The sequence below is a fragment of the Methylobacterium sp. Gmos1 genome, from assembly GCF_053764715.1.
The window spans coordinates 506,498-562,039 of the sequence record NZ_JBSNCC010000001.1; the positions used below are offsets into that span (position 1 = coordinate 506,498).

Genomic DNA, 55,542 nt, shown 5'->3' on the forward strand with positions numbered 1-55,542 from the left:
CACCTCGGCGGTCGCGATGGCGGTCCTGCCCTGGCCGGAGGCCGCGAGCTGGCCCTACCTCGTCGCCTCGGCGGCCATCCATACCGGCTACAACCTGTCGCTCGTGCGGACCTACCGCTCCGGCGACCTCGGGCAGACCTACCCGATCTCCCGCGGCTCCTCGCCCGTGCTCGTCGCGCTGGGGGCGGCCGTGTTCGCGCACGAATCCCTGACGCCCGTCGCCATTCTGGGGATCGCGCTCGTTTCCGGCGGCATCCTGTCCCTCGCGCTCCAGGGCGGGCGGCTGCGCGCCGACTTCCTTCCGGCCGCCTTCGTCACCGGCCTGCTCATCGGGGCCTACACCGTCGTCGACGGGATCGGGGTGCGCCTGTCGGGAAACAGCCTGTCCTACGCGGCGAGCATGTTCCTGCTCTGGAGCCTGACCATGCCGCCCCTCTACCTGGCGATGCGCGGACAGCCTCCCGCCTACACCGCCGGGCAGACGGCGATGGCGCTCGGCGGCGGGATCGTGTCGATCCTGGCCTACGGCATCGTCATCTGGGCGATGCAGTCCGACGCGATGGGTATGGTCTCGGCCCTGCGCGAGACCAGCGTGGTCTACGCCGCGCTCATCGGCCGGGTCTTCCTCGGGGAGACCTTGAGCCCGCGCCGGATCGGCTCGTGCCTCGCCGTCGCCGCCGGCGCGGCGTGCCTGGCCTGGTAAATCACTTCTGGAGACGGACGATGGGCAGCAGGATCCTCCGGGCCGGCCAGTGCCATTGCGGTGCCGTGCGCTTCGAGGCGTCGCTCGGCGACGGGTTCGACACGATCCGCCGCTGCACCTGCTCGTACTGCCGCATGCGGGGCGCCGTCGTCGCCATGGCGGAGGCGGGTGGGGTCGCGATCCTGCGCGGCGAGGACGCCCTGACCCGCTACCGCTTCCACACCGGATCGGCGCAGCACTTCTTCTGCTCGCGCTGCGGCATCTACACCCATCATCAGCGCCGGTCCGACACCAGCCTCTACGCGGTGAACGTGGCCTGCCTGGACGGCGTCAGTCCCTTCGACTTTCCCGAGGTACCGGTGACGGACGGGGTCGAGCATCCCGGCGACACCGGCAGGCCGGCGCGTCGCGCCGGTATCCTCCGCTTCATCCCGGCGGATCGCTGATCGAGAGCCGTGAGGACGGCCGGTCTCGGACCGCCCGCGCAATCATCAGCGCGCGGCGGCCGGCAGCGCGGCGTCGCCGGGGCTGAACGGCTTTTGCGTCCTCACGATCAGAATGGCATCAGCGCGTGAGTTCGGCCAGCCGCTCGTTCGCTGCATCGAGGGCCTGCTCGACAGATGTGAACGCATCCGGTGACTCCTCCCAGAACATGGACTGAGTACCATAGATGGTCCACAGGTACCGGGCGCGGTTGCCTGGATCCGGGCGAACGCTGACGCGGTAGTTGATTTGTCCGACCGGCATTTATTCCTCCAGTACCGTTGTATTGTAGTCGCCGCAGCTGAGCCTGGGGCGACAGATTGCGTGGAAATTAAGCAGGGGCGTGCACAGGATGTCAATTGTGCCGTTCGTGGAAGCTCACAGGATGAAATACCTCGTTCGACGCCCGCCGCCTGGATCCGGGTACAGAAAAGGCCCGGACGGCAGCCCGGCTGGGGCTGACGGTAGGGCCGGGGAAATCCCGGCGATCAACGAGACGCCGCCGGGATGGTTCCAACCGGGGCACGCCGCCTTCGGACGGGTGGTCGCCCGACAACATCGCTGACGCCGGCGATCAGCCTGCCCAAGCGTCCCCGAACCAAGCCTGCCCCACCGAGCCAGGCCAACCATAATTTTGCGAATCGGCAACTCGGCAGGTCCCGGCATCGTCGGGTCTCATCCCCGGCCGGCATCCTCCGCGACCGGCCTATGCTCGACCTGTACCAGCAGGCACCCTGGGCGTGCCGTGTGGATATTCACGAAGGCCGTACGGGGATCGTCGAGCGCCCGCGCGAGGGGCGCGTCGACCTCCGCACCGGCGCCGACATGGCCGAGATCGTAGAGACACTGGTGCCGGTCGTCGTAGGCGCGCACGGAGACGAGCGGGTTCTCGCGCACGATCGGCGCGACCTCGTCGACCGCCTCAGCGCGCGGACACTCCGCCTCGTGCAGGAAGATCGGGCTCGGCGTCCAGTAGATCCCGAGCGGCTTCGGCAGGTCGTAGGAGCCGAGCAGCATCGTCTCGCCCGGTCCGGCGAGGCGCAGGCAGTGCCGGCACGGAAACGCGCCGTCCTGCGTCGCGACGATCCGCCGGAGCGGGTTGCCGCGGTCGTCGGTGCCGGTCCGGCGGAAGCGGTCGGCGGTCTCGGTCGGAATCGGGATGCAGCGGAAAGCGGCCATGCGGTGTCCTCCTCGGTCGAACCCTTACGGGGCCGGGAGGAGGCGCCGCATCCCGCTTCTTGCGCCCGAATCGCGAAGCCCCGGGCATCCGCCGCGCGGGCCCGGGGCTTGGAACGACGAGCGGGAAACCCTCGGCCGTCAGGCCGCCCGCACCGTGGCGAGAAAGCGCGCGACCTCGGCGCCGAGATGCTCGGACTGGCGCGACAGCTCGGTGGCCGAGGCGAGGACCTGGGTCGCGGCGGCGCCCGTCTCCTCCGCGGCGCCCGCCACCCCCGCGATGTTGCCGGTGACCTCGCCGGTGCCGGTCGCGGCCTGGGAGACGTTGCGGACGATCTCCTGCGTCGCGACCCCCTGCTCCTCGACCGCGGCGGCGATCGCCACCGTCACGGTGTCGAGTTCGCGGATCCGCTCGGTGATCGCGGTGATCGCCGTGACCGTCTCGCCGGTGGCGCTCTGCACCGCGGCGATCTGCTGGCCGATCTCCTCGGTGGCCTTGGCGGTCTGGGCGGCGAGCTCCTTCACCTCCGCGGCGACGACCGCGAAGCCGCGGCCGGCCGCACCCGCGCGCGCCGCCTCGATCGTGGCGTTGAGCGCGAGCAGGTTCGTCTGCGCGGCGATCGACGAGATCAGGCCGGCGACGTCGCCGATCCGGCCGACGGTCTGGCTCAGCTCGCGCACCCGGGCGCCGGTCCGGTCGGCCTCCGTGACGGCGGCCCGCGCGAGGCCCGCCGAGCCGTCGACCTGGCGGCCGATCTCGGCCACCGAGGCGCCGAGCTCCTCGGCCGCGGCCGCGACGGTACCGACGTTGGAGGCGGCCTCCTCGGCGGCCGCCGCGACGGCGGCGGACTGGCTCGCCGTCTCGGTCGCCGTGCCGGTCATCTGGCCGGCGGTCGCCTGCAGCTCGGTCGCCGAGGCCGAGACCTGGCCGACGATGCCGCCCACCGCCCGCTCGAACCCGTCGGCGAGCGCCATCATGGTGCGACGGCGCTCCTCGGCCGCCGCCGCGTCGGCGATCCGCTTGATCTCGGCCTGCTCGGCCGCCTTCTGCGACACCATCGCCTTGATGCCCTCGACCGCCCGGCCGATGGCGCCGATCTCGTCGCCCCGGCGCGCCTCGCCGATCTCGGCCTCGATCTCGCCGCGGGCCATCCGTTCGAGGACGCGCACGAGGCGGCCGATCGGCCGGGTCACGCCGAGTACCGTCACCAGGGCGACCGTCACGAGGCCGAGCACGAGGCCGAGGCCGCTGACGAGCATCAGCCGGGTGCGGGTGGCGTTGGTCTGGTCGGTCAGGTCGTCCGAGCTCTTGGCGACGTAGTCCTGGATGTCGAGGGCGAGCTTGCGGGTCTCCTGGATCTGGCCGCTCATGACGGGATCGACGCTGCGCCGGAACAGCTCGAGCGCCTCGGCGCTGCGGTGCGCGAGGGCGAGGTCGCGCACCTTGGCGAGCTTGGCGGCCACATCGTCGAGGTCGCGGGCGATCTTGTCGACGCGGGCCGCGAAGGTCGGCGCCCGCTCGCGCAGGGTCGCGACGCCCGGCTTGAGCCCCGCGAGGGCGTCGTCGAACTCGGTGTTGGCACGGCGGATCTGCGCCTCGTCGGTCTCGGCGATGATGCGGAAGGTCGCGTAGCTCAGGGTGTAGAGGGTGCGGTTGAGGAGGCTGGCGCTGCTCGACGCACGCGACTCTCGCACCAGGAACACGCTGTAGGCGTCGTCGATCGCGGTCATGCGCCCTTGCGCGTACCAGACGCAGCCGCCCACCAGGGCGGCGATCAGCAGGACGGCGGCGGTGAGCTTGTGGAGGATCTTGAATCTGGCGAGCACGGGTCCGGTCCCTGGCGCAGGCATGTGATGGGCAGGGTATGACAATGAACGCCTTAATCCTGCGTAAATCAGCCGGTCTGTGCCTCGAGATCAGTCTGTTTGCACCAACATCCGACACCTCTCGCCCGTCGCGCGAATGCATCGGTCAGCTATGAGCTTTTTATCCGCTCTATTTACGCTAAGTCATCAGGAATCCGGTCGGACGTGGCGGCGAGGTCACGCGGATGCGCCGCATCAGGGCGCCGGCTCGGAAGCGTGGCAGTAACGCAGGGCCGCGCAGGTCGTTCCGTCCGGCCATGCTGCGAGGCGGTGAGCGAGACCCCTGCCCGCGCGGTTCGTCGTGCCGGGTCGACGCCGCTACAGCAGCGCCTCGAACGCCGACCGCACCGCGCCCCGCGTCTCGGCGAGAAGCGCGACGAGCGCCGCCTCGTCGGGCTGGCCGAGAGCCGCGGCGAGGCGGGCCCGGGCCGCCGGCGGGGCGGCGCGGGAGAACTCGCCCTCGACCATCAGGCGCTGCCAGTGGTGGACGTCGTCGAGGAGTCGGTAGGCGGTGACGAGGCGGCCGGCGAGCCCCCGGTCGACGAGGCCGTGGGCGCCGGCGCGCTCCAGCACCTCCGGGGCGTCGAGGCCGACGAGGTCGGGACGGGCGCTCGCATGCGCCAGGACGAGGGCCTGCGCCAGGAAGTCGAGGTCGAGGAGCCCGCCGGGCGCGAGCTTGAGGTCGAGGGGGCCGTGATCGCCCTTCTCGCGCGCGACGAGCGCGCGCATCGCCTTCACCTCCCCGGCGACGGTCGTCGCGTCGCGCGGCTGGCGCAGGACCGCGGCGGCGGTGTCGTCGGCCTCGCGCATCAGGCCCGCATCGCCCGCGATGGCGCGCGCCCGGGTGAGCGCCATGTGCTCCCACAGGGCCGCCTCCTCGCGCCAATAGGCCGAGAAGCGCTGCCACTGATTGGCGATCGGACCCTGGCCGCCGCTCGGGCGCAGGCGAAGATCGACCTCGTAGAGTCGGCCGCGCCGCGTCGGCACGGTGAGCGCCGCGACGAGGCGCTGGGTCAGGCGGTTGTAGTAGACCGCCGCGTCGAGGCGGCGCTTGCCGTCGCTCTCGCGCCGCTCGGGGTCGAAATCGTACAGCACCACGAGGTCGAGGTCGGAATCGGCGGTGAGCTGGCGCGAGCCGAGGCGCCCGAGCCCGAGCACCGCGAAGCGCCCGCTCGGCACGCGGCCGTGTTCCTCGGCGAAGGCGGCCTCGACCGCGTGGAGGGAGGCCGCGACGGCGGCTTCGGCGATGCCCGCATAGGCCCGGCCAGCGCTCGCCGGCGGCAGGATGCCGGAGAGGAGGCGGGCGCCGGTGACGAAGCGCAGCTGGCGGGCGGCGTCGCGGCTTCGGTCGAGGAAGTCCTCGTAGTCACGGGGGCGGCCGAGGCCGGCCCGGAACTGCTCGGCGAGCGCGTCGGTGTCCGTCACCGGCGCCACGAAGGCCGGGTCGATCACCGCGTCGAGGACGTGCGGGCTGAACGCCACCGTGTCGGCGAGCCGCGGCACGGTGCCGAGGAGGTCGGCGAAGAGCAGCCGCAGGCGCTCGTGCGAGCGCAGGATGGTGAGGAGTTCCACCGCCGCCGGCATCCGCCCGAAGGCGCGGTCGAGGGCGGCGAGCGCCCCGTCGGGATCGGCGGTGCCGGCGAGCGCCTGGATCAGCGCCGGCACCAGCTCGGTCAGCACCTCGCGGGCGCGCGGGCTCGTCACCGCCGGGCGGCGGCCGAAATGCCAGCCCCGTACCGTCTCGGTCGCCCGCTCCGGCGCCCGGAAGCCGAGGCGGCGCAGGGTCGCGAGGGTTTCCGGATCGTCCTCGACGCCGGTGAAGACGAGGTCGCCGACCTCCGCCGCGAGGTCCGGCTCGGCCTCGAACAGCAGCGCGTAATGCCCCTGCACCCGGCGCGCCTCGGCGGTCAGCGCCTCGCCGAAGGCGGCCTCGTCGGAATAGCCGAGGAAGCGGGCGAAGCGGCCGAGCTTTGCGGGATCCTCCGGCAGGCGCTGGGTCTGCTCGTCCGCCACCATCTGGAGCCGGTGCTCGACACCGCGCAGGAAGCGGTAGGCGTCCGCGAGTTCGTCGCGGGCCTGCGGGGTGATCCAGCCCTCGTCGTGGAGCGTCGCCAGCATCTCCAGGGTGCGCCGGCCACGGAGCGAAGGGCGCCGCCCGCCGAAGACCAGCTGCTGGGTCTGGACGAAGAACTCGACCTCGCGGATGCCGCCGCGCCCGAGCTTGATGTCGTGGCCGGCCACCGCGATGGCGCCGTGGCCGCGCACGGCGTGGATCTGCCGCTTCATCGCGTGCACGTCGGCGATCGAGGCGAAATCGAAGTACTTGCGCCAGACGAACGGCCGCAGCTCGGCCAGGAAGGCCTCCGCCCGCGGGAGGTCGCCGGCGACCGGCCGCGCCTTGATGAAGGCGGCGCGCTCCCAGTTCTGGCCCACCGTCTCGTAGTAGGTGTAGGCCGACGGCAGCGACAGGGCGGTCGGGGTCGAGCCGGGATCGGGCCGCAGGCGGTAGTCGACCCGGTGGACGTAGCCGTCGGCGGTGCGCTCCTGGAGGAGCTTCGCCATCGTCTGCGCGATCCGGCTGAAGAACGGCGTCGCCTCGACGCCCTCGCGCAGCGGGGCGACGTCGGGATCGAACAGCACGATCAGGTCGACGTCGCTCGAATAGTTCAGCTCGCAGGCCCCAAGCTTGCCCATGCCGAGGACGATCAGGCCCGATCCTCCCTGCGGATTCGCCGGATCGGGGGGCAGGAAGCGGCCGGCGCCGGCGGCCTGGACGAGGGCCGCGTCGACCGCCGCGCTCACCGAGGCGTCGGCGAAATCCGAGAGCGCCGCCGTCACCTGCTCCAGGGACCAGACCCCGCCGATATCGGCGAGCGCCACCAGCAGCGCGTGGGCAGCGCGGTTGCGGCGAAGCCGCTGCGCGACGTCGCCGCCGGCAAGACCGGCCCCGCGCTGGTCGGCAAGGATCGCGGCGCTGGACTCCTCCGGCGGGCGCTCGAGCAGGCCGGCGAGCCGGGCGGGATCGCGGGAGGCCAAGCCCCACAGGAACGGCGAATGGTCGGCGACGCCGAGGAGGAGGTCGCGCGCGGGACCGCCCTCGCCTAGAAGGGGCGCGAGGTCGGGCGCCGCGGCGAGGAGATCGGCGAGGCGGCCTCGCGCCCGCTCCGGCTCGGCGAGGCGGGGCGCCCGGGTCAGGCGTGCGGACAGCCCGGTCACGCGGCGATCTCCCGGGCCGCCTGATCGCGCAGGGCCGGCAGGCGCAAGGTCGCGCGCAGGCCCGGTGCGTTGTCCTCGAGGATGAAGCTGCCCTGGTGCAGCCGCGCGACGGCGTTGACGAGGCTCAGGCCCAATCCGAAGCCCGGACGGGAGCGGGCGGTCTCGAGCCGCACGAAGCGCTCCAGCACCCGGCCGCGCTCAGTTTCCGGAATGCCCTCGCCCCGGTCGGCCACGGTGAGCACCACGTGGCCGTCCTCCCGCCGCGCCGCGACGCGGACCGTGGGCTCGCTCGCCGCTGCCCCGTATTTCAGGGCGTTGTCGATCAGGTTCGCCATCGCCTGTCCGATCAATTCGCGGCTGCCGTGCAGCACCAGGCCGTCCTCGACCTCGGCCTGCACCGCGACGCCGCGTTCCTCCGCCACCGCTTCGTACAGCTCCGCGACCTCGAGCGCGACCGCCCCGGCGTCGAATTCGCCCAAGCCCTCGCGGGCATTGCCGGCCTCGAGCCGGGCGATCATCAGGAGCGCGTTGAACACCCGGATCAGGTTGTCGCTCTCCTCGATGTTGGCCTCCAGGGCCGCCCGCAGGGCATCCGGGTCGCGCCCTTCGCGCAAGGCCGCGTCGGCCTTGTTGCGCAGGCGGGTGAGCGGGGTCTTGAGGTCGTGGGCGATGTTGTCGGAGACCTCGCGCATGCCGCGCATCAGCTCGCCGATGCGGTCGAGCATGGCGTTGAGGTTGCTCGCCAGCCGGTCGAGCTCGTCGCCGGTGCCGGCGAGCGTCAGCCGCCCGTCGAGGTCGCCCGCCATGATGCCGCGGGTGATCTCGGTCATGTGGTCGACGCGCTTCAGGACGCGCTGGGCGATGAACCAGCTGCCGAGGAAGCCCAAGCCCACCACCAGCATCAGCGACCAGGCGAAGGCGCGCCCGATCACCGCGCGCAGGCGGTCGCGCTCCTCGACGTCGCGGCCGACGAGCAGGCGGAATCCCCCCGGCAGGGTGAAGATCCGCACGATCGCCCGGTGGTCGAGGCGGTCGCCGTCGGTGCTGCGGCCATAGGCGGTCTCGGTCTGGCCGGGCTCGTTGAGCACGCCGGGCGGCAGCGCCTCGACGTTGCCGACGACGTGCTCGCCCGCAGGCGTGGTGACGAGGTAGAGCGAGGCGCCGGGCTCGCGCGAGCGGCGCTCGACCACGCTGACGAGGCGGCGGATGCCGCCGGACGCGTACTGGTCCGACAGGCCGTTGATCTCGGCCTCGATCGTCGAGACGATCTGGTCGTCGAGGACCCGCCGGGCGTTCCAGGCGACGTAGCCGAGCGCGAAGAACGCGAAGGCGGCGAAGACCAGGAGGTAGGCGAGCGACAGCTTGAACGCGGTGGTGCGAAACAGCGCGCCGAGGCGGGCGAGCACGCCGTCCGGGGCGCTCGCGCCGGGAGGGCTCGAAGGTGAGGCGCTCACGCCTCGCCGCCGGCACGCACCATGTAGCCTGCCCCCCGCACGGTGTGGATCATCGGGCGCTCGAAGCCCTTGTCGACCTTGGCGCGCAGGCGCGAGACGTGGACGTCGATGACGTTGGTCTGCGGGTCGAAATGGTAGTCCCAGACGTGCTCCAGCAGCATCGTGCGGGTGACGACCTGGCCGGCATGGCGCATCAGGTATTCGAGCAGGCGGAACTCGCGCGGCTGGAGCGGGATCTCCTGGCCGGCCCGGGTGACCCGGTGCGACAGCCGGTCGAGTTCGAGGTCGCCGACGCGGTAGGCCGTCGCCTCGGCGGCCGTGCCGCCGCTGCCGCGCCGGCGCGCCAGCACCTCGATCCGCGCCATCAGCTCGGAGAAGGCGTAGGGCTTGGGCAGGTAGTCGTCGCCGCCGGCCTTGAGGCCCTTCACCCGGTCGTCGACCTGGCCGAGCGCGGAGAGGATCAGCACCGGCGTCTCGACGCCCTGCTCGCGCAGGGACCGGATCAGCGACAGGCCGTCGAGCTTCGGCAACATGCGGTCGACCACCAGCACGTCGTAGGCGCCCTCGCGCGCCAGCGCGTAGCCGTCGAGCCCGTCATCGGCGGTGTCGGCGACGTGGCCGGCCTCGCGAAAAGCCTTGGAGAGGTAGCTGGACGCCTCGCGGTCGTCCTCGATGATCAGAAGGCGCATGTCGGGCATTCTAGGGCAGATCCCCGGCGCGCGGGAGTTTTGCGATCCGGGATCCTGGCGCCCTTCGAACCCGGGGCGGGCCCCGCCCGGCATGCCGCGCGATCGGGGGAGGATCCGCGGCATGCCGGGCATCGCCGCCGGGGTCGGCAGGCCGAGCGGGGGGCTCGGCCTGCCGCGGCACGCTGCACCGGGTCGTCTGGGGGGCGACGATGATGACCCGGCGCCTCGGCCCTCGGGGCCTTGAAACGCGGCGGCGCCCGGGGTGATGGGCGCCGCCGCGTCCGGCGACCATGCCGTTATCGGCCCAGCCGGCTTACGCCGGTGTCTCCGCCCCATGAACGATGCGTAATCTTTGCCGGAGCGGGGATCACCGCTCCGGGCTCGCCTCACACCACCGGCGGGGCGGTCGCGGCGGCGTCCGGCGCCGGCGACTTGGTGCCGGAGACGAGCGGCCCGTCGCCGTGGACCAGGGTCATCACCAGGGCGGTGACGGCGAGCGCCGCCGCGACGACCGCCGGCACCAGGAAGGCGCGCTCGCCGAAGGCGCCGTGCAGGAGGCCGCCGGTGATCGCCCCGACGGTCAGGGCGGCCCAGAGCGGCGCCTGGATCCAGAACGACGGCGAGGGGTGGCCGAGGAGCAGGTTGGCGAGCCCGGTGCCGAAGCGCACCACCGCGCCGGTGACGTAGGTGAGCGCCAGGCTGCGCCCCTCCTCGTCCTGGAGGACGGCGTTCTGCATGCCGAGCGCCAGCACGATCGGGTAGGCGTGGAGTGGGAACTCGAACGGCCCGCGCGGCATGGCGAGGCCGACGCAGAGGAGCGCCGCCTGGAGGCCGAGCAGCACCGCGAGGCGCCAGTAACCGACGGCGGCGGCGATGAGCGTGCCGAGGAACGCGCCGAAGCAGAACAGCGCGATGGTGCTGCCGACCCGGGTGACGTTGCCCCAGTCACCGAGGCTCACCGCGGCGCCGAGGCGGGTGGTGTTGCCGCTCATGAACGACATGAACAGCTGCGAGAATTCGAGGAACCCGATCGCGTCCGCGCAGCCGGCCAGCGCCGACAGGGCCAGCGCGAACGGGACCCGCGTGCTCGCGGCGGCCGGAAAGGCCTTCGTTTCCTTCTCTGCCATACACTCCGTCTCCTGTGCTGCCGTCGGGGCAGACATCGCTCCGATGCAGAACAGGGTTGCAGCGTGACGGTTCCGCTGCGGTGCGGCAGAACACCTGCGTCAGGTGCGCCGCAGGCCCGGCAGCACGTCGGCGAGCGCGTTGTAGTCGAAGGGCTTCGACCAGGCCGGGATCGCCTCGTAATCGGCGGGAATCGCCGTGACGTCGTAGCCAGTGGCGAAGACCATCGGCACGCCGCGCCGGCTCAGCTCGGCGACCAGGGGGTAGACCAGCTCGCCCCGCAGGTTGATGTCGAGGACCGCGAGGTCGAGGCTTTCCGAATCCAGGAGCGCCCGCGCTTCCCGGACGGTCGGCACCGGGCCGACCACCTCGGCCCCGTGGCGGATCAGGGCACGCGAGATGTCGTCGGCGATGAAATACTCGTCCTCGACTACGAGAACCCGAAGGGGATCGGGCTTCTCCTGTCCTGTCATCGGATGATCCTCGCCTCCGGCGGCGCACCCCGCACGGGCGCCCTCGGGTGGTACACTATCACGGCGGGGCTGGTTCCGCCCCGCGCGCAACTAACGGGCGGTGGATCGGCGTGGACAACCAGGGCGAGCACCCCTCAGTAGAGCCGCGTCCGGTACGATTCCTCCATCAATCGCTCGGCCTCGGCGACGCCGATGGCGCCGGTCTGCTCGGCGAGCACGCGGCCGAGGCTCGGGAAGCTCGCGCGCGGCACCTGCGCCGCCGGGTCCCAGAGCCGGGCCCGCATCACCGCCTTGCCGCAATGGAAGAACGCCTCGCGCACCGTGACGACGAGCCCGGTGGTCGGCACCTTGCCCTGTGCGGCGAGCGGCGCGAGCAGGGCCGGGTCGGTGGTGAGCCGGGCGGTGCCGTTGACCCGCAGGGTCTCGGTGAGGCCCGGCACCAGGAAGATCAGGCCGATGCCGGGCGCGGCGAGCAGGTTGCCGAAGCTGTCGGCACGGTTGTTGCCGCGCCGGTCCGGGATCAGCAGGGTGGCGTCGTCGATCACCTGGACGAAGCCCGGCGCGTCGCCGCGCGGGCTCGCATCGGCCTGGCCCTGCGCATCCGCGGTGGCGACCACCAGGAACGGCGAGAGCGCGATGAAGGCGCGGGCGTGCCGGTCGAGCCGGGCCTGCACCTTGCCCTCGGCGAGGCGGCTGACCGGGCCCATGTGGCCGCGCAGGGCGTCCGCGTCGCGGATCTCGTCGGAATCGCCACTCATCGTCACCTCTTTCCCGCTGCGGCGTCGCGTCCGTCGCGCCGGTGATGCGCGGCCGCCCTATCTCGTCCGCGAGGGTGCGGCTTCCGGGCGGTCGAGGCAAGCGATGAGAGTTTCCGGCATCCGGCCCGCGCGCCTCGGCCTCGCAGCCCTCCTCGCTCTCCTCGCCCATCCGGCCGCGGCGGGGCTGTCGCCGAAGGACCTCTCGGGCGTCGCCCTGTCGCCGCCGCCGGGGGCGAGGGCGCCTCTCGATGCCGCCTTCACCGACAGCGCCGACGGACGGCGCCTGAGCCTCGGCGAGGCGCTCGCGGGGCGCCCGGCCCTGCTGATGCCCCTCGACTATGCCTGCCGCAACGTCTGCGACCCGATGCTCGCCGTCGCCGGCACGGCACTCGCCGCCACCGGGCTCGTGCCTGGCCGCGACTACCGGCTGGTGACGCTCGGCATCAACCCGCGTGCGGACTCCGCCGCCCGCGCCATGGTGGCCGAGCAGCTCGGCTCCGGGCCGCTCATCGCCGGCGCCGCGGTGCTGACCGGCGCGCCGGGCTCGGTCGAGGCGGTGACGCGGGCGGTCGGCTACACCTACGCCTACGACCGCGACACCGACTCCTACGCCCACCCCGCCGGCGCCCTGGTGCTGACCGGCGACGGACGCGTCGCCCGGGCGCTGTCGCCGCTGGCGATGACCGCCCGCGACCTGCGCCTCGCCCTGGTCGAGGCCGGCGACGGACGGGTTGGCGGCCTCGCCGACCGGCTCGTGCTGCTGTGCTACGGCTACGATCCGCAGACCGGGGTCTACACGCCCCTGATCCGCCGCATCCTCGCGGCGTCCGGCGCCGTCACGGTCGCGGGCATCGCCGGCCTGGTGCTGGTGCTGCACCGGCGCTCGCGCCGCACCACCGCTGCCTGACGTAACGTTCGTTTAACGGAGACCGCAGGTCCCCATGGGCGGCGGACGGCAGGTGGTGCAGACTGCGCCGCGCGTCGCGGGGGCGGCCGCCACACGGAACCGAGAGACAGATGGCCCTCCCCCTCGTCATCACCGTGGCGCCGAACGGCGCCCGCCGCACCAAGGCCGACCACCCGGCCCTGCCGATCGACCCGCGGGAGATCGGCCTCGAGGCCGCCCGCTGCCGCGAGGCCGGCGCCGCGATGATCCACCTGCACGTGCGGGACGCGGAAGCGCGCCACACCCTCGACCTCGACCGATACCGGGCGGCGCTCGCCGCCGTGCGCCGGGAGGCGGGGCCGGAGATGATCTGCCAGGTCACCACCGAGGCGGTCGGCCTCTACGGCCCGGCCGAGCAGATGGCGGCGATGCGGGCGCTCAAGCCCGAGGCGTTCTCGGTCGCCCTGCGCGAGCTCTTCGCCGAGCCGGAGGACGAGGGCGCTGCCGCCGACTTCCTCTCCGAGCAGGCCCGGGCCGGGGTGATGGTGCAGCACATCCTGTACGATGCGGGCGACGTCACCCGCTTCCAGGGCCTGGTGGCGCGGGGGCTGATCCCGCTCGACCGGGCGAGCGTCCTGTTCGTGCTCGGCCGCTACGCCGTCGGCCAGCGCTCGGACCCCGCCGACCTGCTGCCGTTCCTCGGCGCGTGGAATTCCGAGCACCACCTCGACCTGCCCTGGGGCTTGTGCGCCTTCGGGCCGCGGGAGGCGGCCTGCCTCGTCGCCGCGGCGGCGCTCGGCGGGCATGCCCGGGTCGGGTTCGAGAACAACCTGTGGCGGCCGGACGGCAGCCTGGCGCCGGACAACGCCGCGCAGGTGGCCGGCCTCGCCGCCCTGGCGCGCGCGGTCGGGATCGCCGTCGCCTCGCCCGCGCAGGCGCGGGCCCTGTTCGCCGGGGAGGGCTGAGTTACTGGCTGACCGCGGCGGCCGGCTCCGGCGCCACGGCGGCGGCGGTCTGGGGCACCGGCGGCGCGGGCTTGCGCACGACGAAGTGGCGGAACTCGACCGGGCGGCGCGGCGGCAGCGGCATCTTGGGGCCGGCCTCGGGCTCGGCCGGGGCGGCGGCCGGATCCAGGGCGGCGACCGTGGTGGTCGCCGTATTCGGCTGAGCCGCCGGCGCGGGAGACGCGGCGGGCGTCGCCGCGAGGCTGACCGTCTGGCCCGAGGTCGGGAACGGCAGGGCGGCGCTGCTGCCCGCATAGGCGAGGACCGGGCCGGCCGAGGGCGCCGGGGCGGCGTGGAACGCCAGGGAGGCGGGGCGGACCGGCGGCAGCGGCACGGTGACGACCGGATCGGCCTCGGCTGCCTGCGGCTGCACCTGCGCCGCCGCCGGCTGGTAGGCGGCGAGGGCCTGCGGGGCCGCGGGCGCCTGATTGGCCGCGGGCGCTTGGATGGCCGCGGGCGCTTGCGGAGCCGCCGGCGGCGGCAGGGTGTATTGCGGCGTCGGCTGGGCGACGGCGCTCGACAGGGCGGCGACCGACGGGTCGGCGGAGGCCGTGGCGGTGGCCGCCGTCTGGCGGGCGCCGAAGACGCTGCCGAGGAACTTGTTGAGCGGGTTCACCGGCAATTCGCGGACCGGCGGCGCCTCGAGCTCGGCCACGTCGGTGCGGATGCCCGCCCGCTTGGCGGCGTAGTAGTAGCCGCGGGCGTAGTAGCTGTAGGCCTGGGCCTCGTTGCCGTGCGCGGTCTTGTAGGCGCCGGCGAGGTAGGCGACGCCGTAGGTCAGGTTGATCTTGGCGTCGAGCAGGCCCGAGGCCGGGCCGCTGTAGCCCAGCGACCGGGCGGTGCCGTGCTTGATCTGCATCAGGCCCATCGCCCCGCCGCGGCCGACCGCGCGGGGATTGTAGCCGCTCTCCCGCTTCACCACCCGGTGGATGAAGCTCGCCGGGACGCCGTTGGCCTTGGCATGCGCCTCGATCAGCGCGTCGATGTTGTCGCGGACGGGGCTCACCTGCGCCGTGGCGGGGAGCGGCGCCGCGACGGCGACGGCGATGAGGAGGCGCTTGCGCATGCAGGACCTGCTGGAGGGGGCCAGTGCGCGGTCGCACCGACGGGAAGGCCCATCCTGCTCCGGTTCAAATACGGCGGGAAAGAGACTTGGCCGTTCCGGGGCCGAACTTGGCCGTTAACTCAACCGGAAAACGGTCAGGTTTCGCACTGCGGTGTGGCCCCACAGCCACAACGGCCAAGCTTCTTCGATCCTCCACAGCAGAATCGGACGGCGTGGTGATTCGGCTGATTCGCCTCAGCGCCGCCCGCCGCCGCCGAACCCGCCCCCGCCGCCCCCGAAGCCGCCGGGCCCCTCGCCGCCCGGCCGGCCGAACCCGCCTTGACCGCCGAAGCCGCCTTGACCGCCGAAGCCGCCCTGGCCGCCGAAGCCGCCCGGTCCTCCGAACCCGCCCTGGCCACCGAAGCGCCCCGTCCCCTCCCCGCCCGGCAGGCGCGGGTCGACCTCGCCGCGGCCCTGGCCGCCGAACGGCCCCTCCCCGCCCGGGCCGAAGGACCGGCCCGACGGACCCGGCCGCTCGCCCGGGAATCCGCCCTGGCCGCCGTGACCCGGGCCAGGATTTCCAGGGCCAAGATTTCCCCGGCCACGATTTCCAGGGCCATGACCGCCCGGCGCATGCCCCCCGGGCCCGCCCTGCCCCGGGCCGCCCCGCCCGGGTCCGCTCGGGGCCTCCTGCCCACGGTCCCCGCCGCGCCCGGCCGGGTCGGGCCTGAACCGCACGCCGTCGAGGTCGAGGCGGCCGCCGCGGCCGGCGCGGCCGTCGAGGATCGCGAGGCCGCCCCCGGTTGGCACGAGCCCGCCGCGGCCGGTGACCGCGTAGCCGGCGCCGGTGCGCAAGGCCCCGCCCTCGCGGGTTACGTAGGCCTCGATCGACAGGCGCCGCGCCTCCGCACCGAACGGCTCGGCCGCCGCGACCGCCCGGGCCACCGCGAGCCGGCCGCCATCGAGCCTCCCCTCCGCCACCGCCCGGCCGCCGGCGAGCGCCGGGTCGAGGCCGGTGAGCGGCAGGTTGCCGATCCGCAGGGCGCCGCCCGGCCCGCGCCGCACCGGGCCGGCGACGAGGTCCGGCGCGGTTCCGGCCGGGTCGATCCGGCTCGCCGCGATGCTGCCGTCGGGCCGGCGCAAGCCGCTCACCGCCACCCGCTCGCCGACCTTCGGCCGCGGCATCTCGGGCGGCAGCCCGGCGGTGGCGACCGCCTGGCCGAGCACCGTCAGCCGGTCGGGCGCGACGCGCTGCACCGGGCCGACCACCTCGTGGATCACCGCGATGCCGGCGGTGGACAGCCCGCCCTCCCCCGGAGCCGCCAGGGCGCGCACCACTTGGCCGACGCGCAGGTCCTCGACCCGGGCCGGGCGCCCGTCGACCGTCACCGGCACGTCGGCCGGGTAGGCGATGCGCAGGTCGTTGACGATGATGCTGCCGAAGCCCCGGATGGTGCCGACGACGCCGGTGCCGCCGATGCCGCGGTCGCCCTCCTCGTCGGTCCCGGGCCGGATGCCGGTGCCGCCGATCCCCTGGTCGAGGATCTTGTCGCCGGCGGCACGCACGGGTCCCGCGACGGCGAGCCAGCTCGCGCCGGAAAGGAGGCGCAAGGTCCCCCGCAGGAGGCCGCGTCTGGTGACGGAGGTCGCGCGTCGCACGGGCCCCACCCTCACGCCTTCGGCCCGGGCCGGGGCGGCGCCTGCATCGGGGCCTGCGGCGCATCCTCGGAATAGATGTAGATGCCGAAGTTCCAGCGCGCCTCGCCGCCCGGATCGGTCTCGCAGGCCGCGTGCGCCTCGCGGTTGGCCTGCTGCAGCGCCTCCATGGCGATCTCCCGCGCCCGTCCCTCCAGCCGCCGCGCCAGCTCGGGCGACAGCCCGTCGTAATGCACCGCGCGCTCGAAGAAACGCGGCTTCTCCTCCAGGATGTTGGTGACCGCGGCCGCAATGTGGTCGTGGAGGTTGCGTCCGAAATAGTAGAGCTGCTGGCTGCCGCCGCCGCTCGGCAGGAAGGCGGCCTCGGCGAGCACGATGCGCTCCTGGTCGTCGAGTGTCACGAGCCCGCGGTCAAGCCATTCGTCGAGCACCGCCCGCGGGCGCAGGTCCCGGGTCACCGAGGCGACCAGGCTCTCGAAGGACGGCCCGCTCTCGGCCACCCGCGGCAGGGCCTTCGGCCGGCCGTCGGCCTCGGTGAAGTCGGGTGCGGCGACCCAGCGGGCGATGATGCGGCTGGTGCGCGAGACCGCGGCCGGCACCGCGCTCACCGGCGCGCCGGCGCCGCGCAGGCGGCGCACCTCCTTGCGGTGGATGCCGGTGAGCAGGCTGACCCGGCTGTCGGTCTGGTCCTTGCCGGGCAGGGCGAAGTCGTACTCGGCGACGTTCACGTAGAGCTCGCGCAGGAGATCGGTCAGCGCCGGGAAGGTGATCCCGCTGCGCACGAACAGGCGCACCAGCGGGCGCAGCAGCCGGGCGAGCGGGGCCTGCAGCGCGCCGGCATCCGGCGGCAATCTCGGGGTCGGCTCTGACATCACGATCGTTGTAGCGGAGGCGCCGTGGGACACAATCCCACGAAAGCGCGGCGCAAGGCGTTTTCCAGTTGACGTGGGAATTTTGCCCACATAGAGGAATGGACGTGGTCAGATTTCCCACGCCGTCAGCCGCCACAGGAAACCCGATGGCTCATCCGCTCCCTCTCCGCTGTGCCTCCGACGAGCCCTTGCGGATCCCCGCCAGCCCGCGCCGCCGGACGCCGTCGCGCCTGCCGGTGGCGATGCTGGTGCGCGGTCTCGCGGTCGTCGCGGGGCTCGGGATGCCGGTGGCGGCAGCGACCCTGGCCGACCTCGCCCATCCCGCCCCCACGCTATCCCCCGCCCGCTGACACAGGAGTTCGTCCGATGCTCGAGGCCCTGCGCAGCGACCGGTCCCATCCCGCTCCCCTCGGCCGGGCCTTCCCGGCCCCGGAGATCGACGCGGACCGCCCCGCTCTCCGCTCCCGGCGCGAGCCGGCCGACGGCGGCGAGGCCCTGATCGTCGCCGCCCTCTGCCTCGTGATCGGCGGCGCGATCCTGCTGGTCGCCCTCCAGGCGATCTGCATCGTCCAGAACCTCTGACCCCGGTTCGGACGCAGGCCGGCACGACGCCGGCCGAGACTGACGGCCCGGACGGTGTCCCGCCCGGCTCCTCCCCGAAGATCCACGCACGGTTTCCCCGATGATCAGATCGACCGAAGCGCTCGGCCTCGCCGGCGCGCTCGCCCTCGCGGCTGCCCTCACGGCCGCGTCGCCGGCCTCCGCCGCCGACCTGCCGCGCCGCGCCGCGCCGCCGCCGGCCTTCACCCCCGTCCCGGTCTTCACCTGGACCGGCTTCTACGCCGGCGTGAATGCCGGCGCGGGCTTCGGCGGCGGGGGCGGCACCTTCACGGACACCACCTACGGCACCGTGACCCCGGGCAGCCGCGACGCCGCCTTCGTCGGCGGCGGCCAGATCGGCTACAATTACCAGTTCACGCCGGGCTCCGGCTTCGTCGTCGGCGTCGAGGCCGACATCCAGGGCACCACCTTCGGGCGCGCCCGCAGCGGCCTCGTCGGCACGACGACCTTCTACGACGTGGGTCCGAGCCTCGACTGGTTCGGCACGGTGCGCGGCCGGATCGGCTACGCCTTCGACCGCTTCCTGGTCTACGGCACCGGGGGCTTCGCCTATGGCGGCGGCAGTACGCCGACGAACGCCTCGTACTATACCGGGACTTTGCCCGACACCTTCCGCACCGGCTGGACTGCCGGCGGCGGCGTCGAATACGCCATCACCGAGCGCCTGAGCGCCCGGATCGAGGCGCTCTACGTCAGCCTCGACCGCAACGGCGGCAGCGGCGGCCTCGTCTACGACACCGCCACCAACGCCTATTACGGCCTCGGCAAGCCCAAGGCGGATTTCGGCGTGGTGCGCGCCGGCCTGAACTACCGGTTCTCGACCGACTGAGATCCCCCCAGCATCAGGATGGTCGAGAGGGCCGGGGGCGGGCGACCGCCTCCGGTCCACCTGATTTCGGCTCGCGGCGGATCACCGATCGATCCCGCAGGTCGCGGCGAGGGAGGACGGGCGCCGCATCAGCTCGTCGGTGTCGGGAGCGCTGATCAATCTCGCCCCGTTGTCTAATTATGCGGGTAGCCGCGAACTCCCGTGGCGAGTCGAACGGACGCGGCGCCTCACCCCTTCGCGTCGATCAGCTGCGCCACGCGGCGCAACGCCAGCCCGTACCCTTGCGTGCCGAGGCCCGCGATCACCCCGTCGGCGCGCAGCGAGACGTAGGAGTGATGGCGAAACGCCTCGCGCTTGTGGACGTTCGAGATGTGCACCTCGATCACCGGCGCCTCGAAGGTGTTGAGCGCGTCGAGGATCGCCACCGAGGTGTGGGTGAAGGCCGCCGGATTGATGACGATCCCGCCGGCGGTCTCGCGCGCCTCGTGGATCCAGTCGATGATCTCGTACTCGCGGTTCGACTGGTGGAAGCGGATCTCGAGGTTGAGCTCGCCTGCGAGGGCCCGGCAGGCTGCCTCGACGTCGGCGAGCGTCTCGCTGCCGTAGATGTGCGGCTGGCGCTTGCCGAGCAGGTTCAGGTTCGGGCCGTTCAGCACGTAGACGAGGCGGCTCATGGCGGGGCTCCTTGACGCGGTGTCTCGCGTGTCCGGCCGCCGTTAGGGCGCGTTTCGCGGGCGCGCGTCAACGGGGTCCGCGCTACCCTTCCGCCTTGTCGCCCTGCCCCTGCTTGGCACCGCCGGCCGGATCGGTCGCGTCCTCGCCCCCGGGCTCCGGCGCGTCGCGCCCTTGCGGCGTCAGGCGCGGCCGGCTGATCGCGTCCTCGTCGACGCCGGGGGGCTGGGTCTTGGGCTCGGACATGGGATGCTCCCGGGGAGTTTGTGTCCGGGGGCAACGCCGTGCGGGTGGGTCGGTTCGCCAAGTCAGGCGGGCCGGATCCTCGCGACGATGGTCTCGCCCTTCGCGTCATATCCCGGGGCCGCGAGAGCGGAACCCGGGATGACATCGCGGATGGAATGGCCGCTAGAGTACTTCACGATCGCGTTGCAATCGCGAAGCTCTCTAAGCACTTGTTTTGCCGCATTTTCTTCGACGAACCGGTATCCACTTCGTCGGAAAATGCTCTAGCTGGAAGCAGGCACCCCTACCGCTTGCGATAATACTGGTCGATGCTCACCGCACCCAGCAGCACCAGCCCCTTGATGACCTGCTGGTAGTCGATGCCGATGCCGAGGATCGACATGCCGTTGTTCATCACGCCCATGATCAGCGCGCCGACCACCGCGCCCGTGACCTTGCCGACGCCGCCGGACGCCGAGGCGCCGCCGATGAAGCAGGCGGCGATGACGTCGAGCTCGAAGCCGAGGCCCGCCTTCGGGGTCGCGGTGTTGAGGCGGGCGGCGAAGATCAGGCCGGCGAGCGCGGCGAGCACCCCCATGTTGACGAAGGTGAGGAAGGTCAGGCGCTCGGTGTTGATGCCCGAGAGCTTGGCCGCCTTCTCGTTGCCGCCGATCGCGTAGACTCGCCGGCCGATCACCGTGCGGCTCGTCACGAAGCGGTAGAGCAGGATCAGGGCGAACATCACGATCAGAACGTTCGGCAGGCCGCGATAGGTGGCGAGCCAGGTGCTGAAGGCGACGATGATTGCGGCCACCAGCGCGTTCTTGAGCACGAAGGCGGCGATCGGCTCGGGCGTGAAGCCCTGGCGCTGCTGGCCGAGGCGCCGGCGCAGGTTCGAGCCGACGAGGATGACCGCGAGTGCCACGCCGACGAGGACCGAGGTGATGCGCAGCGAGCCGCCGGTGACGACGTCCGGGATGAAGCCGGAGCTGAGCTTCTGGAAGTCGGGCGGGAACGGCCCAACCGACTGGCCGGCGAGCAGCGCCAGGGTCAGGCCCTTGAACACCAGCATCCCGGCGAGGGTGACGATGAAGGACGGGATGCGCAGATAGGCCACCCACCACCCCTGCGCCGCGCCGATGATCCCGCCGGCGACGAGGCAGAGCAGCGTGGCCAGGAGCGGGTGCAGGCCCATCTGCACCATCAGCACCGCGGCGAGCGCGCCGATGAAGCCCGCGGTCGAGCCGACCGACAGATCGATGTGCCCGGCCACGATGACGAGCAGCATGCCGAGCGCCATCACCACGATGTAGCTGTTCTGCAGCACAAGGTTGGTGAGGTTGAGCGGGCGCAGCAGCGCCCCGTCGGTGAAGAACTGGAAGAAGATCACGATGCCGACGAGGCACAGGATCATGCCGTAGTCGCGCAAGGAGCCGGAGAAGGCCTTGGCGTTGAAGCCCGCGACCGTCGTAGGACCCGGCGCCTGGAGGGGGGTTGCGGTGTCGCTCATGGCGTTCAGTGTCCTCCCGAGGTGACGATGGCCCGCATGATCGCCTCCTGCGAGGCCTCCGCCGCGGGTAGCTCGCCGACGATGCGGCCCCGGTTCATGACGAGGATGCGGTCGCACATCCCGAGCAGCTCGGGCATCTCCGAGGAGATGATGAGCACGCCCTTCCCCTGCCGGGCGAGGTCGTTGATGATCGCGTAGATCTCGTACTTGGCGCCGACATCGATGCCGCGGGTCGGCTCGTCGAGGATCAGCACGTCCGGGTCGGCGAAGAGCCACTTGCTCAGCACGACCTTCTGCTGGTTGCCGCCCGACAGGTTGACGGTCGCCTGGTCGATGCCCGACGAGCGGATCCGCAGGCGCTCGCGATAGCGCTCGGCGACCGCCCGCTCCCGGTCCTCGTCGATCACGCCGCGGCCTGAGACGCTCGGGAGATTGGCGAGCGAGACGTTGGTGCGGATGTCCTCGTGGAGCACCAGGCCGTAGCCCTTGCGATCCTCGGTGGCGTAGGCGAGGCCGGCGGCGATCGCCTTCTCGACGCTCGACAGATCGGCGGGCTCGCCCCTCAAGCGCGCCTCGCCGGCGACGCGGGTGCCGTAGGCGCCGCCGAACAGGCTCATGGCGAACTCGGTCCGCCCGGCGCCGAGCAGGCCCGCCATGCCGACGACCTCGCCGCGGCGCACGGTGAGGCTCACATCCTCCACCGCCAGCCGGTCGGGATGGAGCGGGTGGCGCACGCTCCAGCCCCTGACCTCGAGCAGCCTCTCGCCGATCGCGACGCCCTCCCGCGGCGGATAGCGGTGGGCGAGGTCGCGCCCGACCATGCCCTTGATGATCCGGTCCTCGTTGAGCTTTCCGTCGGGCCCGAGCATCGCCTCGCGCGGCAGCGTCTCGACGCTGGCGCCGTCGCGCAGGATCGTGACGCTGTCGGCGACCCGGGCGACCTCGTTGAGCTTGTGCGAGATCAGGATCGAGGTGATGCCCTGCTGGCGAAACGCCTCCAGCAGGGTCAGCAGCCCGTCGCTGTCGCTCTCGTTGAGGGAGGCCGTCGGCTCGTCGAGGATCAGGAGCCGCACCCGCTTCGAGAGCGCCTTGGCGATCTCGACGAGCTGCTGCTTGCCGACGCCGAGATCGGTCACCAGGGTCTCGGGCGCCTCGCTCAGGCCGACCCGGGCGAGGAGATCGCGGGTGCGCCCCATCACCTGGGGCCAGTCGATCACGCCGAGGCGCGAGGCCGCCTCGTTGCCGAGAAAGATGTTTTCCGCGATCGACAGGAGCGGCACCAGGGCGAGTTCCTGGTGGATGATGATGATGCCAAGCGCCTCGCTGTCGGGGATGCCGGAGAAGCGCCGCACCTGCCCATCGAACAGGATGCTGCCGTCGTAGGAGCCGGCGGGGTAGACCCCGCTCAGCACCTTCATCAGGGTCGACTTCCCGGCCCCATTCTCGCCGCAGACGGCATGGATCTCGCCGGCGCGGACGGCGAGGGTGACGTTGTCGAGCGCCTTGACGCCCGGGAACGCCTTGGTGATGCCGCGCATCTCCAGGATCGGGGATGCGCCCGGCACCGCCGCCGAGGCCAGGGACGCCGCCATCACTTGACCTGCTGGGCCTTGTAGTAGCCGCTGTCGATCAGCGTCTTCTGCCAGTTGTCCTTGTCGACCGCGACGGGTTTGAGCAGGTAGGACGGCACCACCTTGACGCCGTTGTTGTAGGTCTTGGTGTCGTTGACCGGGACCTCGCGGCCGGTGGAGATCGCGTCGACCATGTCGCTCGTGACCTTGGCGAGCTCGCGGGTGTCCTTGAACACCGTCATGCTCTGCTCACCGCGCACGATCGACTTGATCGAGGGCAGCTCGGCGTCCTGGCCTGTGATGATCGGCAGCGGCTGGTCGGGCGAGCCGTAGCCGACGCCCTTCAGCGACGAGATTATGCCGATCGAGATGCCGTCGTAGGGCGAGAGCACCGCGTCGACGCGCTTGTTGCCGTAGAAGGCCGACAGCAGGTTGTCCATGCGGGCCTGGGCCGCCGCGCCGTCCCAGCGCAGGGTCGAGACCTTGTCCATCCCGAGCTGCTTGCTCTGCACGACGAGCTTGCCGGACTCGATGTAGGGTTTGAGCGCCGACATCGCCCCGTCGTAGAAGAAGTAGGCGTTGTTGTCGTCGGGCGAGCCGCCGAACAGCTCGATGTTGAACGGCCCCTTGCCGTCCTTCAAGCCGAGCTTGTCGACGATGTAGCTGCCTTGCAGCACGCCGACCTGGAAGTTGTCGAAGGTGGCGTAGTAATCGACGTTCTTCGAGCCGCGGATCAGGCGGTCGTAGGCGATGACCTTGATCCCGCGCTCGCTCGCCTGCTGGAGCACGTCCGACAGGGTGGTGCCGTCGATCGCCGCGATCACCAGCACCTTGGCGCCGGTGGTGATCATGTTCTCGATCTGCGACAGCTGGTTGGGGATCTCGTCCTCGGCGTATTGCAGGTCGGCGGTGTAGCCCTTGTCCTTGAGCGCCTGGACGAGGCCCTGGCCGTCGGCGATCCAGCGCGCCGAGGACTTCGTCGGCATCGCGACGCCGACCTTGCCCTTCTGCTGGGCGTGGGCGGGCGAGGCGAGCATCGCGGCGGCCACCAGGGCCCCGCCGATGAGGGCGGCGAACGACTTCATGTTTCCTCCGGGGATCCCCGCGTCTTGGTCGCGCGGGGGTGTGGGCCGTCCAGAATCTCGGTCGCGGGGGCCGGCGGGCCCCCAAGAAATCTTACACCAAGAAATCCTACACCCAGCCGCCGTCGACGACGTAGTGCTGGTTGGTGCAGGCGCCGGCCTCCTCCGAGGCGAGGAAGACGGCGAAGCGCGCGACGTCCGCCGGCACCAGCTTGCGCTTGAGGCACTGGCGTTCGTTGATCTCGGCGTCGGATTCCGGTGTCACCCAGAGGGCGAGCTGGCGCTCGGTCATGATCCAGCCCGGCGCCAGCGCGTTGACGCGGACGCCGAACGGCCCGAAATCCCGGGCGAGCGAGCGGGTGAGCCCGATCACGCCGGACTTGCAGGCGGTGTAGGCGGCCATGCCGCCCTGGCCGATCATCCACGAGACCGAGCCGAAATTGACGATCGCGCCGGCGCCCTTCGCCTTCATGTCGGGCAGCACGGCTTGCGCCGCGAAGAACTGGTGCTTGAGGTTCACCGCGATGCGGCCGTCCCAGTAGGCCTCCGTCACCTCCTCGGTGGCGTGGCGCTCGTCGTGGGCGGCGTTGTTCATCAGCACGTCGACCGGGCCGAAGCGGTCGCGGATCCGCCCGATCGCGGCCTTCAGCGCCGGAATGTCGGTGACGTCGGCGTGCTCGAACGCGACGTCGAGACCCTGCCCCTCGAGCTCGGAGGCGAGCGCCCGCGAGGGCTCGTCCGCGATGTCCAGGAAGCCGACCCGCGCCTTCTGCCGCGCGAAGTGCCGGACCAGCTCGGCCCCGATGCCGGAGCCGCCGCCCGTCACCACCACGACCTTGCCCGCAAGGTCCGGATAGATTGCCGCCAACGCTTCCTCCCTGAAGCCCGTCGGATCGCTCGACGCACTGAAAATCATTTAATATGACTATTCCAGTGGCCCGGCCCTTATCGCGGAATCCTGCCGCGCGGGCAAGAGGCGAAAAACCGCGGGAGGATGCAACCTTGGATGAATTGCGCGCCGCAACCGTGCCACCGCCCGGCCCGGGTCACGCCCGGGTCGCGCGGGCGCTCGGCACCGGCATCGTCGGCGGGCGCTACCCGCCGGGCGACGTGCTGCCGGGCGAGCCGGTCCTGCTCGCGCAGTTCGGCGTGTCCCGCACGGTGCTGCGCGAGGCGATCAAGACGCTCTCGGGCAAGGGCATGATCGAGGCCCGCACCCGGGTCGGCACACGGGTGCGCGAGCGGTCGGCCTGGAACCTGTTCGACCGCGACGTGCTCGCCTGGACCATCGAGGCCGGGATCGACGCGCGCTTCCTGCACGACCTCGCCGAGATCCGCCTCGCCATCGAGCCGGCGGCGGCGGCGCTCGCCGCCGCGCGCCGCACCGCCGCCGACCTCGACACCCTCGATGCGTGCGTCGCCGCGATGCGGGCGGCGCCCGGCCTCGACCCGGCCTTCGCCCGGGCCGACGTGGCGTTCCACCTCGCCCTCGCCGACGCCTCCGGCAACCTGTTCATGCACTCGGTCGGCGCGGTGACCGAGGCGGCGCTCGACGTGCTGTTCCACTTGAGCCGCCCCACCGACCCGCAGGCGCACGACGTCGCCTGGCGCACCCACGCGGCGATTGCGGCGGCGATCCGCGCCGGCGACGCCGCGGCCGCCGCGGCGGCGACCGAGGCGGCGGTGCGCGACGGGCTGAAGAACAGCGAAGCGGCGGTGGAGAGGGCGCCGCGGGCGCCCTACCCTAACGCGAGCGAGCCATGCGCCCGAAGGAGCCCGGCATGAACGACACTGGCCCCCTCCCGGCCCCCGCCCCCGTCGGCACGATGCCGGACGGCAGCCCGATCCTGGAGGCGCGCCTCGAGGGCGAAGGGCTGGCGGTCTCGGTCATGAGCCTCGGCGCGGTGCTGCGCCGGCTCGACCTCCACGGCCGCCCGATGGTGCTCGGGCGCGACGATCCGCACGACTACGTGGAAAAAACCCCGCAATTCGGCGCGCTCGTCGGGCGCTTCGCCAACCGCATCGCCGGCGGACGCTTCACCCTCGACGGCACGGCCTACGAACTGCCCCGCAACGAGGCGGGCCGCACCCACCTGCATGGCGGCGTGCGCGGCTTCTCGCGCCGCAACTGGACCTTCACGGAGGTCGGCCCGCGGGCGGTCACGCTGACCTACCGGGCGGCCGATGGCGAGGAGGGCTATCCGGGGGCGCTCACCGTGTCCTGCACCTACGCCATCACCGGCCCCGGCACCCTGCGCACCACGCTCACGGCGACCACCACCGCGCCGACGATCGTCAACCTGACGAACCACAGCTACTTCAACCTGCTGCTGCCCCTCGCGGGCTTTCCGGCCCCGACGATCGACGACCACGTGATCGAGATCCCGGCGGATTCCTACCTTCCGGTCGACGAGGCGCAGATCCCGACCGGGGAGGTCGCCCCGGTCGCCGGCACCCGCTTCGACCTGCGCGCGCCGACCCGCATCGGGGCGCAAGCCTTCGACCACGCCTTCGTGCTCGGGCGCGAGACCACCCGCGAGCCCCGTCCCGTCGCCCGGGTCACGGCGGCGGGCAGCGACGTGGCGCTGACGGTGCTCGCGACCGCCCCGGCTTTGCAGTTCTACGACGGCACGCAGCTGGCCAAGGCCGGCCTCGGCTACGCCGCCCGCTCCGCGATCTGCCTGGAGCCCGAGGCGTTTCCGGACGCGCCGAACCACCCGGGCTTCCCGAGCGCGGTGCTTCGCCCGGGCGAGACCTACCGCCAGATCATCGAATACCGCTTCACCAGGGAGACCGCCCGATGAGCGGCTGGGCCGGCATATTCTGCGACCATGCCTGCATCCTGGGCGAGGGGCCGGCGGCGCATCCCGGCCTCGGCCGGCTGTACTGGCTCGATATCCTCGGCAAGCACCTCGCCGAGCGCCCGTTCGCGGGCGGCGGCACGATCCTCCACGACCTGCCGGTGATGGCCTCGATGGTGGCGCGGGTCGACGACCACACCCAGCTCCTCGGCGCCGAGGACGGGCTGTACCTGCGCGACATCGCCACCGGCCGCCTGCGGCTGCTGACGCCGCTCGAGGCCGACCGGCCGGAAACCCGCTCCAACGACGGCCGGGTGCACCCGAGCGGCGCGCTCTGGCTCGGCACGATGGGGCGGGAGGCCCAGAAGGGCTTTGGCGCGATCTACTGGTTCTTCCGCGGCGAGGTCAGGCTGCTGTTCTCCGGCCTCACCATCCCGAACGCCATCGCGTTCTCGGGCGACGGCACCGTCGCGACCTTCGCCGATTCCGAGGCCGGCACGATCTGGCGCATCGCCACCGACCCGGCGACCGGCCTGCCGGTGGGTGAGCGCCAGTTCTTCGTCCAGGTCCCGGCCTCCGAGGGCGCCCCGGACGGCGCGGTGTTCGACGAGGAGGGCCTGCTCTGGAACGCCCGCTGGGGCGGGGCGAGCCTCGACGCCTACGCGCCGGACGGCACGCGGGTGCGCAGCATCGCGATGCCGGCGCGCCAGGTGACCTGCCCGGCCTTCATCGGCGAGGGCGCCGACACGCTGGTCGTCACCTCGGCGACGGAAGGCCTCGACCCGGACCGCACCGACGACCGCTTCGCCGGGCGGACCTTCACGGTGCCGGTGAAGGTGAAGGGGCGGTTCGAGCCCGCCGTGCGGGTGGAGTAGCCGTGGCCCGCCGCGTCCTCATCACCGGCGCCAGCATCAGTGGCGCTACCGCCGCCTGGTGGCTCGGCCGCGCCGGCTTCGACGTCACGGTCGTCGAGCGCGCCCCCGCCTTCCGGGACGGCGGCCAGAACGTCGACGTGCGCGGCATCGGCCGCACGATCCTGCGCGAGATGGGGCTGGAGCGGGCGGCGCTCGAACGCGGCACCGGCGAGGAAGGCACGGCCTGGGTCGACGCCGCCGGCCGGCCCGCGGCGCGCTTCATGGCCGGGGACACGGCGGGCGACGGGCCGACCGCCGAGATGGAGATCCTGCGCGGCGACCTCGCGCGCCTGCTCTACGAGGCGAGCAGCGACCGCGCCGCCTACCGGTTCGGCGACGCCATCGCACAGGCCGGGGAGGACGGGACCGTGACCTTCGCGTCCGGCGAGACCGCGCGCTACGACGCCGTGATCATCGCCGAGGGCGTCGGCTCCGCGACCCGCGAGCGGGTGTTCCCGGGCGAGAACGACCCGCGCTGGATGGACCTGACGATCGCCTACTTCACCGCTCCCCGCACGCCCGCCGACGACCGGCTCTGGCGCTGGTACAACGCGCCCGGCAGCCGCAGCGTGTCGCTGCGGCCCGACCCCTGCGGCACCACCCGGGCGATGCTCTCGGTCCACGGCCCGCTGCGCGAGGCGCAGGGCTGGGACGTCGCCCGCCAGAAGGATTTCCTGCGCGAGCGTTTTCGCGATGCCGGCTGGGAGGCGCCGCGGGTGCTGGCCGCCCTCGACGACACCGACGACTTCTACTTCGACGTGCTGCGCCAGGTGCGGATGCCACGCTGGTCGCGCGGCCGCATCGCGCTCACCGGGGACGCGGCCTGGTGCGTGACGCCGCTCGCCGGCATCGGTGCCACGCTGGCGATCACCGGAGCGCGGGTGCTCGCCGGGGAACTCGCCCGCGGCGACGACGTGCCGGACGCGCTCGCGGCCTACGAGCGGGCGATGCGCCCGATAGTGTCGCAGGCGCAGGGCGTGCCGAAGATCGCGCCACGCCTGATGCATCCGCGCACGCGGGCCGGCATCCGCGTGCTGCATGGGGCCTTGTGGGCGGCGAGCCTGCCGGCGCTGCGCGGCGTGGCGGGGAAGCTGTTCGGGGGATCGCTGGAGGAGCCGGACCTGTCGCGCTATACGGAGGGGCGGACCGAAGCGGTCGCGTGAGCGCGAGTGGACGGCCCAGGCCTCAATCGCCGTGGAACACCGTATACGCCTCGACCGGCTCCCGCTCGGCCCGCAAGCCGTTCACCGGCTCCTCGGGATCGGCAATGCCGAGCGCCATGCCGCACACCACGATCTCGCTCTCCGGGATTCCGAGCTGCTCGCGCACCATTGCCGGGTAGCTCGCGATCGCTGCCTGCGGGCAGGTGTCGAGGCCGCGGCCGCGGGCGGCGAGCATCAGCGTTTGCAGGAACATGCCGTAATCGAGCCAGCTGCCCTGCTCCATGTCGCGGTCGATGGTGAAGACGAGGCCGACGGGGGCCCCGAAGAACGTGAAGTTGCGGCCCATCTGGTGCTTGGCGCCCGCCTTGTCGCCCTTCTCGATTCCGGCAAGCCCGTAGAGCTGCCAGCCGAGCGCCCGGCGCCGGCCGAGATAGGGCTCGCGCCAGTTGACCGGGTAATACTCGTATTCCCGCGCCTCCGGCGCGTCGCCCTCGTGCGCTGCCGTGAGGGCGACCGTGAGGCGCCGCAGGGCTTCGCCGGTGACGACGTGGACCCGCCAGGGCTGGATGTTGCTGCCGCTCGGCGCCCGGCCGGCCAGCGCGATCAGCTCGCGGATCGTCGCCTCCGGCACCGGATCGGGCCGAAAGCCCCGGACGCTGCGCCGGCTGACGATCGCCGCGTCGACGGCGTTGCGCTCGGTCATGGTCGTCTCCCCTGCAAGATCTTTGTGTGAGGCCTTGGGCCGATTCCCCGGATTAGATCACCCTACCCCGTGGCCTCTGGCCCGCCACGTGCTAAGCGCGGCTGCGAGGAACGCGCATCGAGAGAAGGAAACGTCGTGATGCTGTCACGCAGATCGCTGGCAGGCCTGGTGGGGGTCGGCTCCGTGGCGGCGGGGGCGGCCGCCTCCGCGCTCGTCACCCCGGCCCAGGCGCAGGACGCCTCGGAGAGCGCCTTCGACCGGATCCGCCGGACGAAGAAGCTGCGCACCGCGGCGGTGGCCGGCGGGGCGCCGTACTACCAGAAGGACATCGCCACGGGTCAGTGGCGCGGCTTCTACGTCGACATGGCGAAGGCGCTCGCCGCCGAGCTCGAGGCGGAGCTGGAACTGTCCGAGACCACCTGGGGCAATTCGGTGCTCGACCTCCAGGCCAACAAGATCGACCTGTTCTTCGGCCTCAACCCGACTCCGAAGCGGGCGCTGGTGGTCGACTTCTCGGTGCCGGTGTTCAGCAACGCCTTCACGGTCGTCGCCAAAAAGGGCTTTTCGCCCAAGACCTGGGCCGAGCTGAACAGCCCGGACGTCAAGCTCGCGGTCGATGTCGGCTCCTCGCACGACGCCGTGGTGACCCGGCTCTGCCCGAAGGCCCAGGTGGTGCGCTTCAAGTCGGCCGACGAGGCGACGCTGGCGCTCTCGACCGGCCGGGTCGACGCGCAATGCCTGATCCTGATGCTGGCGATGACCGTGCTGAAGAAGAACTCGGGCCTCGGGCAGTTGGTGGTGCCGAACCCGGTCTTCGCCACCACCTCGAATGCCGGCTTCCGGCGCGAGCGCGACAAGACCCTGCGCGACTTCGTCAACACCTGGATCGACTACAACAAGGGCCTCGGCTTCATCCGCCAGACCATCGTGTCGAACATGGAGCTGGTGGGCGTGACCGAGGCCGACATGCCGGCCGGCGTCTCGCTGTGAGCCGCCAGGGCCGCGGAGCGGCCGGAAGCCTGATACCCCTTCCGGAAGATCACTTCCGGAAGGGGTATCACCAGCCCGCGCGGCGCTTGAGCGAAGCCGAAATCCGTATCGCGAAGCGATCAACCGGATTTCGTATGAAGCGGCGCGGAGCGGCCCGAGAGGGTTGAAGTCTGACATGTACACCTGGGATTTCGGCTCGCTCTGGACCTACCGCTGGCTGTTCCTCCAGGGGCTCGGCGTCACCGCGTCCTTCACGGTCGCGATCGTGGTGATCGGGCTCCTGGTCGGCCTGGCCGCGGGTCTCGCCAAGCTCTCGCCCGTCGCGCCCCTGCGCTGGCTCTCCAACGCCTACATCGAGGTGTTCCGCTGCACCCCGCTCCTGGTGCAGCTGGTGTGGTTCTACTACGCCCTGCCGATCCTCGCAGGGATCGAGATCTCGGCGATCGGCGCCTCCGTGCTGGCGTTGTCGCTCTACGGCGGCTCGTTCTACGCCGAGATCATCCGCGGCGGCATCGTGTCGATCGACCGCGGCCAGGGCGAGGCGGCGGCGGCGCTCGGCATGACCCCGGGCCAGAGCCTGCGCCGGATCATCCTGCCCCAGGCGCTCAAGCGCATGGTGCCGCCGCTGATGAACCAGTCGATCATCCAGTTCAAGAACACCTCGCTCGTCTCGGTGCTGGCGGTTCCGGACCTCCTGTACCAGGGCCAGGTCGCGGCGCATGACAGCTACCGCCCGCTGGAGATCTACACCCTCGTGGCGGTGATGTACTTCGCGGCGCTCTACCCCCTCACCTGGATCGTGCGCCGGGGCGAGCGGCGCCTCGCCACGAGCGATTGAGAGCCGCCATGGCCGAGAATCCAAAGATCGCGATCACGCATCTCGCCAAGAGCTTCGGGGCGAACGCGGTGCTGAAGGACGTGTCGCTCGCCGTACCGGCGGGCGGTGTGGTGGCGCTGATCGGGCCGTCGGGCTCGGGCAAGTCGACGCTCTTGCGCTGCATCAACCTCCTGGTGGTGCCCGATGCGGGCGAGGTCCGGGTCGGGGACGACGCGTTCCGGTTCGGTCCGGGCACGAGATTGCCGGGCACCAAGGCGATGGCGCGGTTTCGCGCCGGGACCGGCATGGTGTTCCAGCACTTCAACCTGTTTCCGCACCTCACGGCGCTCCAGAACGTCATGGAGGGGCCGCGCACCGTGCAGCGCCTGCCGAAGGCGCAGGCCGAGGCGCGGGCCCGCGCGCTGCTCGCCAAGGTCGGCCTCGCCGACAAGGCCGAGCAGTATCCGAGCCGCCTGTCGGGCGGGCAGAAGCAGCGCGTCGCCATCGCGCGGGCGCTCGCCATGGAGCCCGAGGTGATGCTGTTCGACGAGGCGACCTCGGCCCTCGACCCGGAGCTGGTCGGCGAGGTGCTGGGCGTGATGCGGGCGCTCGCCGCCGACGGCATGACCATGGTGATCGTCACCCACGAGATCGCCTTCGCCCGCGAGGTCGCCGACCGGGTGGTCTTCCTGCGCGACGGCGTCGTAGTCGAGGAGGGCCCCGCCCGCACCCTGATCGACGCGCCGCAGCATCCCGACACCCGCGCCTTCCTGGCCCATTTCCACCGCCGCGGCGAAGCGGTGGCGCCGTGACCCACCTCGACATGACCCGGGTCACCCTGGTCACGGGCGCCGGCAGCGGCATCGGGCGCGCCACCGCGCTGGCGCTGGCCGCCCCCGGCCACGGCCTCGTGCTGCATAGCGGACGCAACGCCACGGGCCTCGCCGAGGTGGCCGAGGCCGTCCGCGCCCGGGGCGCCCCGGTCGCGACCTGGCTCGGCGACCTCGCCGACCCCGAGACCGGCCCGCGCGGCGTGCGGCTCGCCGCCGAGACCTTCGGGCGCCTCGATGCGGTCGTGGCCGCCGCCGGCAAGGCGCAGAGGGGCGGCGCGCTCGCGCTCGATCCCGGCAGCCTCGCGGGCGCGCTCGCTTTCTCGGCGGAGTCGTTCCTGCGCCTCGCGCAGAGCGCGACGCCGCTGCTGCGGGCGGGCCGCGCGCCGCGGATCGTCGCGGTGTCGTCCTACGTCGCCCACCTCTACCGGGCCGATCTCGGGCTGTTCTCCGCCTCCTCCGCCGGCCGCGCGGCGCTGGAAGCCCTGGTACGGAGCCTCGCCCGCGAGCTGGCGCCTGACGGCATCACCGTCAACGCCGTGGCGCCGGGCCTGACGCGCAAGGATCCGGGCCGCGCCGGAGCCCTGTCGGCGCAGGCGATCGCGACGCTCGAATCCGCCATTCCGCTGGGGCGCCGCGCCGATCCGGCGGAGATCGCCGGCGTGATCGCCTTCCTGGCCTCGCCGGCGGCGTCCTACGTCACCGGCCAGGTCGTCCACGTCGACGGAGGGCTCACGTGAGCCACGTTCTCACCGACCCGCTCGTCGTCGAGCACCTGCGCGTCGTCCTGATCGAGAGCCCGATCAAGATGGCCCGCCGCCAGGGCGTCGGCGACGTCAAGGGCACGGTCAAGCGGGTGCTCCTGCGCTTGACGACGCGCGAGGGGATCGTCGGCTGGGGCGAGGCCGCCCCCTGGCAGGTGTTCACCGGCACGGCCGAGGGCGCCTTCTCGGCCCTCGACACCTATCTGCGCCCGCTGATCCTCGGCCGCTCGGCGCGTCACGTCCGGGCGCTCGCCGCCGACCTCGACCGGGCGCTCACCGGCCACACCGACGCCAAGGCGGCGGTGGAGATGGCGCTGTTCGACATCCTCGGCCGCGCCACCGGGCTCTCGGTGGCCGAATTGCTAGGCGGCCGGGTGCGGGACCGGATCCCGCTCTCGTTCTCGATCGCCGATCCGGACTTCGAGGCCGACCTCGCCCGCATGCACGCGATGACGGCGGACGGACACCGGCTGTTCAAGGTGAAGACCGGGGTGACGTCGCATGCCGAGGACTTAGGCCATCTCGAGGCGATGCGGGCGGTCTTCGGCGACGCCATCGATCTCAGGGTCGACTACAACCAGGCGCTGGCGCCGTTCGGGGCGTTGCGGACCTTGCGCGACGTCGAGGCCTTCCGGCCGACCTTCATCGAGCAGCCGGTGGCGCGCCGCCATCTCGACGCGATGGCGGAGCTGACCGCCGCCCTCGACACGCCGATCCTCGCCGACGAGAGCTGCTTTGACGCCGCCGACGCCCTTGAGGTCGTGCGCCGCCGGGCCGCCGACGCGGTCTCGGTGAAGCTGATGAAGTGCGGCGGCATGCTCAAGGCGCAAGGCCTGATGGCGATCGCCGAGACCGCCGGCCTGCCGGGCTACGGCGGCACCCTGTGGGAGGGCGGCATCGCGCTCGCCGCCGGCACCCAGCTCATCGCGGCAACGCCCGGCATCTCGCTCGGCTGCGAGTTCTACATGCCCCATCACGTGCTGACCGAGGACGTGCTGGAGGCCCGCGTACCGGTCGAGGCCGGGGAGGTGGTGGTGCCGCAGGGCCCCGGGCTCGGGATCGCGGTGAGCGAGGCGGCGATCCGGGAGAATGCGCGGGTGCTGGCCGAGGCGTGAGGCGACCGAGGCGGAATGCGCGCGGCAAGCCCCTTATCTCAGGGGCTGCGCGCGCAAAACCCTCCCCCGGTCCGGTGCGGGCACGACCGGCCTCGGCACGTGGATGCGGAGCTCGGGCTCGCCCGAGTTCCGTGTGGTTGGGGGGTTGCGCGGCGGCGTCAGCGCCTCACCCGGCCCGCCCCGGCCGCTCCGCCTGCGGCGTGTAGTCCATCGTCGTGAAGCTGCCGCCCTGAAGGGTGCGGGCGACCGGGTCGAGGGGGTTCTCCCGGGCCAGGATCTCCTCGGCCCAATCCTCCGCCGACTGGGTCGGCCGGTAGCCGATCAGAGCGGCCGCCGCGCTGTTGTCCCAGTAGCTGCGCGGGTTGTCGGAAGCACCCCAGACCGCGACGTAGCCGGGGATCGGCGCCGCGATGCTGCGCAGCACGAGCTGGGCGAGGTCGTCGTGGCCGAGCCAGGTCGAGAGGTGGCGGAACTCCGTCGGCCGCGGCAGGGCGCTGCCGATGCGGATCGCCACCCCCTCGATGCCGTGCCGGTCCCAGTACATCTGCCCCATCAGCTCGCCCCAGGCCTTGCTCAGGCCGTAGGCGCCGTCGGGCCGGAACGGCGCGTCGATGGCGAGCCGGTCGTTCACCGAATGCATGCCGAAGGCGTGGTTGGAGCTGGCGAACACCACGCGGCGCAAGCCGTGGCGGCGGGCGCCCTCGTAGACGGCCTGGAGGGCAACGAGATTGTTCTCGATCACCTCCGGCATCGGTTTCTCGACGCTGGTGCCGGCCATGTGGACCAGGACCTCGGTCCCTTCGAGCAGCCGGTCGACGGCGTTAGCGTCGCGCAGGTCGCCGGTCGTCACGGTCTCGGATTCCGAGAGCGGCACCAGCGCCGCCGGACCGCCACCGGAGCGCAGGATCACCCCGGCATCGAGGAGCCGCGGCCGCAGCACCGCCCCGATCTGCCCGCCCGCCCCCGACAGGGCGACCCGGATTCCCGCTGCCTGGCTCATGCATCCTCCCGCTTCGTTGGTGTTGGTGCCCCGGACGGTGCGGGGTCACGCCCCATCATCGGGGAGCGACGGCCCGTCGTCGAGGATCGTCGCGACACGGTGGGCGCGCGCTTGCCAGCGGCCGGCCCGTCGCGGCTCGCGGCGGCCAGGATGCCGGGAGGGCGCTCGGCCCCCTTGTGGCGCGCCGAATGCCGCTGCCGGCGGGCGCGCTGAACCGGACCACCTTGCATCGGGCGCGGCGGACCGCGATGGTCCGCCGCCAGAAGAAGCGACAGGAGGACTGCCCCCGTGTGGACGCCGACGACCCGGTACCCCGACCCCGCCGTCGAGGTCATCGACCCCTCCTTCGCCCGCTACCGGGTGTTCAGCGCCGGGGTCGAGCGCCTCGCCACCGGCTGCCGCTGGAGCGAGGGGCCGGTCTGGTTCGGCGACGGGCGCTACGTCCTGTGGAGCGACATCCCGAACAACCGCATCCTGCGCTACGACGAGGAGAGCGGCGCGGTCTCGGTGTTCCGCAAGCCGTCGAACTTCGCCAACGGCAACACCCGCGACCGCCAGGGCCGCCTCGTCACCTGCGAGCATGGCGGCCGGCGGGTGACGCGCACCGAGTACGACGGTGCCATCACGGTGCTGGCCGAGTCCTACGAGGGGAAGCGCCTCAACTCGCCCAACGACGTGGTGGTGGCCTCCGACGGCGCGGTCTGGTTCACCGATCCGCCCTTCGGCATCCTCGGCAACTACGAGGGCGAGCGCGCCGAGCCGGAATCGCCCCAGAACGTCTACCGCCTCGACCCGGAGACCGGGGTGCTGGCGGCGGTGGCGACCGACCTCGCCGGGCCGAACGGCCTGTGCTTCTCCCCCGACGAATCGATCCTCTACCTCGTCGAGTCGCGGGCGCAGCCCAACCGCCGCATCCTCGCCTACGACGTCGCCGGGGGGCGCCTGATCAACCAGCGGGTCCACATCGATGCCGGCCCCGGCACGCCGGACGGCTTCCGCTGCGACACCGACGGCAACCTGTGGTGCGGCTGGGGCATGGGCGACGACGCCCTCGACGGGGTGATGGTCTACAACCCCGAAGGCCGCCTGATCGGCCGCATCCGCCTGCCGGAGCGCTGCGCCAACGTCTGCTTCGGCGGCCGGCACCGCAACCGGCTGTTCATGGCGGCGAGCCAGTCGCTCTACGCGCTCTACGTCGACGCGCAGGGCGTGGCCGGGGGGTGAGGCCTCAAGGCCGGCGAGGGGCCGTGGGCGGCCCCTCGCCGGCCCATTCGCTCGGCTAGGCCGCCGCCGTCAGCCTCGCGACGGCGCCGACGATCTGCCGGAGCTGGAACGGCTTCTCCAGCCGCTCGACGCCGACGAACTCGGCCGGGATCACCTCGGCGTCGTACCCGGTCGTGAACACGAACGGGATGCCGCGGTCCTTCAGCGTCTCGGCCAGCCTGAACGACGGACCCGAACCGAGGTTGATGTCGACCACGACGGCATCGGGGCGCTGCCCGTCGAGCTCCGCCCGCGCATCCTCCTCGGTCGCGCACGGGCCGGCGACCTCCGCACCCGCGCCCTCGAGAGCCCGGGCGGCATCCGTCGCGAGGTAGAAGTCGTCTTCCACCACCAGGACACGGCGACCCGTGAGATCCGGTCCAACCGTCATGTCGAGGGCTCCTCCAAACACCGTCATGCGCTGCGGCGCGCCCGTCTCGAGAATGCTGGCGCCGTCCCTGAGCGGGAATCCCAGATGACAGCGGGCGCCACCGGGCCCGATCGTCAGCCTGCCCCGCCCGCGCAGCTCGTAGGGGATGCGCCCCTCGATCAGCTCGCTGTCGAAGCCCCGCCGGCGGGGCGCGTCCCGGGTCGGTCGCGGGCGCCCGAGCCCCCCTTCCTCCGACCAGTCGAAGGCGAGCCACGGGCCGCCGCGCCTCTCGACGACGGTCCAGCGGACAGTGACCTTGCCGTCCGGGGTCGACAGGGCGCCGTACTTGAGGGCGTTGGTGGCCAGTTCGTGCACGGCGAGCGTCAGCACCTCCGCGGCCTTGGGCGAGAGCGCGACGTCGGGTCCTTCGAGGTCGTACTGTCCCGCGTGCTGCGCCTGGGCGCTCACCTCGTCATGCACGATGCCGGCGATCGCCACGCTGGCATTCGCCGCGCGGGTGAGGAGCGCCTGCACCCGGGCGAGGGCGAGCAGGCGGCCCATCATCAGCTCGGCGTAATCCGGCACGCTGGCGGCCCGCTCGCCGGTGCGCCGGGTCACCGAGCGGATCATCGCCATGATGTTGCGCACCCGGTGCTGGAGCTCGGCCAGCAGGACGGCCGAGTGCTCGGCGGCGAGCCTGGCCTCGGTCACGTCCTCGACGATGCCGCCGATGCGCGGGATATGGCCGTTGTCACGCAGCGGAAAGTCGGTGTGCCTGATCCACCGGAAGGCGCCGTCCGAGGGACGCCGGATGCGGAACTCGTGCACCACCGCCTCGCCCGCGCGCGCCGCCTCCAGGTGGTCGAGGGCGACGTCGCGGTCGTCCGGCACGATCAGGGCGGCCCAGCGCGTCACGTCGCCGAGAAGGATTGCGGCATCCACGCCGTAGATGGTGGCGACGGCGGGGCTCACGAACTCCATCGCCAGCGTGGCCGCATCCCTGATCCAGAGGCCTGCGGCGGACGCCCTGGCGAATTGCTGGAACCGCTCCTCGCTCTCGCGCAACGCCACCTCGGCGCGCTTGCGATCGTCGACGTCGATATTCACGCCCACCCACGTCTCGATCGCCCTGCTCGCATCGAGCACGGGCGCGGCGCGGACATTGGTCCAGCGCCACCGGCCGCCCGGGGCATGAAGGCGGAACTCGGCGTTCACGAGCCCGCGCGCCGCGATCGCTTCCCGCCATTGCCGCTCGGCGTAAGCTCGGTCCTCGGGGTGGATCGCGTCCAGCCACCCGTAGCCGAGCCATTCTGCGAGGGTCTGGCCGGTATAGGCCCGCCAGCTCGGGCTGTCGGCGACGACGACGCCGTCGGGATCGGTCTCCCACACCGCCTGCGCCCAGCTCTCGATCAGGAGACGGTGCCGGACCTCGCTCGCGCGAAGGGCTTGCTCCGCCAGGTGCTGTGCCGTCGTTTCCTTGAGGGTCCAGAGAACGCCGGCCACTCGCCCGGTCTCGTCGCGGACCGGCACGTAGTCGACGTCGAACCAGGCATCGCCGAGGCGGCCGTCGCGCAGGACGGGGTAGCGTTGTCCGACGTGCCGCGTCGCCTCTCCGGCCATGCCGGCCGCGAGGTCACCGGCGAAGACGCCCCGGGAGCGGGCGAACGTCTCGTGGACCGACTGCCCCAGGGCGCGGACGCGATGCTCCCTGAGCAGGTCGGCGAAGCGATCGTTGTAGAGGTGGATCGCCTCTTCCCCCCAGACGAGGCTCATCATGCTGGGCGAACACAGCATCAGGTCGACGATGGTCTTCAGGCTCTGCGGCCAGCGCGCGATCGGCCCGAGCGGGGTCGCTGCCCATTCGAACGAGCGGATCAGCGCGGCGATCTCGCCGTCGCCGTGCGGCCATAGATCTCGCGTTCGCGGCATGCAGCCAGGACACAAGATCGAATGCTCAAGTCAATTGATAAATGTTATTTTCAGTCTGCGATCCTTGATCGGAGCCGGATCTTGGCACCCGGCGACCTTCTTTCACCCTCGACAGCCCTTCGCAGGACCGGGATGGCGGGACTTGATCCCGACATGTCGGTCGCGAGGGCCGATGTCGCGGCAACACGGTACGCGACAGCGACGCAAGGGCGCGATCCGCGTGCGCGCCGTCCGACCCGATACCCTCCTGGTCATCCTGGGGGCCGCGCAGCGGAACCCGGGATGATCAGGAGGGCGCCAGATCGGGCTGCCCGGGTCGTTCAGGTCCTGCGCCGCCGCCGTGTCCCGCGGCCTTGCAACCGAAGACCGCTCCGGATCATCGATTCCGCCGCATCGTCCGGCGAGCTTCGCCGGCCGATGCCCTAACCCCGCCGCCGCGCCGCCACCAGGCACAGCAGCTCGAACAGCACCTGCGCGGCGCATTGCGCCGTGTTGCTGGTCGGATCGTATTGCGGCGCCACCTCGACCACGTCGCCGCCGACGACGTCGATTCCTGCAAGCCCGCGCAGCAACTCCAGCACCTCGCGCGGCGCGAGCCCGCCCATCTCCGGGGTGCCGGTGCCGGGCGCGAAGCCGGGATCGAGGCTGTCGACGTCGAAGGAGACGTAGGTGGGACCGTCGCCCGCGACCTCCCGCGCCCGGGCGATCACCGCCGGCAGGCCGAGCCGCGGCACTTCCTCGGCGTGGATCACCGTCATGCCCGACACGTACGAGAACTCCCACAGGTACTCGGCACCGCCCCGGATGCCGATCTGGATCGTGCGGGCGGGATCGAGCACGCCGTCGAGCACCGCCTGGCGAAAGGGTCCGCCGTGGTGGAACTTCGAGCCCTCGTAGACGCCGCCGGTGTCGCAATGGGCGTCGATGTGGATCATGCCGACCGGGCGCGAGGCGCCGACCGCCCGCAGGGTCGCGCGGCTGATCGAGTGGTCGCCGCCGACCGCCAGCGGCACCACGCCCGCCTTCACCACGGTCGAGAAGAACGCCTCGATGTCCTCGTGGCAGCTCTCGAGGGAGAAGCGGCTGCGGAACGGGACGTCGCCGATATCCGCCGCCGTCAGCTCCGCCGCCGGGGTGATCCGCAGCACGTGCTCGTAGGGGCCGATGCGCTCGACCGCCCGGACCGCCCGCGGCCCGTGGCGGGCGCCGGCCCGGTTGGTGACGCCGAGATCCATCGGCACGCCGATCAGCGCTACGTCGAGGCCGCCGAAGTCCGGCAGCGTTGCGGCCTCGGGGCGGAACGGCAGGTCGAGAAAGGTCGCCGGGTCGGCGAACGGCCACTTGCGCCGGTCGCTCTCGCTGAATTGCTGCGCGGCGGCCTTGGCGAAGTCGGGGTCGTCGATGTCGCCGCCGGTCGCGTCGAGGTAGCGGGCCCGCAGGGCCGCGAGCTTGGCCTGATCCATGGCGATCTCCGGAGAGGGGGCCCGCGGGGCGTGCTCCCGCGGGCGCGGCACTCGGGGGGTTTTAGCCGTGACGGCCCGGCGCGCCCGGCGTGCCCTCGGCCCGCGCCACCCGGCCGCGACAGAAGCGCAGGCCGGCCATGCTGGCAAGCCCGTTGTCCCGGCAGCTCACTCTGGGTCAGGAGTGCAGCATCACGCGATCCGCCGCTGCCGAAACTCGGAACGACCGACACCGATGGACGACATCCCCGCCTTCGACGCACGCCGCGCCGCTCCCGCGGCCTGATCGGCGACCCGATGCGCTTCCTCCCAGGCCCGGCCTGGCCGGGCGTCTGGCTGCTCGCCGGCGCCCATCTCCTCGCCTTCGCGGACCGGTTCATCGCGGCCCTGGTCGCCCCGGCGATCAAGGCCGACCTGCGCCTGAGCGACTTCGAGCTCGGCCTCGCCCAGGGCACCGCCTTCGTGACGGCCTACGCCCTCGCCTCCCTGGCCGCCGGCCCGCTCGTCGACCGCCTGCACCGCCCGCGCCTGATCGCGGCCGGGATCCTGGTCTGGAGCCTCGCCTCCCTGGGGGCGGGGCTCGCGACCGATCTCGGCGGGTTCGCCCTCGCCCGCGCCGGCCTCGGCCTCGGCCAGGCCGTCCTCACGCCCGCCTCCCTGGCGCTCATCGCCGCGCGCCAGCCGCGGGACCGGATCGGGCACGGCGTGTCGCTCTACACCGCCGGCGCCGTGCTCGGGCGCGGCACGGCGCTCGGTCTCGGCGGCGGGCTCCTCGCCCTGCTGCCGGCGATGGTGCCGGTCGTCGGCCTGCCCGCCCCGGTCGCGGCCTGGCGGGTGCTGTTCGTCCTCAGCGTCCTGCCGAACCTCGTCGTCATCGTCCTGCTGCTGCGGGTGCGCGATCCCGGCCGCGGCGGCGCGCGGCCCGTGCGGCGGAGGCGGGCCGGGCCGTGGCTTGCCCGCCATGCCGGGCGCTACGCCGCGATGATCGTCGCCGGCGCCGCCGTGACCCTGGTGGTGCAGACCACCAATGCCTGGGGAGTGACACTCCTCGTGCGCCGCTTCGGCCTGTCGCTGTCGTCCGCCGGGATGCTGTTCGGTACCGTCGTGGCGCTCGCCGCCCCGCTCGGCCAGTTCACCGGCGGGCGCCTCCTCGACCGGGGGGCGAAGGCGGACCTGCCGGGCGGACGGCTGCTGCTCGGCGCCCTCGTCGGGACGCTGCCGCTTCTCGGCATCGTCTGCCTCGCCGACAGCCTGCCCCTCGCGACGATGGCTCTCGCCGCCCTGCTCTTCGGCCTCGGCATCGGCTCGGTGGCGACGCTGGCGGGGTTGCAGATCATGACGCCGCGCGCCCTGCGCGGGCGCGTCACCGCCCCGTTCATGGCCGGCATCACGCTCGCGGGCTTCGGGCTCGGCCCGCCCCTCGTCGGGCTCCTCTCAGACCGGGTCTTCGGCGAGGCGGGGCTCGGCCGCGCCCTGCTGGCGGCCTGCGCGCTGGCCTATGCGACGGGAATCGTTGCCCTTCTGGCGGGCGCGCCCTACCTCCTCGGCCGCAAGACCGGACGGAGGCGGGCCGCCCGCTGAGCGGGGGCGAGCGCGATGGACACGATCATCCTCGGGCCGGACAAGGCCGCGCCGGGCCGGGCCGACGACGACGCCTTCGAGGCCTACCGCACGCTCTACAGCGGCGGCAGCGACGTCGAACGGCTGGGGAACGGATCCTCGGCCGGCCCGCTGCGAACCGCGGTCGTCGCCCACCGCCTGCCGCGGATGCTGCTGTTCGACCGACGGCTGGCCGGGATCTCGCACGCTCGCGGCCCCCGCCGGGTCGCCCGCGACGGCTTCGACCACGTCGCGCTCCACCTCGTCCTCGCCGGCAGCCTGATGCTGGAGGTGCCCGGCGCGGTCCGCCGGGTCGAGGCCGGGAGCCTGGCGCTGTTCGACCTCACCCGGCCGCAACGCACCTGGACCGAGGGCGCGCGCATCGTCACCGCCTCGGTCGCCCGCGACCGGCTCGATGCCGCGGCGCTGGACGGCCTCGACCTGCACGGCCTCGTCCTGGGGCCGCGCGAGGCGGGCCTGGTGAGCGACTTCGCCCGCTCGCTGGCGGCGCATGCGTCGGCCCTGACGCCGGAGATCGCCGGCGCGGCGGCCGACTCGCTCTGCCTGATGCTCGGTGCGACCCTGGCGTCGCTGCGCGACAAGGGCGCCCCGCTGCCGCCGCCGGTCGCGTCGGGCCGCGCGCGGGCCCGGGTGCTCGCCTACATCGCGCAGCATCTCGGCGAGCGCGGCCTGACCAGCGCGGACATCGCCGCCGGGGCCGGGCTGTCGCGCAGCGCGCTCTACCGGCTGTTCGAGACGCAGGGCGGCGTCGCCCGATTCGTGCAGCAGCAGCGCGTGGCGCATCTGCGCCGCGCTCTGGTGCGAGCCGACGAGCACCGCACGATCGACGAACTGGCGGCTGCCGCCGGCTTCACCTCGCCGAGCCACGCCGGCCGGCTGTTTCGCGACGCGTTCGGGGTCCCGCCCGGGGAATACCGGCGGGCTTCACGCGCCGCGCCGCGCCCCGGGACCGCCCTGATCGGGGGAGCGAGTCGCGTGACGAGCCCGCCGGTCGGCCTGACGGCCTGGCACGGCGAACTCCTGTGAGCGGCACGGCCCGCCCCGGCCGGTCGCACCGAGCCAATGGCCTTCCATCACGCTCGATCGCGCAGGGTGGCTCGGCTTTCGCAACGATCCCGAACCATCGCGCCGCGCAACCCGACGCGAGGTGTGCAGTCCCGGGGTGCGAGGGGGCATCATCGGCGCTGTCGCGTCAGGGGGACGATGCACCTAGCCCCCGAGCCGCCGCGCGATCCAGCTTTCCGCCGCATCGAGATCGGGAAAGACCCGCGGCTGCGGCGAGGCGAGGCTGCCGAAGCCCACTTCGAGGAACCACTGGCCGGCCTCCTCGCCATACGCGTCGGACAGGCAGACCAGCACCGCCGCGAGGGTGCCGTCGGCGAAGACGAGCAATCCCCGCTCGGCCTCGTCCCCGGTCCTGACGCGCACGGGCTGGAGCGTGAGTTCCATGGCGGGGCAACGAGGCGCAGCTTGCTTGGTTCTGCTGCGCCGACGGCATGGCTGCCCCCCGGCGGCTATGGCTGCCCCCCGGAACGCGGGCAGCCGGCGCCGATTGCCCCCGCGACGTCCGCCCCCGGGCGGGCCGGCTCTCGACGAAAGGATTCTCGATGGGACGGATTCGGAGCATGACGATCGCCGTCGCCCTCGTCGCCGGCAGCGCCGGGCTCGCGGCGGCGCAAGGGGCGGGCGGAGGCTCGGGAGGGTCCGCGGGGGTGGCGGCGCGCTCGGCGCGGGGTCCGGCAGCCCGAACAGCACCGGCGCCGCCGGCCAGCCGGGCATCAGCCAGGACAGCGGCAAGGGCGCCGGCCACAGCAGCCTCAGCACCGGCACCACCGGCGCGGCGGCGGTGCCCCCCGGGGCGCGCGCCGGCGGCAGCGCGACGGGAGCGGGAGAGCCGGGGCGCGGAGCGCCGCGGTAACCCGACCTCGCGGCTTGTCCGGTCACGCCCTGGTCCGAGATGTCGCGGGATCCCCGTCCCGCGGGCGCGGAGCGTGCCGGTGAATGAAGTAGCACAGGTTTCTCCCTCCTCCCCTGCGGGGAGGGGGACGCGAGAGCTTTTCATGGCATGGGCGGCCGTCTCGTCCGATCGTTGCCAGTCACGGCCCCGCTTCACGAAGGCGATGACGCAGAGACCGCCATTCCGACGGCACGAAATCGCCGGAGATTGATCCAGGTTGAGGCCGGGCGCCTGGAACAGGCCCACTCTCTTCCTCGCCACGCCGGCCCTGTCCCGCCCTGAACGGCGGCACTCGGCTGGTGTCGCACCCGCGGGCCGGGACCTCCGTCTCCCCGAAGTCTAGCGCATCAGCCCGGCCCGCCCCCCTCCTCCTCTTCCGGCACCACATCCACCGCGACCTGAAGGCTCTGCGCCCCCGATCCGGCGATGATACCGGCGACCGGCGCGACGTCGCCGTAGTCGCGGCCGCGGGCGACGACGATGTGGTCGTCCTGCACGCCGATGCCGTTGGTGGGATCGAGGCCGATCCAGCTCTCCCCGCACCAGACCGAGACCCAGGCGTGGCTCGCATCCGCCCCCTCCAGCCGCGGCTGGCCCGGGGGCGGCAGGGTGCGCAGGTACCCGCTAACATAGGCCGCCGGCAGGCCTAAGCCCCGCAGGGCCGCGATCATGATGTGCGAGAAATCCTGGCACACGCCCCGGCGCCCGGCGAAGGACTGGCTGAGCGGCGTGCCGACCTCGGTGGCCTCCGAATCGAAGGTGAAATCGGCCCGGATCCGGCGCATCAGGTCGAAGGCGCCCGCATAGGCGCCGCCGCCGGGCGGGAAGCTCGCCCGGGCGTAGTCGGTGATCTCGGGCAGGAGCGGCACCCGCCGGCTCGCCGCTGCGAAGTGCAGCGGCGCGTCGGGATCGAGGCCGGGCCAGGTCAGCACCTGCGCCCGCACCTCCTCCCACGCCGGCCCGGTCGCGAGGTCGGGCAGCGGCGGCCGCTCGACCCGGACGCGGGAGCGCGCGTCGATCCGGAATTCCCGGTGTGGCGTCTCGACGGTGAGCGACACCGCGCGGTTGCCGAAGAAGTCGGTGCGCTCGGTCGCGTTCGGCGGCGCGGGCTCGACCACCACCTCGTGCGAGAGGAGCGCCTGCCCCTCCCCCGCCGCCGGCGCGAGGCGCAAGGTGCAGCGGGCAAAGCCCACCGGGTTGCGGTAGGCGTAGGCCGTGAGGTGGCGCAGGCGGTAGAGCATCGGTGCGGGGAGGTCACGCCAGGGTGGTGAGGTTCTCGGGCCGGGCGGCGTCCGACCCGCCCGGGAAGTAGCGGGCACCGATCGCCTCGGCGATCCCCCACAGCCGCATCTCCCACTCCGCCACCGTGGCGAGCGGCAGGGTCGCGGCCTCCGCCGCGGCGATCTCGCCCGCGAGGCCCGCCACCAGCCGCGCCGGCGGCTCCGCCACCCCGTCCTGGCGCAGGGACGGCAGGAGGGCCAGGCGCTCGGCCAGGCGCTCGACCTGGAACGCGAGCGAGCGCGGGTTGTAGGGGTCGAGCAGCACCATGTCGCGCACCGGCGCGAGCGCCACGCCGAGGATGTAGCGCGCGCCGTAGGAGATGCGGGAATCGACGAGGTCGAGCAGCACCCCGAGATCGTCGGTGCTGGCGCCCGCCGCGCCGAAATCGAGGGCGAAGCGGCAGGCATTGACCGCCCGCTCGACCCGCCGGCCCATCTCCACGAAGGCGAAGCCGCCGGCCCGGTTCATGTTCTCCTGGGCGAGGCCGGCGAGCGCCGCGGTCAGCGACAGCGCGCGCTCGGCCCGGTCGAGGAGGGCGGCCTCCGAGTCGGGTGCGTCCGCCGGCGCCTCCAGCACCTCGCGCAGGGCCGACAGCGCCCGCCAGGTCTCGCCCGACAGCCGCTCGCGCAACGACGCGGCGTTGCGCCGGGCCGAGAGGGCGTGGGACAGCCCCGAGCCCCACTGCCCCCCGTCCGAGAGGGCGTGGTGGGCGAGCGTCGCCGCCGGCCCCTCGGCCGAGGGCACGGCACCCCAGGCGTGCAGCAGGGCGCGGATGCGGGCCGAGGTGGCGCGGTCCTCCGGCGCCATCGAGACGGAGCCGGCGCCGTCGAGGAGGCAGGCGGTGAGGCGGATCACCGCCTCGGTCCGCTCCAGGTGGCGGCCGAGCCAGAACAGGTTGTCGGCGGCCCGGCTCGGCAGCAGGCCGGGCACCCGGCGCACGGCCACCTGGTCGCTCGGCGGCAGCAGGGTCGCCTGCGCGGTGGTGGGACCGGGCGACAGCACCCAGACGTCGGCGGCGCGTACCCCCGCCCCCATCGCTACCGGTCGCACGTCCGGCGTCTCGGAGATGCGGCAGAAGCCGCCGGGCATGACCTGCCAGCCCTCGGGCGTGGCGGCGGCGAAGACCCGCAGCACGAAGGGCCGGGGCACGAGCCGGGTGCCGTCCCAGACCGGGGCGGTGGAGAGCCGCACCGGCTCGTGCGCGACGAGGTCGCCGGGCCGGTCGCGCAGCACCGCGCGCAGGCGCTCGGTCTCGGCCGCGTCGCGCTTCTCGCCGAAGGCGCGGCTGGTGAAGGCGCCTTGCGCCGGCGCCGCCGCCGGACGGAAGGCGAGATAGTCGAACCGCTCCAGCACCGCGTCGCGCTGCGCGGGGTCGCCGCACCACCAGGTCGGCAGGCCGGGCAGGCGCAGGGACTCGCCGAGCACCCGCTCGCACAGGGCCGGCAGCGAGGCGGTGAGCCAGGCGCTCTCGACGAGGCCGGTGCCCGGCATGTTGCCCATCGCCACGGCGCCGGAGCGCAGGGCCTCGACGAGGCCGGGCGCGCCGAGGCGGGAGGCGGGGTTGAGCTCGAGCGGATCGACGAAGTCGCCGTCGACGCGCCGCCACAGCACGTCGACCCGCTTGAGGCCCGCGACCGTGCGGATGAACACCAGCCGGTCGCGCACCAGGAGGTCGTCGCCCTCGACGAGGGAGAAGCCGAGATAGCGCGCGAGCACCGCCTGCTCGACGTAGGTGTCGCTGTAGGGCCCCGAAGTCATCAGGCCGATGCGCGGCTCGGCCCGGGTCCCCGCCGCCGCGAGCCCATCGCGAAACGCCTGGAAGAACGAGGCGACGCGCTCGACGTCGAGCGCCCCGTAGACCTCCGGCAGGGCCCGGGCCATGACGAGGCGGTTCTCGAGGGCGTGGCCGGCGCCGGACGGCGCCTGGGTCCGGTCGGCCAGCACCCGCCAAGCGCCGTCCGGCCCGCGGGCGAGGTCGGCGGCGTAGAAGTGCAGGTGGCGCCCGCCCGGGGGCGCGACGCCGACGAGGGGGCGCAGGAATTCCGGGTCGCCCGCCGCGGCCGCCGCCGGCAGCAGGCCGGCGCGGGCGAGCGCGCCGTCGCCGTAGAGGTCGGCCAGCACCGCCTCCAGCAGCTCGGCGCGCTGCGCCACCCCGGCGGCGATCGCCCCCCACTCCGATCCCTCGATCAGGAGCGGCAAGGCGCCGATCGGCCAGTCGCGCTCGGTCGCCTCGCCGTAGGCGCGGTAGGCGATGCCGGTCTCGTGGATGTGGCGCCCGGCCGCCGCGAGGCGGGCGGCGATCTCGCCGTCGGTGAGCCCGGCGAGGCGGCGCAGGAACCGGTCCCAGGCCGGGCGCAAGCCACCGTCCGGGCCGACGAGCTCGTCGGGCAGGCCCGGCAGGGCGGTGTAGCCCGCGGTCCAGCGCGCCAGCCGCTGCTCCGGTCCGTCGTCTTGCAGCCCGGTCACTTGCGGCCCGGCCGGAGGGGCCGGGGTCTCCGCCTCCGCCAGCGCCCCGCTCATCGGGCGCTGGGCGTGCGCAGGTCCAGGGTCAGGGGGAACTCGCGCCGGGGCTCCTCCGGCGGCACGCTCACCCGGCCCGGGGTGTGGCCGTTCTCCTGGAAGCGGGCGAGGCGGCGGCCTTCCGCCTCGTAGGTGTTGATCGGGAAGGTCTCGTAGTTGCGCCCGCCCGGATGGGCGACGTGGTAGACGCAACCACCGAGAGAGCGTCCGCTCCAGGTGTCGAGCACGTCGAAGGTGAGCGGCGCGTGGACCGGAATCGTCGGGTGCAGGGCCGAGGCCGGCTGCCAGGCCTTGAAGCGCAGGCCCGCCACCGCCTCGCCGGAGCGGCCGGTATCGGTCATCGGCAGGCGCCGGCCGTTGCAGGTGACGACGTGCCGGCTCGGCACGAAGCCCGACACCTTGGCCTGCAGGCGCTCGACCGAGGAATCGACGTAGCGCACGGTGCCGCCGATGGCGCCCTCCTCGCCGAGCACGTGCCAGGGTTCGAGTGCCTGGCGCAGCTCGAGCTTGACCCCGCCGCGCTCGACCTCGCCGTAGCGCGGGAAGCGGAACTCGGCCTGCGCCTCGTACCAGGCCGGATCGAAGGCGTAGCCGGCCCGGTTGAGGTCGCCCAGCACCGACTGGAAGTCCTCCCACAGGAAGTGGGGCAGCATGAAGCGGTCGTGGAGCGCCGTGCCCCAGCGCACGAACCCGCCTTCCTGCGGCTCGCGCCACAGCCAGGCGACGAGGGCGCGCAGCAGCACCTGCTGGGCGAGGCTCATCCGCGCCTCGGGCGGCATCTCGAACGAGCGGAACTCCAGGAGGCCGAGGCGCCCGGTCGGGCCGTCCGGCGAGTAGAGCTTGTCGATGCAGATCTCGGCCCGGTGGGTGTTGCCGGTGACGTCGGTGAGGATGTTGCGGAACAGGCGGTCGACGAGCCAGAGCGGCACTTCCGGCCCGTTCGGCGGCGGCACCTGGGCGAGCGCGATCTCGAGCTCGTAGAGCCCGTCGTGGCGGGCCTCGTCCATCCGCGGCGCCTGGCTCGTCGGGCCGACATAGAGGCCCGAGAACAGGTAGGACAGCGACGGGTGGCGCTGCCAGTACAGCACCAGGCTCTTCAGGAGGTCGGGCCGGCGCAGGAACGGCGAATCGGCCGGGCTCGCGCCGCCGAGCACGACGTGGTTGCCGCCGCCCGTCCCGGTATGGCGCCCGTCGGTCATGAACTTCTGGGCGCCGAGCCGGGTCTGGCGGGCATCCTCGTAGAGGCCGGTGGTGATGTCGACCGCCTCGCGCCAGGTCCGGGCCGGCTGCACGTTGACCTCGATCACGCCGGGATCGGGCGTGACCTTGATCACCGACAGGCGCGGATCGTAGGGGGGCTCGTAGCCCTCGACGTGGAGCGGCTGGCCGATCTCGGCCGCCGCGTCCTCCAGCACCGAGATGAGGCTCAGGTACTCGTCCACCCGCTCGACCGGCGGCATGAACACGCACAGGACCCCGTCGCGCGGCTCGACGGCGAGCGCCGTGCGCACCGCGACGCCGACCGGGGCCTGCGGGCGCGGCGGGGCCGAGGCGACGGCCGAGAGCGGCCCGCGCTGCTCGAGGGGATCCTGCGGCACGTAGTAGGGATAGTCGCCCGGCGGCACGTAGGGCAGCGAGGCGAGCGGCAGGCGGAAGCCCGCGGGCGAGTCGCCCGGCACGAGGTAGATCGCCCCGCGCTTGAGCTGCCACCGCTCCGAGACCCAGTGCCGGTCGGTGCCGACCGTGACGTTGGCGAGCGGCAGCACGTAGCCGACCGCGTTCTCGAGCCCGCGGGTGAACACCCGGGTCATGCGCCGCTGCGATTCCTCGTCGCCGACCTTCGGGTCGAGCGGCGTGACGTTGACCGGCAGCTCCGCGGCCTTGCGCTCCCAGTGCTCGGGATCCTCGAACAGCGGCTGGATGTAGGGTTCGAGGTTGAGGCGGCGGGCAAGCCCCCGGGCCAGGGCCTCGGCCTCCTTGATGCCGGCCTCGCGCGGCCCGGTCTCGGAGGCGATCAGGTCGGCGTTGCGCCAGACCGGCTCGCCGTCCTTGCGCCAGTACAGGCCGAAGGCCCAGCGCGGCAGGCTCTCGCCCGGATACCACTTGCCCTGGCCGTAATGCAGGAAGCCGCCGGGGCCGAAGCGGTCGCGTAAGCGACGGATCAGCTGGTCGGCGAGGCCCCGCTTCGTCGGCCCGACGGCGGCGGCGTTCCACTCCGGCGCCTCGAAGTCGTCGATCGACACGAAGGTCGGCTCGCCGCCCATGGTCAGGCGCACGTCCTCCTCGTCGAGGTCGCGGTCGATCCGGTCACCCAGCGCGTCGAGGGCGGCCCAGGCCTCGTCGGAGAAGGGCTTCGTCACCCGCGGCGCCTCGGCGACGCGGGTCACCGTCATGCCGAAGTCGAACTCGACCTCGGCCGGCTCGGCGAGGCCGGCGATCGGCGCCGCCGAGCGGTAATGCGGGGTCGCGGCGAGCGGGATGTGGCCCTCGCCGCACAGCAGGCCCGAGGTGGCGTCGAGCCCGATCCAGCCGGCGCCGGGCACGTAGACCTCGGCCCAGGCGTGGAGGTCGGTGAAGTCGGTCGTGGTGCCGGCCGGCCCGTCGACGGCGGTGGTGTCGGGCACGAGCTGGAGCAGGTAGCCGGAGACGAAGCGGGCGGCCATCCCGAGGCGCCGCAGCACCTGCACCATCAGCCAGGCCGAGTCGCGGCACGAGCCGCTGGCCTTGCGCAAGGTCTCGGCCGGGGTCTGCACCCCCGGCTCCATGCGCACGACGTAGTTGACCGAATCGCGCACCAGGGCGTTCAGCGCCACCAGGAACAGCACGGTGTTGGGCTCGGCCGGCAGCCGCGCCATCAGCGCGTCGATCTCCGGCCCGCCCTCCTCGACCGCGAGGTAGGGGCCGAGCTCGGCCTTCAGCTCGTCCGGATAGGCGAAGGGCTGGGTCTGGGCGTAATCCTCGACGAAGAAGTCGAACGGGTTGATCACCGACATGTCGGCGACGAGGTCGACCTCGATGCGGAACTGCGTCGTCTTCTCGGGGAAGACGAGGCGGGCGAGCCAGTTGCCGTTCGGGTCCTGCTGCCAGTTCACGAAGTGATTGGCCGGCGTGACCTTGAGGGCGTAGCTCTCGATCCGCGAGCGCGTGTGCGGCGCCGGCCGCAGGCGGACCACCTGCGGGCCGAGGGCGATCGGCCGGTCGTAGGTGTAGGACGTGACGTGGTGCAGGGCGGCCTTGATCGACACGACGGGTCCGAACCTTCTGCTGAATGAGTGAGGGGTGAGCCCGCCGGCCTGTCCGTGCGCGTTCCGTGGCTTGCAGCCTCGGCTTCTACACCGTGGCCGGGCCCGCGTCAGCCGTCGCGTCGCTCGATCGCCGGCGTCCTTGCACGGGCCTCGCGTCTCTCTGCGTCATCTCGAAGCCTGATCCCGGGCGGCAGGGCGAAAAAATGAGGCAAGTCCCGTGCCGCCGGGAACGGAACCTCCGCTGGCTGAAGCTCCTTGGTGAGACAGGCCCCGCCCGGGCGTTCCACGGGGCCTGTCCGGACGCCGCGATGAAGATCTTCCAGTGCCAGGCCTGTGCGCAGCCGGCCCATTTCGAGGCCGATTCGTGCGAGAGCTGCGAGTGCCGCCTCGGCTACGACCCCGACCTCGCCGACATGACCGCGATGGTGAAGGCCGGCTCGCGCTGGCGCGGCCTCGCCGATCCGCGCCGCCGCTACCGGCCTTGCGCCAACCGGGATTCCGGCGGCTGCAACTGGCTCGTGCCGTCGGGCTCGAGCGAGACCTACTGCCTCGCCTGCCGGCACAACCGGGTGGTGCCGGACCTGTCGATTCCCTGGAACCGCACCCGCTGGCGCGAGGTCGAGGCGGCCAAGCGCCGGCTGTTCTACGCCATGCTGCGCCTGCGCCTGCCGCTCGCGTCGCGGCGCGACGACCCGGCCGGCCTCGCCTTCGACTTCCTGGTCGACCCGGCGGAATCCTACCTGATCGGCCCGCCGGTGCTCACCGGGCACGACAACGGGCTCATCACGCTGAACATCGCCGAGGCCGACGACGTCGAGCGCGAGCGCCGGCGCACGCAGTTCGGCGAGCACTACCGCACGCTTCTCGGGCATTTCCGCCACGAGATCGGGCATTACTTCTGGAACGTGCTGGTGCGGGCCGATCCCTGCCTGGAGGGTTTTCGCACCGTGTTCGGCGACGAGCGGGCCGATTACGGCGCCGCGCTCCAGCGCCACTACGCCCACGGCCCGGCCGAGGGCTGGCAGGAGACGTACGTCTCGGCCTACGCCACCTCCCATCCCTGGGAGGACTTCGCCGAGACCTGGGCGCACTACATGCACATCGTCGACACGCTGGAGACCGCGGCGCAGTTCGGCGTGCGGGTCCAGCCCAAGCTCCAGGCCGGGCCGGCGCTGCACGCGCCGATCACGCTCGCGGCCAAGGTCGATTTCGACGCCTATCGCAGCCCCGATTTCGGCCGGCTGATCGAGGCCTGGCTGCCGCTGACCTTCGCGATGAACTCGCTCAACCGCAGCATGGGCCAGCCCGACCTCTATCCGTTCCGCATGACCCCGGCGACGATCAGCAAGCTCTCCTTCGTCCACGACCGCATCTACGCCCGCACCGACGCGCCGGAGGCCGAGGCCGGGACGCTCAGGGCGGTGATCGCGGGCCTGCGCAACCGGGTGGCGGCGCCGCGCACGGCGTGAAGGCGAACGAGCCAGCTTTCGACCGACAACCCTGACACCCTCCATCGTCATCCCGGGGCTCGCCGAAGGCGAGAACCCGGGATCCATATCCGCTGACGTTGAAGAATGAAGCGGATCGCGTTCCGCCCTGTCCTGAACCGTCGGCGGTTATGGATCCCGGGTTCCGCTACGCGGCCCCGGGATGACCCTGTTCGGTGGGATCGTTGCTGCGAATAGACCTGCCGGAACGATGTGAAACATCACACCCAACCCCCACCCGATCGGGGCACGCCGTCCCCCGGCAAGCCACATTCCCGAACGGCTCACGCCTCACCCCGGGCACAAACAACCGGCACTCTGCCCCCCATGCCGACGACCGATCGCCTCGCCTGCCAGACCGTCCCCGCAAGCTTAGCTGTGGCGAGGTCGCAACACCGCGAAAGCATCCCAGCTTTGCCCCAGACCGCTCCTCGCGCCGCCGCGTTCCCGCCATAAACCGGCGGCACCTCAACGGCCACGTTAAGCGACTGTCCCCACAGTGATTTATCGTGGTCGTCCCGGCCCTCCCGGGGATCGCGGGCGACGCTGGCGGATTGACCCCGTCACACGGGTTCGTTTCGCGTCAGCCGTCCCAGGGCGGCGCAGGGAGCGGGACCGGGCAAAAACCGGCCTTTCAAGAAACTACGGGTACGGGACAGGGCCATGGACGCGCGTCACACCACCGACAAATCGAAGCTCCCCAGCCGCTACGTGACCGAGGGTCCGGACCGGGCGCCGCACCGCTCGTACCTGTATGCCATGGGCCTCACCCGCGAGCAGATCCACCAGCCGCTGATCGGCGTGGCCTCGTGCTGGAACGAGGCGGCGCCCTGCAACATCTCGCTGATGCGCCAGGCGCAGGCGGTGAAGAAGGGCGTGGCCGCCGCCGGCGGCACCCCGCGCGAGTTCTGCACCATCACGGTCACCGACGGCATCGCCATGGGGCATCGCGGCATGCGCGCCTCGCTGCCGTCCCGCGAGGTGATCGCCGACTCGGTGGAGCTCACCATGCGCGGCCACGCCTACGACGCGCTCGTGGGGCTGGCCGGCTGCGACAAGTCGCTGCCCGGCATGATGATGGCGATGGTCCGCCTCAACGTGCCCTCCGTCTTCATCTACGGCGGCTCGATCCTGCCCGGCACCTTCCGGGGCCAGCCGGTGACCATCCAGGACCTGTTCGAGGCGGTCGGCAAGCACTCGGTCGGCGCGATGAGCGACGACGACCTCGACGAGCTGGAGCAGGTCGCCTGCCCGTCGGCCGGCGCCTGCGGCGCGCAGTTCACCGCCAACACCATGGCGACCGTCTCCGAGGCGATCGGCCTCGCCCTGCCCTACTCGGCCGGCGCGCCCGCTCCCTACGAGATCCGCGACCGGTTCTGCGCCACCGCCGGCGAGATGGTGATGGAGCTGCTCGCCAAGAACATCCGCCCGCGCGACATCGTCACCCGCAAGGCGCTCGAGAACGCCGCGACCGTGGTGGCGGCGTCCGGCGGCTCGACCAACGCGGCGTTGCATCTCCCGGCGATCGCGCATGAATGCGGCATCGAGTTCGACCTGTTCGACGTCGCCGAGATCTTCAAGCGCACGCCTTACATCGCCGACCTGAAGCCCGGCGGGCGCTACGTCGCCAAGGACCTGTTCGAGGTCGGCGGCATCCCGCTCCTGATGAAGACGCTGCTCGACGGCGGCTACCTGCACGGCGACTGCATCACGGTGACCGGCCGCACCATGGCCGAGAACCTCGCCAAGGTGGCGTGGAACGCCAACCAGGACGTGGTGCGCCCCTCCAGCCAGCCGATCACCGTGACGGGCGGCGTGGTCGGCCTCAAGGGCAACCTGGCGCCGGAGGGCGCGATCGTGAAGGTCGCCGGCATGCCGCCGGAGAAGCAGACCTTCGCCGGCCCGGCGCGCGTCTTCGACAACGAGGAAGCCTGCTTCGAGGCGGTGAAGAACCGCACCTACAAGGAGGGCGAGGTCCTGGTGATCCGCTACGAGGGCCCGCGCGGCGGCCCCGGCATGCGCGAGATGCTGGCGACCACCGCCGCTCTCTACGGCCAGGGCATGGGCGACAAGGTGGCGCTCATCACCGACGGGCGCTTCTCGGGCGCCACCCGCGGCTTCTGCATCGGCCATGTCGGGCCCGAGGCCGCGGTGGGCGGCCCGATCGGCCTCCTCAAGGACGGCGACATGATCCGCATCGATGCGGTTCAGGGCACGCTCTCGGTCGACCTCACCGACGACGAGCTGGCCCAGCGCCGCGCGGCCTGGCAGCCGCGGGCCAACGATTCGACCTCGGGCTACCTGTGGAAGTACGCGCAGACCGTCGGCCCGGCGGTGACGGGCGCGGTGACGCATCCGGGCGGCGCCCAGGAGACGCTCTCCTATGCGGATATCTGAGGCGGGCCTGCCCCGACGGGCGGGCCGCCGGTTCCTCCTCGCGCTGCTCGGCCTGACGATGGCCGGGGCCGGGCCCGCCGTAGCGCTCGATGCCGCCGTGCGGACGCCGGTGCCGGCCGCCACGGGCTACCGCAACGCCCGCGAGGCAATGCGGACGGGCATGCGCGACTACAATGCCGGCGACAAGGAGGGCGCGGCGCGCGCCCTCGAATACGCCGCCGGCCAGGGCCACGCCCTGGCCCTGTGGAAGCTCGGCCGCATGTACGCGGAGGGCGACGGCGTCCCGCACGACGACCTCAAGGCGTTCGAGTTCTTCTCGAAGATCGCCGACGAGAACGCCGACGAGGGCCCGGAGGCGCCGAATGCCGGCGTGGTGGCGAGCGCCTTCACGGCGCTGGGCCGCTACTTCCTCGACGGGATCAAGGATTCGTACGTGCGCCCGAACGTCGAGCGCGCCTACGACATGTTCAACTACGCGGCGACCTACTACGGCGACCCGAACGCGCAGTACAACCTCGCCCGGCTCTACCTCGACGGCACCGGCGTGACCCAGGATCCGCGCCAGGCCGCGCGCTGGTTCAACCTCGCCGCCGAGAAGGGGCACCCGGCCGCCCAGGCGCTGCTCGGCCAGCTCCTGATCAACGGCCAGGGCGTCACCGCGCAGCGCGCCCGGGGGCTCGCCTGGCTGACGCTTGCCCGCGACGCCGCCGAGGGGCCGAAGGACCAGTGGATCGTCGCCCTCCAGGAGCAGGCGATGGCTGCGGCCAACGAGCGCGACCGGGCCGAGGCCCAGTCCCAGGTCGACGGCTTCTACCGCCGCAGCGCCAAAGGGCGCTGAGTCGAAGGGGCGCTCGACGAGGGGACGGTCACCCGCCCCCTCCTCCGTCCCTCGTCAGCCCTGGCGGGCCGCGATCGCGGCCTGGAACGACGGGCGCTCCAGAATGCCCGCGACGTAGGAGGCGAGCCGCGGCCAGCGTCCGGCATCGACCGACTCGCCGGC

Annotated in this window: 49 protein-coding genes (2 of these 49 only partly in view); 22 read left to right on the plus strand and 27 right to left on the minus strand. The window is 72.6% G+C overall.

Annotated elements, in window-relative coordinates; translation table 11 throughout:
* A protein-coding gene (locus ACS5PV_RS02285) for an EamA family transporter (RefSeq protein ID WP_455393746.1) crosses the window boundary here: on the plus strand, nt 1-703 show its 3' portion. The gene continues 125 nt to the left of window position 1, outside the view; 703 of the gene's 828 nt are visible here — the last part of the coding sequence; its start codon lies beyond the left edge, outside the window; its stop codon occupies nt 701-703.
* A gap of 20 nt (nt 704-723) precedes the next feature.
* The gene (locus ACS5PV_RS02290) at nt 724-1,149 is read left to right on the plus strand and encodes a GFA family protein (protein WP_455393747.1); all 426 of its coding nucleotides are present in this window, start codon (nt 724-726) and stop codon (nt 1,147-1,149) included.
* Between the two features lie 118 nt (nt 1,150-1,267).
* On the opposite strand, the gene ACS5PV_RS02295 is transcribed toward ACS5PV_RS02290, so the two are convergent.
* The 9 genes from ACS5PV_RS02295 to ACS5PV_RS02335 form a co-directional block, all read right to left on the minus strand.
* The gene (locus tag ACS5PV_RS02295; RefSeq protein WP_455393748.1) at nt 1,268-1,450 is read right to left on the minus strand and encodes a hypothetical protein; all 183 of its coding nucleotides are present in this window, start codon (nt 1,448-1,450) and stop codon (nt 1,268-1,270) included.
* A gap of 411 nt (nt 1,451-1,861) precedes the next feature.
* A complete protein-coding gene (locus ACS5PV_RS02300; RefSeq protein WP_455393749.1) occupies nt 1,862-2,365 on the minus strand; it encodes a DUF1203 domain-containing protein in 504 nt (167 codons plus the stop codon).
* A 138-nt stretch (nt 2,366-2,503) separates the two neighbouring features.
* Entirely contained in the window at nt 2,504-4,213 is a 1,710-nt protein-coding gene (locus tag ACS5PV_RS02305; RefSeq protein ID WP_455393750.1) for a methyl-accepting chemotaxis protein, read from the minus strand.
* Between the two features lie 333 nt (nt 4,214-4,546).
* The gene (locus tag ACS5PV_RS02310; RefSeq protein WP_455393751.1) at nt 4,547-7,444 is read right to left on the minus strand and encodes a bifunctional [glutamine synthetase] adenylyltransferase/[glutamine synthetase]-adenylyl-L-tyrosine phosphorylase; all 2,898 of its coding nucleotides are present in this window, start codon (nt 7,442-7,444) and stop codon (nt 4,547-4,549) included.
* On the minus strand, nt 7,441-8,898 hold the full coding sequence (locus ACS5PV_RS02315) for an ATP-binding protein (RefSeq protein ID WP_455393752.1): 1,458 nt from the start codon (nt 8,896-8,898) through the stop codon (nt 7,441-7,443). Before ACS5PV_RS02315 ends, ACS5PV_RS02310 begins: the two co-directional genes overlap by 4 nt.
* The gene (locus ACS5PV_RS02320) at nt 8,895-9,587 is read right to left on the minus strand and encodes a winged helix-turn-helix domain-containing protein (RefSeq protein WP_455393753.1); all 693 of its coding nucleotides are present in this window, start codon (nt 9,585-9,587) and stop codon (nt 8,895-8,897) included. Before ACS5PV_RS02320 ends, ACS5PV_RS02315 begins: the two co-directional genes overlap by 4 nt.
* Before the next feature lie 386 nt (nt 9,588-9,973).
* Nucleotides 9,974-10,714: a YoaK family protein gene (locus ACS5PV_RS02325; RefSeq protein ID WP_455393754.1), complete on the minus strand. Its 741-nt coding sequence runs from the start codon at nt 10,712-10,714 to the stop codon at nt 9,974-9,976.
* 99 nt (nt 10,715-10,813) lie between these two features.
* Entirely contained in the window at nt 10,814-11,185 is a 372-nt protein-coding gene (locus ACS5PV_RS02330; RefSeq protein WP_455393755.1) for a response regulator, read from the minus strand.
* 134 nt (nt 11,186-11,319) lie between these two features.
* A complete protein-coding gene (locus tag ACS5PV_RS02335; protein WP_455393756.1) occupies nt 11,320-11,943 on the minus strand; it encodes a pyridoxamine 5'-phosphate oxidase family protein in 624 nt (207 codons plus the stop codon).
* 103 nt (nt 11,944-12,046) lie between these two features.
* Here ACS5PV_RS02335 and ACS5PV_RS02340 point away from each other — a divergent pair, with 103 nt between their 5' ends.
* On the plus strand, nt 12,047-12,850 hold the full coding sequence (locus ACS5PV_RS02340; RefSeq protein ID WP_455393757.1) for an electron transporter: 804 nt from the start codon (nt 12,047-12,049) through the stop codon (nt 12,848-12,850).
* Between the two features lie 110 nt (nt 12,851-12,960).
* Nucleotides 12,961-13,794: a 3-keto-5-aminohexanoate cleavage protein gene (locus ACS5PV_RS02345; RefSeq protein WP_455393758.1), complete on the plus strand. Its 834-nt coding sequence runs from the start codon at nt 12,961-12,963 to the stop codon at nt 13,792-13,794.
* A 1-nt stretch (nt 13,795) separates the two neighbouring features.
* Here the strand turns inward: ACS5PV_RS02345 and ACS5PV_RS02350 are convergent, their stop codons facing one another.
* The 3 genes from ACS5PV_RS02350 to ACS5PV_RS02360 all read right to left on the minus strand — a co-directional run bounded on the left by ACS5PV_RS02350 (nt 13,796) and on the right by ACS5PV_RS02360 (nt 17,406).
* Nucleotides 13,796-14,899: a lytic transglycosylase domain-containing protein gene (locus ACS5PV_RS02350; protein WP_455393759.1), complete on the minus strand. Its 1,104-nt coding sequence runs from the start codon at nt 14,897-14,899 to the stop codon at nt 13,796-13,798.
* A 234-nt stretch (nt 14,900-15,133) separates the two neighbouring features.
* Nucleotides 15,134-16,537: a DUF5666 domain-containing protein gene (locus ACS5PV_RS02355; RefSeq protein ID WP_455393760.1), complete on the minus strand. Its 1,404-nt coding sequence runs from the start codon at nt 16,535-16,537 to the stop codon at nt 15,134-15,136.
* Nucleotides 16,538-16,548: 11 nt separating this feature from the next.
* On the minus strand, nt 16,549-17,406 hold the full coding sequence (locus tag ACS5PV_RS02360) for a DUF6502 family protein (RefSeq protein WP_455393761.1): 858 nt from the start codon (nt 17,404-17,406) through the stop codon (nt 16,549-16,551).
* A 146-nt stretch (nt 17,407-17,552) separates the two neighbouring features.
* Here ACS5PV_RS02360 and ACS5PV_RS02365 point away from each other — a divergent pair, with 146 nt between their 5' ends.
* From ACS5PV_RS02365 to ACS5PV_RS02375, 3 genes are all read left to right on the plus strand, one after another.
* Nucleotides 17,553-17,756 carry a hypothetical protein gene (locus ACS5PV_RS02365; RefSeq protein WP_455393762.1) on the plus strand — a complete coding sequence of 68 codons (204 nt, stop codon included), beginning with the start codon at nt 17,553-17,555 and terminating at the stop codon, nt 17,754-17,756.
* Between the two features lie 16 nt (nt 17,757-17,772).
* Nucleotides 17,773-17,988 (plus strand): hypothetical protein, encoded by a 216-nt coding sequence (locus tag ACS5PV_RS02370; protein WP_455393763.1) that lies wholly within the window; start codon nt 17,773-17,775, stop codon nt 17,986-17,988.
* Nucleotides 17,989-18,088: 100 nt separating this feature from the next.
* Nucleotides 18,089-18,856 (plus strand): outer membrane protein, encoded by a 768-nt coding sequence (locus ACS5PV_RS02375; protein ID WP_455393764.1) that lies wholly within the window; start codon nt 18,089-18,091, stop codon nt 18,854-18,856.
* A gap of 227 nt (nt 18,857-19,083) precedes the next feature.
* Here the strand turns inward: ACS5PV_RS02375 and aroQ are convergent, their stop codons facing one another.
* The 6 genes from aroQ to ACS5PV_RS02405 all read right to left on the minus strand — a co-directional run bounded on the left by aroQ (nt 19,084) and on the right by ACS5PV_RS02405 (nt 24,784).
* Nucleotides 19,084-19,530: a type II 3-dehydroquinate dehydratase gene (gene aroQ / locus ACS5PV_RS02380; protein ID WP_455393765.1), complete on the minus strand. Its 447-nt coding sequence runs from the start codon at nt 19,528-19,530 to the stop codon at nt 19,084-19,086.
* Between the two features lie 82 nt (nt 19,531-19,612).
* Nucleotides 19,613-19,774, minus strand: coding sequence for a hypothetical protein (locus ACS5PV_RS02385; protein ID WP_455393766.1), 162 nt, complete (start codon nt 19,772-19,774; stop codon nt 19,613-19,615).
* Nucleotides 19,775-20,057: 283 nt separating this feature from the next.
* Entirely contained in the window at nt 20,058-21,263 is a 1,206-nt protein-coding gene (gene mmsB, locus ACS5PV_RS02390) for a multiple monosaccharide ABC transporter permease (protein ID WP_455393767.1), read from the minus strand.
* A gap of 5 nt (nt 21,264-21,268) precedes the next feature.
* Nucleotides 21,269-22,855, minus strand: coding sequence for a multiple monosaccharide ABC transporter ATP-binding protein (mmsA, locus tag ACS5PV_RS02395; RefSeq protein ID WP_455393768.1), 1,587 nt, complete (start codon nt 22,853-22,855; stop codon nt 21,269-21,271).
* Nucleotides 22,855-23,919 carry a multiple monosaccharide ABC transporter substrate-binding protein gene (chvE, locus tag ACS5PV_RS02400; RefSeq protein WP_455393769.1) on the minus strand — a complete coding sequence of 355 codons (1,065 nt, stop codon included), beginning with the start codon at nt 23,917-23,919 and terminating at the stop codon, nt 22,855-22,857. The genes mmsA and chvE overlap by 1 nt, the downstream gene beginning before the upstream one ends.
* Nucleotides 23,920-24,025: 106 nt before the next feature.
* Nucleotides 24,026-24,784, minus strand: a complete 759-nt coding sequence (locus ACS5PV_RS02405) for an SDR family NAD(P)-dependent oxidoreductase (RefSeq protein WP_455393770.1) — start codon at nt 24,782-24,784, stop codon at nt 24,026-24,028.
* 134 nt (nt 24,785-24,918) lie between these two features.
* Between ACS5PV_RS02405 and ACS5PV_RS02410 the strand changes: the two genes are divergently transcribed.
* From ACS5PV_RS02410 to ACS5PV_RS02425, 4 genes are read left to right on the plus strand one after another with little or no spacing between them, the layout of a single operon-like run.
* Nucleotides 24,919-25,701, plus strand: a complete 783-nt coding sequence (locus ACS5PV_RS02410; protein ID WP_455393771.1) for a FadR/GntR family transcriptional regulator — start codon at nt 24,919-24,921, stop codon at nt 25,699-25,701.
* The gene (locus tag ACS5PV_RS02415; RefSeq protein WP_455393772.1) at nt 25,698-26,720 is read left to right on the plus strand and encodes an aldose epimerase family protein; all 1,023 of its coding nucleotides are present in this window, start codon (nt 25,698-25,700) and stop codon (nt 26,718-26,720) included. The genes ACS5PV_RS02410 and ACS5PV_RS02415 overlap by 4 nt, the downstream gene beginning before the upstream one ends.
* A complete protein-coding gene (locus tag ACS5PV_RS02420) occupies nt 26,717-27,592 on the plus strand; it encodes an SMP-30/gluconolactonase/LRE family protein (protein WP_455393773.1) in 876 nt (291 codons plus the stop codon). Before ACS5PV_RS02415 ends, ACS5PV_RS02420 begins: the two co-directional genes overlap by 4 nt.
* 2 nt (nt 27,593-27,594) lie before the next feature.
* Nucleotides 27,595-28,794, plus strand: coding sequence for an FAD-dependent monooxygenase (locus ACS5PV_RS02425; RefSeq protein WP_455393774.1), 1,200 nt, complete (start codon nt 27,595-27,597; stop codon nt 28,792-28,794).
* Between the two features lie 22 nt (nt 28,795-28,816).
* Here the strand turns inward: ACS5PV_RS02425 and ACS5PV_RS02430 are convergent, their stop codons facing one another.
* Nucleotides 28,817-29,497 carry a nitroreductase gene (locus ACS5PV_RS02430; RefSeq protein ID WP_455393775.1) on the minus strand — a complete coding sequence of 227 codons (681 nt, stop codon included), beginning with the start codon at nt 29,495-29,497 and terminating at the stop codon, nt 28,817-28,819.
* A gap of 138 nt (nt 29,498-29,635) precedes the next feature.
* On the opposite strand from ACS5PV_RS02430, the gene ACS5PV_RS02435 reads away from it, so the two are divergent.
* From ACS5PV_RS02435 to ACS5PV_RS02455, 5 genes are all read left to right on the plus strand, one after another.
* Nucleotides 29,636-30,487, plus strand: coding sequence for a transporter substrate-binding domain-containing protein (locus ACS5PV_RS02435; protein ID WP_455393776.1), 852 nt, complete (start codon nt 29,636-29,638; stop codon nt 30,485-30,487).
* A gap of 175 nt (nt 30,488-30,662) precedes the next feature.
* Complete coding sequence (locus ACS5PV_RS02440) at nt 30,663-31,325, plus strand: amino acid ABC transporter permease (RefSeq protein ID WP_455393887.1); 663 nt, start codon at nt 30,663-30,665, stop codon at nt 31,323-31,325.
* A gap of 8 nt (nt 31,326-31,333) precedes the next feature.
* The gene (locus ACS5PV_RS02445) at nt 31,334-32,116 is read left to right on the plus strand and encodes an amino acid ABC transporter ATP-binding protein (RefSeq protein WP_455393777.1); all 783 of its coding nucleotides are present in this window, start codon (nt 31,334-31,336) and stop codon (nt 32,114-32,116) included.
* 11 nt (nt 32,117-32,127) lie between these two features.
* Complete coding sequence (locus ACS5PV_RS02450; RefSeq protein ID WP_455393888.1) at nt 32,128-32,874, plus strand: SDR family NAD(P)-dependent oxidoreductase; 747 nt, start codon at nt 32,128-32,130, stop codon at nt 32,872-32,874.
* 68 nt (nt 32,875-32,942) lie between these two features.
* Nucleotides 32,943-34,013, plus strand: coding sequence for an enolase C-terminal domain-like protein (locus ACS5PV_RS02455; protein WP_455393889.1), 1,071 nt, complete (start codon nt 32,943-32,945; stop codon nt 34,011-34,013).
* A gap of 166 nt (nt 34,014-34,179) precedes the next feature.
* Here ACS5PV_RS02455 and ACS5PV_RS02460 read toward each other — a convergent pair whose 3' ends face one another.
* A complete protein-coding gene (locus tag ACS5PV_RS02460; RefSeq protein ID WP_455393778.1) occupies nt 34,180-35,013 on the minus strand; it encodes an NAD-dependent epimerase/dehydratase family protein in 834 nt (277 codons plus the stop codon).
* Between the two features lie 288 nt (nt 35,014-35,301).
* Between ACS5PV_RS02460 and ACS5PV_RS02465 the strand changes: the two genes are divergently transcribed.
* Entirely contained in the window at nt 35,302-36,237 is a 936-nt protein-coding gene (locus ACS5PV_RS02465) for an SMP-30/gluconolactonase/LRE family protein (protein ID WP_455393779.1), read from the plus strand.
* 55 nt (nt 36,238-36,292) lie between these two features.
* On the opposite strand, the gene ACS5PV_RS02470 is transcribed toward ACS5PV_RS02465, so the two are convergent.
* On the minus strand, nt 36,293-38,575 hold the full coding sequence (locus ACS5PV_RS02470; RefSeq protein ID WP_455393780.1) for a PAS domain S-box protein: 2,283 nt from the start codon (nt 38,573-38,575) through the stop codon (nt 36,293-36,295).
* Between the two features lie 422 nt (nt 38,576-38,997).
* A complete protein-coding gene (speB, locus tag ACS5PV_RS02475; RefSeq protein WP_455393781.1) occupies nt 38,998-40,038 on the minus strand; it encodes an agmatinase in 1,041 nt (346 codons plus the stop codon).
* A 294-nt stretch (nt 40,039-40,332) separates the two neighbouring features.
* Here speB and ACS5PV_RS02480 point away from each other — a divergent pair, with 294 nt between their 5' ends.
* A complete protein-coding gene (locus ACS5PV_RS02480) occupies nt 40,333-41,616 on the plus strand; it encodes an MFS transporter (RefSeq protein WP_455393782.1) in 1,284 nt (427 codons plus the stop codon).
* 15 nt (nt 41,617-41,631) lie between these two features.
* Nucleotides 41,632-42,681, plus strand: a complete 1,050-nt coding sequence (locus ACS5PV_RS02485; RefSeq protein WP_455393783.1) for a helix-turn-helix domain-containing protein — start codon at nt 41,632-41,634, stop codon at nt 42,679-42,681.
* 183 nt (nt 42,682-42,864) lie between these two features.
* On the opposite strand, the gene ACS5PV_RS02490 is transcribed toward ACS5PV_RS02485, so the two are convergent.
* From ACS5PV_RS02490 to ACS5PV_RS02505, 4 genes are all read right to left on the minus strand, one after another.
* Nucleotides 42,865-43,104 carry a hypothetical protein gene (locus ACS5PV_RS02490; RefSeq protein WP_455393784.1) on the minus strand — a complete coding sequence of 80 codons (240 nt, stop codon included), beginning with the start codon at nt 43,102-43,104 and terminating at the stop codon, nt 42,865-42,867.
* A gap of 855 nt (nt 43,105-43,959) precedes the next feature.
* Nucleotides 43,960-44,853 carry a transglutaminase family protein gene (locus tag ACS5PV_RS02495; RefSeq protein ID WP_455393785.1) on the minus strand — a complete coding sequence of 298 codons (894 nt, stop codon included), beginning with the start codon at nt 44,851-44,853 and terminating at the stop codon, nt 43,960-43,962.
* 13 nt (nt 44,854-44,866) lie between these two features.
* The gene (locus tag ACS5PV_RS02500; protein WP_455393786.1) at nt 44,867-47,413 is read right to left on the minus strand and encodes a circularly permuted type 2 ATP-grasp protein; all 2,547 of its coding nucleotides are present in this window, start codon (nt 47,411-47,413) and stop codon (nt 44,867-44,869) included.
* A complete protein-coding gene (locus ACS5PV_RS02505) occupies nt 47,410-50,658 on the minus strand; it encodes a transglutaminase family protein (protein WP_455393787.1) in 3,249 nt (1,082 codons plus the stop codon). Before ACS5PV_RS02505 ends, ACS5PV_RS02500 begins: the two co-directional genes overlap by 4 nt.
* Before the next feature lie 308 nt (nt 50,659-50,966).
* On the opposite strand from ACS5PV_RS02505, the gene ACS5PV_RS02510 reads away from it, so the two are divergent.
* The 3 genes from ACS5PV_RS02510 (at nt 50,967) to ACS5PV_RS02520 (ending at nt 55,380) form a co-directional block, all read left to right on the plus strand.
* Complete coding sequence (locus ACS5PV_RS02510; RefSeq protein WP_455393788.1) at nt 50,967-52,127, plus strand: zinc-binding metallopeptidase family protein; 1,161 nt, start codon at nt 50,967-50,969, stop codon at nt 52,125-52,127.
* A gap of 681 nt (nt 52,128-52,808) precedes the next feature.
* On the plus strand, nt 52,809-54,542 hold the full coding sequence (gene ilvD / locus ACS5PV_RS02515) for a dihydroxy-acid dehydratase (protein ID WP_455393789.1): 1,734 nt from the start codon (nt 52,809-52,811) through the stop codon (nt 54,540-54,542).
* Nucleotides 54,529-55,380, plus strand: coding sequence for a tetratricopeptide repeat protein (locus tag ACS5PV_RS02520; RefSeq protein ID WP_455393790.1), 852 nt, complete (start codon nt 54,529-54,531; stop codon nt 55,378-55,380). The genes ilvD and ACS5PV_RS02520 overlap by 14 nt, the downstream gene beginning before the upstream one ends.
* Nucleotides 55,381-55,434: 54 nt before the next feature.
* Here the strand turns inward: ACS5PV_RS02520 and ACS5PV_RS02525 are convergent, their stop codons facing one another.
* A protein-coding gene (locus tag ACS5PV_RS02525; protein WP_455393791.1) for a glutathione S-transferase family protein crosses the window boundary here: on the minus strand, nt 55,435-55,542 show its 3' portion. The gene runs 516 nt beyond the window's last position; 108 of the gene's 624 nt are visible here — the last part of the coding sequence; its start codon lies off the right edge, out of view; the stop codon is at nt 55,435-55,437.

Bases quoted from the DNA above. Each gene is read 5' to 3' on its own strand.
- ACS5PV_RS02290 (WP_455393747.1), top strand. From the start codon at position 724: ATGGGCAGCAGGATCCTCCGGGCCGGCCAGTGCCATTGCGGTGCCGTG.
- ACS5PV_RS02295 (WP_455393748.1), bottom strand. From the start codon at position 1,450: ATGCCGGTCGGACAAATCAACTACCGCGTCAGCGTTCGCCCGGATCCA.
- ACS5PV_RS02300 (WP_455393749.1), bottom strand. From the start codon at position 2,365: ATGGCCGCTTTCCGCTGCATCCCGATTCCGACCGAGACCGCCGACCGC.
- ACS5PV_RS02305 (WP_455393750.1), bottom strand. From the start codon at position 4,213: ATGCCTGCGCCAGGGACCGGACCCGTGCTCGCCAGATTCAAGATCCTC.
- ACS5PV_RS02320 (WP_455393753.1), bottom strand. From the start codon at position 9,587: ATGCGCCTTCTGATCATCGAGGACGACCGCGAGGCGTCCAGCTACCTC.
- ACS5PV_RS02325 (WP_455393754.1), bottom strand. From the start codon at position 10,714: ATGGCAGAGAAGGAAACGAAGGCCTTTCCGGCCGCCGCGAGCACGCGG.
- ACS5PV_RS02330 (WP_455393755.1), bottom strand. From the start codon at position 11,185: ATGACAGGACAGGAGAAGCCCGATCCCCTTCGGGTTCTCGTAGTCGAG.
- ACS5PV_RS02335 (WP_455393756.1), bottom strand. From the start codon at position 11,943: ATGAGTGGCGATTCCGACGAGATCCGCGACGCGGACGCCCTGCGCGGC.
- ACS5PV_RS02340 (WP_455393757.1), top strand. From the start codon at position 12,047: ATGAGAGTTTCCGGCATCCGGCCCGCGCGCCTCGGCCTCGCAGCCCTC.
- ACS5PV_RS02345 (WP_455393758.1), top strand. From the start codon at position 12,961: ATGGCCCTCCCCCTCGTCATCACCGTGGCGCCGAACGGCGCCCGCCGC.
- ACS5PV_RS02350 (WP_455393759.1), bottom strand. From the start codon at position 14,899: ATGCGCAAGCGCCTCCTCATCGCCGTCGCCGTCGCGGCGCCGCTCCCC.
- ACS5PV_RS02360 (WP_455393761.1), bottom strand. From the start codon at position 17,406: ATGTCAGAGCCGACCCCGAGATTGCCGCCGGATGCCGGCGCGCTGCAG.
- ACS5PV_RS02365 (WP_455393762.1), top strand. From the start codon at position 17,553: ATGGCTCATCCGCTCCCTCTCCGCTGTGCCTCCGACGAGCCCTTGCGG.
- ACS5PV_RS02370 (WP_455393763.1), top strand. From the start codon at position 17,773: ATGCTCGAGGCCCTGCGCAGCGACCGGTCCCATCCCGCTCCCCTCGGC.
- ACS5PV_RS02375 (WP_455393764.1), top strand. From the start codon at position 18,089: ATGATCAGATCGACCGAAGCGCTCGGCCTCGCCGGCGCGCTCGCCCTC.
- aroQ (WP_455393765.1), bottom strand. From the start codon at position 19,530: ATGAGCCGCCTCGTCTACGTGCTGAACGGCCCGAACCTGAACCTGCTC.
- ACS5PV_RS02385 (WP_455393766.1), bottom strand. From the start codon at position 19,774: ATGTCCGAGCCCAAGACCCAGCCCCCCGGCGTCGACGAGGACGCGATC.
- mmsB (WP_455393767.1), bottom strand. From the start codon at position 21,263: ATGAGCGACACCGCAACCCCCCTCCAGGCGCCGGGTCCTACGACGGTC.
- mmsA (WP_455393768.1), bottom strand. From the start codon at position 22,855: ATGGCGGCGTCCCTGGCCTCGGCGGCGGTGCCGGGCGCATCCCCGATC.
- chvE (WP_455393769.1), bottom strand. From the start codon at position 23,919: ATGAAGTCGTTCGCCGCCCTCATCGGCGGGGCCCTGGTGGCCGCCGCG.
- ACS5PV_RS02415 (WP_455393772.1), top strand. From the start codon at position 25,698: ATGAACGACACTGGCCCCCTCCCGGCCCCCGCCCCCGTCGGCACGATG.
- ACS5PV_RS02420 (WP_455393773.1), top strand. From the start codon at position 26,717: ATGAGCGGCTGGGCCGGCATATTCTGCGACCATGCCTGCATCCTGGGC.
- ACS5PV_RS02430 (WP_455393775.1), bottom strand. From the start codon at position 29,497: ATGACCGAGCGCAACGCCGTCGACGCGGCGATCGTCAGCCGGCGCAGC.
- ACS5PV_RS02435 (WP_455393776.1), top strand. From the start codon at position 29,636: ATGCTGTCACGCAGATCGCTGGCAGGCCTGGTGGGGGTCGGCTCCGTG.
- ACS5PV_RS02440 (WP_455393887.1), top strand. From the start codon at position 30,663: ATGTACACCTGGGATTTCGGCTCGCTCTGGACCTACCGCTGGCTGTTC.
- ACS5PV_RS02445 (WP_455393777.1), top strand. From the start codon at position 31,334: ATGGCCGAGAATCCAAAGATCGCGATCACGCATCTCGCCAAGAGCTTC.
- ACS5PV_RS02450 (WP_455393888.1), top strand. From the start codon at position 32,128: ATGACCCGGGTCACCCTGGTCACGGGCGCCGGCAGCGGCATCGGGCGC.
- ACS5PV_RS02455 (WP_455393889.1), top strand. From the start codon at position 32,943: ATGGCCCGCCGCCAGGGCGTCGGCGACGTCAAGGGCACGGTCAAGCGG.
- ACS5PV_RS02460 (WP_455393778.1), bottom strand. From the start codon at position 35,013: ATGAGCCAGGCAGCGGGAATCCGGGTCGCCCTGTCGGGGGCGGGCGGG.
- ACS5PV_RS02470 (WP_455393780.1), bottom strand. From the start codon at position 38,575: ATGCCGCGAACGCGAGATCTATGGCCGCACGGCGACGGCGAGATCGCC.
- speB (WP_455393781.1), bottom strand. From the start codon at position 40,038: ATGGATCAGGCCAAGCTCGCGGCCCTGCGGGCCCGCTACCTCGACGCG.
- ACS5PV_RS02480 (WP_455393782.1), top strand. From the start codon at position 40,333: ATGCGCTTCCTCCCAGGCCCGGCCTGGCCGGGCGTCTGGCTGCTCGCC.
- ACS5PV_RS02485 (WP_455393783.1), top strand. From the start codon at position 41,632: ATGGACACGATCATCCTCGGGCCGGACAAGGCCGCGCCGGGCCGGGCC.
- ACS5PV_RS02490 (WP_455393784.1), bottom strand. From the start codon at position 43,104: ATGGAACTCACGCTCCAGCCCGTGCGCGTCAGGACCGGGGACGAGGCC.
- ACS5PV_RS02495 (WP_455393785.1), bottom strand. From the start codon at position 44,853: ATGCTCTACCGCCTGCGCCACCTCACGGCCTACGCCTACCGCAACCCG.
- ACS5PV_RS02500 (WP_455393786.1), bottom strand. From the start codon at position 47,413: ATGAGCGGGGCGCTGGCGGAGGCGGAGACCCCGGCCCCTCCGGCCGGG.
- ACS5PV_RS02510 (WP_455393788.1), top strand. From the start codon at position 50,967: ATGAAGATCTTCCAGTGCCAGGCCTGTGCGCAGCCGGCCCATTTCGAG.
- ilvD (WP_455393789.1), top strand. From the start codon at position 52,809: ATGGACGCGCGTCACACCACCGACAAATCGAAGCTCCCCAGCCGCTAC.
- ACS5PV_RS02520 (WP_455393790.1), top strand. From the start codon at position 54,529: ATGCGGATATCTGAGGCGGGCCTGCCCCGACGGGCGGGCCGCCGGTTC.